Origin of the sequence: Streptomyces sp. NPDC021562 (assembly GCF_040640875.1) — a bacterium.
In the GTDB taxonomy this organism is placed as follows: Bacteria; Actinomycetota; Actinomycetes; order Streptomycetales; family Streptomycetaceae; genus Streptomyces.
In genome coordinates this window covers 1-55,944 of record NZ_JBFACN010000007.1, presented here as the reverse complement: position 1 = coordinate 55,944, position 55,944 = coordinate 1, and the positions used below count along the sequence as shown (strand labels likewise).

The 55,944-nt window shown below is 72.3% G+C and carries 53 protein-coding genes; 33 read left to right on the top strand and 20 right to left on the bottom strand.

From position 1 onward, the window contains the following. Positions 1-135: 135 nt before the first annotated feature. The 8 genes from AB0G52_RS12755 (at position 136) to AB0G52_RS12720 (ending at position 12,063) form a co-directional block, all read left to right on the top strand. Entirely contained in the window at positions 136-918 is a 783-nt protein-coding gene (locus AB0G52_RS12755; protein ID WP_361336276.1) for an adenosylcobinamide-GDP ribazoletransferase, read from the top strand. Between the two features lie 217 nt (positions 919-1,135). Then, on the top strand, positions 1,136-2,662 hold the full coding sequence (locus AB0G52_RS12750) for a leucyl aminopeptidase (RefSeq protein WP_132886352.1): 1,527 nt from the start codon (positions 1,136-1,138) through the stop codon (positions 2,660-2,662). Positions 2,663-3,024: 362 nt separating this feature from the next. Then, entirely contained in the window at positions 3,025-4,413 is a 1,389-nt protein-coding gene (gene lpdA, locus AB0G52_RS12745; RefSeq protein ID WP_361336274.1) for a dihydrolipoyl dehydrogenase, read from the top strand. A gap of 60 nt (positions 4,414-4,473) precedes the next feature. Further along, positions 4,474-6,297: a 2-oxoglutarate dehydrogenase, E2 component, dihydrolipoamide succinyltransferase gene (sucB, locus tag AB0G52_RS12740; protein ID WP_132886354.1), complete on the top strand. Its 1,824-nt coding sequence runs from the start codon at positions 4,474-4,476 to the stop codon at positions 6,295-6,297. 158 nt (positions 6,298-6,455) lie between these two features. Continuing rightward, complete coding sequence (locus tag AB0G52_RS12735; protein WP_132886355.1) at positions 6,456-7,079, top strand: GntR family transcriptional regulator; 624 nt, start codon at positions 6,456-6,458, stop codon at positions 7,077-7,079. Between the two features lie 293 nt (positions 7,080-7,372). Further along, positions 7,373-10,075 carry a pyruvate dehydrogenase (acetyl-transferring), homodimeric type gene (aceE, locus tag AB0G52_RS12730; RefSeq protein WP_132886356.1) on the top strand — a complete coding sequence of 901 codons (2,703 nt, stop codon included), beginning with the start codon at positions 7,373-7,375 and terminating at the stop codon, positions 10,073-10,075. A gap of 423 nt (positions 10,076-10,498) precedes the next feature. Beyond that, positions 10,499-11,488 (top strand): WYL domain-containing protein, encoded by a 990-nt coding sequence (locus AB0G52_RS12725; RefSeq protein WP_132886357.1) that lies wholly within the window; start codon positions 10,499-10,501, stop codon positions 11,486-11,488. A gap of 56 nt (positions 11,489-11,544) precedes the next feature. Then, positions 11,545-12,063, top strand: coding sequence for a DUF4240 domain-containing protein (locus tag AB0G52_RS12720; RefSeq protein ID WP_361336532.1), 519 nt, complete (start codon positions 11,545-11,547; stop codon positions 12,061-12,063). A gap of 3 nt (positions 12,064-12,066) precedes the next feature. Here AB0G52_RS12720 and AB0G52_RS12715 read toward each other — a convergent pair whose 3' ends face one another. Further along, complete coding sequence (locus AB0G52_RS12715) at positions 12,067-12,315, bottom strand: hypothetical protein (protein WP_132886358.1); 249 nt, start codon at positions 12,313-12,315, stop codon at positions 12,067-12,069. Positions 12,316-12,387: 72 nt separating this feature from the next. Next, on the bottom strand, positions 12,388-13,311 hold the full coding sequence (locus tag AB0G52_RS12710) for a peptidoglycan recognition protein (RefSeq protein ID WP_132886359.1): 924 nt from the start codon (positions 13,309-13,311) through the stop codon (positions 12,388-12,390). 191 nt (positions 13,312-13,502) lie between these two features. Between AB0G52_RS12710 and AB0G52_RS12705 the strand changes: the two genes are divergently transcribed. Continuing rightward, positions 13,503-14,687, top strand: a complete 1,185-nt coding sequence (locus tag AB0G52_RS12705; RefSeq protein WP_132886360.1) for a MarP family serine protease — start codon at positions 13,503-13,505, stop codon at positions 14,685-14,687. A gap of 3 nt (positions 14,688-14,690) precedes the next feature. Here the strand turns inward: AB0G52_RS12705 and AB0G52_RS12700 are convergent, their stop codons facing one another. Beyond that, entirely contained in the window at positions 14,691-15,179 is a 489-nt protein-coding gene (locus AB0G52_RS12700; RefSeq protein ID WP_361336270.1) for a GNAT family N-acetyltransferase, read from the bottom strand. Positions 15,180-15,253: 74 nt separating this feature from the next. On the opposite strand from AB0G52_RS12700, the gene AB0G52_RS12695 reads away from it, so the two are divergent. Beyond that, entirely contained in the window at positions 15,254-16,147 is an 894-nt protein-coding gene (locus tag AB0G52_RS12695) for a TIGR01777 family oxidoreductase (RefSeq protein ID WP_361336268.1), read from the top strand. 160 nt (positions 16,148-16,307) lie between these two features. After that, complete coding sequence (locus tag AB0G52_RS12690) at positions 16,308-17,666, top strand: NAD(P)/FAD-dependent oxidoreductase (RefSeq protein ID WP_361336266.1); 1,359 nt, start codon at positions 16,308-16,310, stop codon at positions 17,664-17,666. A 413-nt stretch (positions 17,667-18,079) separates the two neighbouring features. Here the strand turns inward: AB0G52_RS12690 and AB0G52_RS12685 are convergent, their stop codons facing one another. Continuing rightward, a complete protein-coding gene (locus AB0G52_RS12685; RefSeq protein ID WP_132886364.1) occupies positions 18,080-19,552 on the bottom strand; it encodes a regulator in 1,473 nt (490 codons plus the stop codon). A gap of 247 nt (positions 19,553-19,799) precedes the next feature. Between AB0G52_RS12685 and lipB the strand changes: the two genes are divergently transcribed. The 6 genes from lipB (at position 19,800) to AB0G52_RS12655 (ending at position 25,250) form a co-directional block, all read left to right on the top strand. Continuing rightward, on the top strand, positions 19,800-20,600 hold the full coding sequence (gene lipB, locus AB0G52_RS12680) for a lipoyl(octanoyl) transferase LipB (RefSeq protein ID WP_132886365.1): 801 nt from the start codon (positions 19,800-19,802) through the stop codon (positions 20,598-20,600). 74 nt (positions 20,601-20,674) lie between these two features. Then, positions 20,675-21,640 carry a lipoyl synthase gene (lipA, locus tag AB0G52_RS12675; RefSeq protein WP_132886366.1) on the top strand — a complete coding sequence of 322 codons (966 nt, stop codon included), beginning with the start codon at positions 20,675-20,677 and terminating at the stop codon, positions 21,638-21,640. 237 nt (positions 21,641-21,877) lie between these two features. After that, positions 21,878-22,075: a hypothetical protein gene (locus AB0G52_RS12670; protein WP_132886367.1), complete on the top strand. Its 198-nt coding sequence runs from the start codon at positions 21,878-21,880 to the stop codon at positions 22,073-22,075. 69 nt (positions 22,076-22,144) lie between these two features. Beyond that, complete coding sequence (locus AB0G52_RS12665) at positions 22,145-22,849, top strand: DUF4191 domain-containing protein (RefSeq protein WP_132886368.1); 705 nt, start codon at positions 22,145-22,147, stop codon at positions 22,847-22,849. 156 nt (positions 22,850-23,005) lie between these two features. Continuing rightward, positions 23,006-24,127: a right-handed parallel beta-helix repeat-containing protein gene (locus AB0G52_RS12660; RefSeq protein WP_361336263.1), complete on the top strand. Its 1,122-nt coding sequence runs from the start codon at positions 23,006-23,008 to the stop codon at positions 24,125-24,127. Between the two features lie 124 nt (positions 24,128-24,251). Next, positions 24,252-25,250, top strand: a complete 999-nt coding sequence (locus AB0G52_RS12655) for a methyltransferase (protein WP_361336530.1) — start codon at positions 24,252-24,254, stop codon at positions 25,248-25,250. A gap of 70 nt (positions 25,251-25,320) precedes the next feature. On the opposite strand, the gene AB0G52_RS12650 is transcribed toward AB0G52_RS12655, so the two are convergent. From AB0G52_RS12650 to AB0G52_RS12620, 7 genes are all read right to left on the bottom strand, one after another. After that, on the bottom strand, positions 25,321-25,653 hold the full coding sequence (locus AB0G52_RS12650; RefSeq protein ID WP_132886370.1) for a TcmI family type II polyketide cyclase: 333 nt from the start codon (positions 25,651-25,653) through the stop codon (positions 25,321-25,323). A 30-nt stretch (positions 25,654-25,683) separates the two neighbouring features. Continuing rightward, positions 25,684-26,163: an SRPBCC family protein gene (locus AB0G52_RS12645; RefSeq protein ID WP_132886371.1), complete on the bottom strand. Its 480-nt coding sequence runs from the start codon at positions 26,161-26,163 to the stop codon at positions 25,684-25,686. Position 26,164: 1 nt separating this feature from the next. Next, a complete protein-coding gene (locus AB0G52_RS12640; RefSeq protein ID WP_046728247.1) occupies positions 26,165-26,416 on the bottom strand; it encodes an acyl carrier protein in 252 nt (83 codons plus the stop codon). Positions 26,417-26,462: 46 nt separating this feature from the next. Further along, positions 26,463-27,707, bottom strand: coding sequence for a ketosynthase chain-length factor (locus tag AB0G52_RS12635; protein ID WP_361336260.1), 1,245 nt, complete (start codon positions 27,705-27,707; stop codon positions 26,463-26,465). Beyond that, positions 27,704-28,972 carry a beta-ketoacyl-[acyl-carrier-protein] synthase family protein gene (locus AB0G52_RS12630; protein ID WP_132886373.1) on the bottom strand — a complete coding sequence of 423 codons (1,269 nt, stop codon included), beginning with the start codon at positions 28,970-28,972 and terminating at the stop codon, positions 27,704-27,706. Before AB0G52_RS12630 ends, AB0G52_RS12635 begins: the two co-directional genes overlap by 4 nt. After that, positions 28,969-29,382, bottom strand: coding sequence for a cupin domain-containing protein (locus AB0G52_RS12625; protein WP_132886374.1), 414 nt, complete (start codon positions 29,380-29,382; stop codon positions 28,969-28,971). Before AB0G52_RS12625 ends, AB0G52_RS12630 begins: the two co-directional genes overlap by 4 nt. A 68-nt stretch (positions 29,383-29,450) precedes the next feature. After that, complete coding sequence (locus AB0G52_RS12620) at positions 29,451-30,512, bottom strand: SchA/CurD-like domain-containing protein (protein ID WP_132886375.1); 1,062 nt, start codon at positions 30,510-30,512, stop codon at positions 29,451-29,453. 212 nt (positions 30,513-30,724) lie between these two features. On the opposite strand from AB0G52_RS12620, the gene AB0G52_RS12615 reads away from it, so the two are divergent. Then, positions 30,725-32,356 carry an FAD-dependent monooxygenase gene (locus AB0G52_RS12615; RefSeq protein ID WP_361336257.1) on the top strand — a complete coding sequence of 544 codons (1,632 nt, stop codon included), beginning with the start codon at positions 30,725-30,727 and terminating at the stop codon, positions 32,354-32,356. A 19-nt stretch (positions 32,357-32,375) separates the two neighbouring features. Here the strand turns inward: AB0G52_RS12615 and AB0G52_RS12610 are convergent, their stop codons facing one another. Beyond that, a complete protein-coding gene (locus AB0G52_RS12610) occupies positions 32,376-32,843 on the bottom strand; it encodes an RDD family protein (protein ID WP_132886377.1) in 468 nt (155 codons plus the stop codon). Between the two features lie 211 nt (positions 32,844-33,054). On the opposite strand from AB0G52_RS12610, the gene glnA reads away from it, so the two are divergent. Beyond that, complete coding sequence (gene glnA, locus AB0G52_RS12605; RefSeq protein ID WP_132886378.1) at positions 33,055-34,464, top strand: type I glutamate--ammonia ligase; 1,410 nt, start codon at positions 33,055-33,057, stop codon at positions 34,462-34,464. A gap of 352 nt (positions 34,465-34,816) precedes the next feature. On the opposite strand, the gene AB0G52_RS12600 is transcribed toward glnA, so the two are convergent. Then, on the bottom strand, positions 34,817-35,278 hold the full coding sequence (locus AB0G52_RS12600) for an RICIN domain-containing protein (RefSeq protein ID WP_165939226.1): 462 nt from the start codon (positions 35,276-35,278) through the stop codon (positions 34,817-34,819). A gap of 843 nt (positions 35,279-36,121) precedes the next feature. Here AB0G52_RS12600 and AB0G52_RS12595 point away from each other — a divergent pair. The 3 genes from AB0G52_RS12595 (at position 36,122) to AB0G52_RS12585 (ending at position 37,994) form a co-directional block, all read left to right on the top strand. Further along, positions 36,122-36,379 (top strand): hypothetical protein, encoded by a 258-nt coding sequence (locus AB0G52_RS12595; RefSeq protein WP_361336254.1) that lies wholly within the window; start codon positions 36,122-36,124, stop codon positions 36,377-36,379. A 107-nt stretch (positions 36,380-36,486) separates the two neighbouring features. Then, a complete protein-coding gene (htpX, locus tag AB0G52_RS12590) occupies positions 36,487-37,407 on the top strand; it encodes a zinc metalloprotease HtpX (protein ID WP_132886381.1) in 921 nt (306 codons plus the stop codon). A 2-nt stretch (positions 37,408-37,409) separates the two neighbouring features. Next, complete coding sequence (locus AB0G52_RS12585) at positions 37,410-37,994, top strand: hypothetical protein (protein WP_361336528.1); 585 nt, start codon at positions 37,410-37,412, stop codon at positions 37,992-37,994. Positions 37,995-38,011: 17 nt separating this feature from the next. Here the strand turns inward: AB0G52_RS12585 and AB0G52_RS12580 are convergent, their stop codons facing one another. The 3 genes from AB0G52_RS12580 to AB0G52_RS12570 all read right to left on the bottom strand — a co-directional run bounded on the left by AB0G52_RS12580 (position 38,012) and on the right by AB0G52_RS12570 (position 40,360). Further along, positions 38,012-38,296: a hypothetical protein gene (locus tag AB0G52_RS12580; protein ID WP_132886382.1), complete on the bottom strand. Its 285-nt coding sequence runs from the start codon at positions 38,294-38,296 to the stop codon at positions 38,012-38,014. Between the two features lie 217 nt (positions 38,297-38,513). Continuing rightward, positions 38,514-39,854 carry a DUF2252 domain-containing protein gene (locus AB0G52_RS12575; protein WP_361336252.1) on the bottom strand — a complete coding sequence of 447 codons (1,341 nt, stop codon included), beginning with the start codon at positions 39,852-39,854 and terminating at the stop codon, positions 38,514-38,516. A gap of 191 nt (positions 39,855-40,045) precedes the next feature. Continuing rightward, the gene (locus AB0G52_RS12570; protein ID WP_361336250.1) at positions 40,046-40,360 is read right to left on the bottom strand and encodes a hypothetical protein; all 315 of its coding nucleotides are present in this window, start codon (positions 40,358-40,360) and stop codon (positions 40,046-40,048) included. Positions 40,361-40,592: 232 nt separating this feature from the next. Here AB0G52_RS12570 and AB0G52_RS12565 point away from each other — a divergent pair, with 232 nt between their 5' ends. The 9 genes from AB0G52_RS12565 (at position 40,593) to AB0G52_RS12525 (ending at position 50,100) form a co-directional block, all read left to right on the top strand. Next, positions 40,593-40,961, top strand: coding sequence for an arsenate reductase family protein (locus tag AB0G52_RS12565; RefSeq protein ID WP_132886385.1), 369 nt, complete (start codon positions 40,593-40,595; stop codon positions 40,959-40,961). Between the two features lie 120 nt (positions 40,962-41,081). Then, the gene (locus AB0G52_RS12560; RefSeq protein WP_132886386.1) at positions 41,082-41,810 is read left to right on the top strand and encodes a hypothetical protein; all 729 of its coding nucleotides are present in this window, start codon (positions 41,082-41,084) and stop codon (positions 41,808-41,810) included. A 223-nt stretch (positions 41,811-42,033) separates the two neighbouring features. After that, positions 42,034-43,065, top strand: a complete 1,032-nt coding sequence (glnII, locus tag AB0G52_RS12555) for a glutamine synthetase (protein ID WP_132886387.1) — start codon at positions 42,034-42,036, stop codon at positions 43,063-43,065. A 102-nt stretch (positions 43,066-43,167) separates the two neighbouring features. Then, positions 43,168-44,091, top strand: coding sequence for a hypothetical protein (locus AB0G52_RS12550; RefSeq protein ID WP_361336247.1), 924 nt, complete (start codon positions 43,168-43,170; stop codon positions 44,089-44,091). Positions 44,092-44,420: 329 nt separating this feature from the next. Then, positions 44,421-45,014: a winged helix-turn-helix domain-containing protein gene (locus tag AB0G52_RS12545; RefSeq protein WP_361336245.1), complete on the top strand. Its 594-nt coding sequence runs from the start codon at positions 44,421-44,423 to the stop codon at positions 45,012-45,014. A 261-nt stretch (positions 45,015-45,275) separates the two neighbouring features. Continuing rightward, entirely contained in the window at positions 45,276-46,286 is a 1,011-nt protein-coding gene (locus AB0G52_RS12540; protein WP_361336243.1) for an NAD-dependent epimerase/dehydratase family protein, read from the top strand. Between the two features lie 149 nt (positions 46,287-46,435). After that, positions 46,436-47,716, top strand: coding sequence for a sensor domain-containing protein (locus tag AB0G52_RS12535; protein ID WP_361336241.1), 1,281 nt, complete (start codon positions 46,436-46,438; stop codon positions 47,714-47,716). Next, positions 47,701-48,351: a response regulator transcription factor gene (locus AB0G52_RS12530; RefSeq protein WP_132886392.1), complete on the top strand. Its 651-nt coding sequence runs from the start codon at positions 47,701-47,703 to the stop codon at positions 48,349-48,351. Before AB0G52_RS12535 ends, AB0G52_RS12530 begins: the two co-directional genes overlap by 16 nt. 174 nt (positions 48,352-48,525) lie before the next feature. Further along, the gene (locus tag AB0G52_RS12525; RefSeq protein WP_361336239.1) at positions 48,526-50,100 is read left to right on the top strand and encodes a DUF1996 domain-containing protein; all 1,575 of its coding nucleotides are present in this window, start codon (positions 48,526-48,528) and stop codon (positions 50,098-50,100) included. Positions 50,101-50,189: 89 nt separating this feature from the next. Here AB0G52_RS12525 and AB0G52_RS12520 read toward each other — a convergent pair whose 3' ends face one another. After that, complete coding sequence (locus AB0G52_RS12520; protein ID WP_361336237.1) at positions 50,190-50,597, bottom strand: hypothetical protein; 408 nt, start codon at positions 50,595-50,597, stop codon at positions 50,190-50,192. A gap of 158 nt (positions 50,598-50,755) precedes the next feature. On the opposite strand from AB0G52_RS12520, the gene AB0G52_RS12515 reads away from it, so the two are divergent. Beyond that, positions 50,756-52,681 carry a hypothetical protein gene (locus AB0G52_RS12515; protein WP_361336236.1) on the top strand — a complete coding sequence of 642 codons (1,926 nt, stop codon included), beginning with the start codon at positions 50,756-50,758 and terminating at the stop codon, positions 52,679-52,681. Between the two features lie 83 nt (positions 52,682-52,764). Continuing rightward, positions 52,765-53,454: a TetR/AcrR family transcriptional regulator gene (locus AB0G52_RS12510; RefSeq protein WP_132886396.1), complete on the top strand. Its 690-nt coding sequence runs from the start codon at positions 52,765-52,767 to the stop codon at positions 53,452-53,454. A gap of 25 nt (positions 53,455-53,479) precedes the next feature. Here AB0G52_RS12510 and AB0G52_RS12505 read toward each other — a convergent pair whose 3' ends face one another. The 3 genes from AB0G52_RS12505 to AB0G52_RS12495 form a co-directional block, all read right to left on the bottom strand. After that, positions 53,480-53,833, bottom strand: a complete 354-nt coding sequence (locus tag AB0G52_RS12505; protein ID WP_132886397.1) for an isomerase — start codon at positions 53,831-53,833, stop codon at positions 53,480-53,482. Positions 53,834-53,907: 74 nt separating this feature from the next. Beyond that, the gene (locus AB0G52_RS12500) at positions 53,908-54,705 is read right to left on the bottom strand and encodes an ABC transporter permease (protein WP_132887011.1); all 798 of its coding nucleotides are present in this window, start codon (positions 54,703-54,705) and stop codon (positions 53,908-53,910) included. Positions 54,706-54,767: 62 nt separating this feature from the next. Then, positions 54,768-55,847, bottom strand: a complete 1,080-nt coding sequence (locus tag AB0G52_RS12495) for an ATP-binding cassette domain-containing protein (protein ID WP_132886398.1) — start codon at positions 55,845-55,847, stop codon at positions 54,768-54,770. Between the last annotated feature and the right edge of the window lie 97 nt (positions 55,848-55,944).

Sequence of the window (55,944 nt, the reverse complement as noted above, 5' to 3'; positions counted from 1 at the left end):
CCGCCGCGCACAACCGTGGGCGGCCGGCCCCGGGCAGACGGGAAGCCGCCCGGTGCGGGCACAGGCGGCCGGGAAACCGCTGCGGATGCCTGGGCGGGCGGGGTGGGGGTTCTGACTAGCGGGTAACCTGCGCCGGTGGTCAAGACGCCCTGGCCGGACGGCCTTCGGTTCGCTTTCGGCACGCTCACCGTGTTTCCCGTGCGGGTCAGCCGCTGGGACCGGGAGGCGGCCCGCGGCGGCATGCTGCTCGCTCCGCTGGCGGGCCTCGCCGTGGGGGTCTGCGCGGGCGCGGTCGGCGCGCTGCTGGTGGCGGCGGGGACAGGTGCGCTGCTCGCCGCGGTGGCCGCGGTCGCGGTGCCGGCCGCGCTGACCCGGGGGCTGCACCTGGACGGCCTCGCCGACACCGCGGACGGGCTGGGCAGCGGCAAGCCCGCCGAGGAAGCGCTGCGGATCATGAAGCAGTCGGACATCGGACCGTTCGGGGTGATCACCCTCGTCCTCGTGCTGCTCGCTCAGGTGGCCGCCCTGGCGCAGGCGTTCGGCCACGGATGGGCACGCGGCGCGGTCACCGCGGTGGTGGCCGCGACGGTGGCCCGCCTGGCGCTGACCCTGGGCGCGGTGGCGGGGGTGCCGGCGGCCCGGCCGGAGGGGCTGGGCGCGGCGGTCGCGGGGGTGGTGCCGAAGGCGGCGGCGTCGGTGGTCACCGTCGTGGTGATGGTGGCGGCCGCGGGGGCCGGGGCACTGATCGGCGCGGGCGAGAGCCTGCGGGCACTGCTCGCGGTGGTGGCGGCGGAGGCGGCCACCGACGGGGCGCTGCGCCATTGCCGGCGGCGGTTCGGGGGGATCACGGGGGACGTGTTCGGGGCGCTCGCCGAAGTCGCCGCCACCGTCGCGCTGGTGGTGCTCTCCCTGGGCTGACGGACCGGGAGGTGACCCGGGCGCCACCCTCAGGTGAACACCCGCAGGAATGAGCGAACGCACACACCCGCGTAGTCTCGTCCCGGGTGTTCGCCGACAGGGTGAAGGCCCCGGTCGCAACGCACCCCGGGTCGGTTCCCGGGGTCGCCTCCCGGGCCCGGTCGACCCACACCACTCGGCCACTGCAACTCAACATCGGAAGCGAGATTTCACCACCGTGACTGCTCTCACTCTCAGCACCTCAGCGGCGCCCGGCCTCCGGGCCGACGCGATCGTGATCGGTGTCGCCAAGGGCGCCAAGGGACCGGTCGTAGCACCGGGCGCGGAGGCCGTGGACAAGGCCTACGACGGCAGGCTCGCCGCCGTCCTGGAGACCCTCGGTGCCTCGGGTGCCGAGGGCGAACTGACGAAGCTGCCCGCCCCGGCGGGCTTCAAGGCCCCGCTGGTCGTCGCGGTGGGGCTGGGGGCCGCCCCCGACGCGGACGGGGAGTACGACGCCGAGGCGCTGCGCAGAGCGGCCGGTGTCGCCGGCCGTGCGCTGGCCGGCGCGAAGAAGGCGGCCTTCGCGCTGCCGGTCCAGGACGCCGCGGCCGTCGGCGCGCTCGGGGAGGGCGTGCTGCTCGGCGCGTACTCCTTCGACACGTACAAGGACAACGGCAAGGACGCGAAGGCGCGCAACGGCAAGGCGCCGCTCGCCGAGGCCGTGCTGCTGGGCGGCAAGCCCCGCGACGCGGCCCACAAGGCGGCCGCCGCCCGCGCCGTCGCCGTCTGCGAGGAGCTCAACCGCGCCCGCGACCTCATCAACACCCCGCCGAACGACCTCACGCCGGCCATCTTCGCGGGCATCGCGCAGGACGCGGCCAAGGAGCACGGGCTCAAGATCCAGGTGCTCGACGACAAGGCGCTCACCAAGGGCGGCTACGGCGGCATCCTCGGCGTCGGCAGCGGCTCGGCGGCGACCCCGCGGCTGGTGAAGCTGTCGTACCGCCACCCGGCCGCGGACAAGCACCTCGCGTTCGTCGGCAAGGGCATCACCTACGACTCGGGCGGCATCTCGCTGAAGCCGGCCGGCCACAACGAGACGATGAAGTGCGACATGAGCGGGGCCGCGGCGGTCCTCGCCGCGGTCGTCGCCGCGGCGCGGCTCGGGCTCGAGGTCAACGTGACCGGGTGGCTGGCGCTGGCCGAGAACATGCCCTCGGGCTCCGCGGTGCGCCCCGGTGACGTGCTGCGCATGTACAGCGGCAAGACCGTCGAGGTGCTCAACACGGACGCGGAGGGACGGCTGGTGCTGGCCGACGCGCTGTGGGCGGCGTCGGCGGAGAAGCCGGACGCGATCGTGGACGTGGCGACGCTGACCGGCGCGATGATGCTGGCGCTGGGCAGCCGGACGTTCGGGATCATGGGCAACGACGACGCGTTCCGCACCGCGGTGCACGAGGCGGCGGAGGAGGTCGGCGAGCCGGCCTGGCCGATGCCGCTGCCCGAGCACCTGCGCAAGGGCATGGACTCGGCCACCGCCGACATCGCCAACATGGGGGAGCGGATGGGCGGCGGGCTGGTCGCCGGGCTGTTCCTGCGGGAGTTCGTGGGCGACGGCATCACCTGGGCGCACCTGGACATCGCCGGGCCCGCGTTCAACGAGGGGGGTCCCTTCGGGTACACGCCGAAGGGCGGGACGGGGTCCGCGGTGCGGACGCTGGTGCGGCTGGCGGAGCTGACGGCCGAGGGCGAGCTGGGCTGACGTCGGGATTTGGGGGCGGGGCCTCGCGTGCGGGTAGGGCGAGGTCCCGTCGCCGAACGGCTCGGGAGGTTCGGTCGTGCGGCGGCTGCGGCTGATTCGTGGCTCGTCGCGCAGTTCCGCCCCCAGCCTTCGGCCGGGGGTGCCCCCAGCGCCCCTTCGGGGCGCCGGCCCTCGCGGTGTTATCAGGTGAGCGTGTGGTGTCTCACACTCCAGCCCGGCGTCTCGTTCACCTCCGACAAGTGCGAAGATGGGGCACGGCAGGACAGGGCCCCACCCACAGGGCCGAAGAAGAGCGGCCGGACACCAGCCGCCGCGCGGTCACCGCTGACCGGCGTACGGCGCACATGCATGGAGGACGTGACGTGGCGAACGACGCCAGCACCGTTTTCGACCTAGTGATCCTCGGCGGTGGTAGTGGCGGTTACGCCGCGGCCCTGCGCGGGGCGCAGCTGGGCCTGGACGTCGCCCTGATCGAGAAGGACAAGGTCGGCGGTACCTGCCTGCACCGGGGTTGCATCCCCACCAAGGCCCTGCTGCACGCGGGCGAGATCGCCGACCAGGCCCGCGAGAGCGAGCAGTTCGGTGTCAAGGCCACCTTCGAGGGCATCGACATCGCGGGTGTCCACAAGTACAAGGACGGGGTCATCTCCGGCCTGTACAAGGGTCTGCAGGGTCTGATCGCGTCCCGCAAGGTGACGTACATCGAGGGCGAGGGCCGGCTGTCCTCCCCCACCTCCGTCGACGTGAACGGCCAGCGCGTCCAGGGCCGCCACGTGCTCCTCGCGACCGGCTCCGTGCCGAAGTCGCTGCCGGGCCTGGAGATCGACGGCAACCGCATCATCTCCTCCGACCACGCCCTCGTCCTGGACCGCGTGCCGAAGTCCGCGATCATCCTGGGCGGCGGTGTCATCGGCGTCGAGTTCGCCTCCGCCTGGAAGTCCTTCGGCGCGGACATCACGATCGTCGAGGGCCTCAAGCACCTGGCCCCCCTCGAGGACGAGAACTCCTCCAAGCTTCTTGAGCGCGCCTTCCGCAAGCGCGGCATCAAGTTCAACCTGGGCACCTTCTTCTCGAAGGCCGAGTACACCGCCGACGGTGTCAAGGTCACCCTCGCCGACGGCAAGGAGTTCGAGGCCGAGATCCTGCTGGTCGCGGTCGGCCGTGGTCCGGTCTCCGCCGGTCTCGGCTACGAGGAGCAGGGTGTCGCCATGGACCGCGGTTACGTCCTGGTCGACGAGTACATGCGGACCAACGTTCCGACCATCTCCGCCGTCGGTGACCTGGTCCCGACGCTCCAGCTCGCGCACGTCGGCTTCGCCGAGGGCATCCTGGTGGCGGAGCGGCTGGCCGGTCTCAAGACCGTCCCGATCGACTACGACGGCGTGCCGCGGGTGACGTACTGCCACCCCGAGGTCGCCTCCGTCGGCATCACCGAGGCCAAGGCCAAGGAGATCTACGGCGCGGACAAGGTCGTCGCCCTGAAGTACAACCTGGCGGGCAACGGAAAGAGCAAGATCCTCAACACCTCGGGCGAGATCAAGCTCGTCCAGGTGAAGGACGGTGCCGTGGTCGGCGTCCACATGGTCGGCGACCGCATGGGCGAGCAGGTCGGCGAGGCCCAGCTGATCTACAACTGGGAGGCGCTGCCCGCCGAGGTGGCCCAGCTCATCCACGCCCACCCGACGCAGAACGAGGCGCTCGGCGAGGCCCACCTGGCCCTGGCGGGCAAGCCGCTGCACTCGCACGACTGACCCTCGGTCGGCACAAGCGACGACTCAGACTTCCGCAATTCGTAAGGAGCAACCGAAACCATGGCGGTTTCCGTAACCCTTCCGGCGCTCGGCGAGAGCGTCACCGAGGGCACTGTCACCCGCTGGCTGAAGGCCGAGGGCGAGCGCGTCGAGGCCGACGAGCCGCTGCTCGAGGTGTCGACCGACAAGGTCGACACCGAGATCCCGGCCCCCGCCGCGGGCATCCTGGCCTCCATCAAGGTCGCCGAGGACGAGACCGTCGAGGTGGGCGCCGAGCTGGCGATCATCGACGACGGCACCGGCGCCCCGGCCCCCGCCGCCCCGGCCGCCGAGCCCGCCGCCGCCCCGGCTCCGGCCCCGGCCGAGCCCGCCCAGGCCGCCCCCTCCACCGAGCAGGCCGCCCCGGCTCCGGCCCCGACCGCCGAGGCCGCCACCGGTGCCTCCGGCGCGCAGGGCACCGACGTGGTCCTGCCGGCGCTCGGCGAGTCCGTCACCGAGGGCACCGTCACCCGCTGGCTGAAGGAGGTCGGCGAGGAGGTCGCGGAGGACGAGCCCCTGCTCGAGGTCTCCACCGACAAGGTCGACACCGAGATCCCGGCGCCGGTCGCCGGTGTCCTGCTGGAGATCGTGGTCGGCGAGGACGAGACCGCCGAGGTCGGCGCCAAGCTCGCCGTCATCGGCGCCCCGGGCGCCGCTCCGGCCGCCGCCCCGGCTCCGGCCGCCCCGGCCCCGGCGCCCGCCGCCGCTGCCCCGGCCGCGCCCGCCGCCCCGGCTCCGGCGCCCGCCGCCCCGGCCCCGGCCCCCGCGGCCCCCGCGCCCGCCCCGGCCCCGGCTGCTCCGGCGCCCGCCCCGGCCGCGGCCGCCCCGGCCGCCCCGGCTCCGGCTCCGGTCACCCCGGCCCCGGTCACCCCGGCCGCCGCGCCCACCGCGCCGACCGCCACCCAGGCGACCGACGAGGGCGCCTACGTCACCCCGCTGGTGCGCAAGCTCGCCGCCGAGAACGGTGTCGACCTGGCCGCCGTCAAGGGCACCGGCGTCGGCGGCCGGATCCGCAAGCAGGACGTCATCGCCGCCGCCGAGGCCGCGAAGGCCGCCGCCGCGGCCCCGGCCCCCGCCGCCGCCCCGGCCGCCGCCAAGAAGGCGCCGACGCTCGAGGCCTCCCCGCTGCGCGGACAGACCGTCAAGATGCCCCGCATCCGCAAGGTCATCGGCGACAACATGGTCAAGGCGCTGCACGAGCAGGCGCAGCTGTCCTCGGTCGTCGAGGTCGACGTCACCCGCCTGATGCGCCTGCGCGCCCAGGCCAAGGACTCCTTCGCCGCGCGCGAGGGCGTCAAGCTCTCCCCCATGCCGTTCTTCGTGAAGGCGGCGGCCCAGGCGCTGAAGGCCCACCCGGCCATCAACGCCCGGATCAACGTCGAAGAGGGCACGATCACCTACTTCGACACCGAGAACGTCGGTATCGCGGTGGACTCGGAGAAGGGCCTGATGACCCCGGTCATCAAGCACGCGGGCGACCTCAACATCGCCGGTATCGCCAAGGCCACGGCCGACCTGGCCGGCAAGGTCCGCGCGAACAAGATCACCCCGGACGAGCTGTCCGGCGCGACCTTCACCATCTCCAACACCGGCTCGCGCGGCGCGCTGTTCGACACGATCATCGTGCCGCCGAACCAGGTCGCGATCCTCGGCATCGGTGCGACGGTCAAGCGTCCGGCGGTCATCGAGACGGAGGAGGGCACGGTCATCGGCGTCCGCGACATGACGTACCTGACGCTGTCCTACGACCACCGCCTGGTGGACGGTGCCGACGCGGCCCGTTACCTGACGGCCGTCAAGGCGATCCTGGAGGCCGGCGAGTTCGAGGTCGAGCTCGGTCTGTAAGCCTGCACAGGTCATCCACGGTGCCCCGTCCGGAGTTCCTCCGGGCGGGGCACCGTCGTGTAAGTCTCGTCTCACCTGCGCGAAAGCGCCCCCGAGCGCCTCTCCCGGAAGGCTGTCCGGCCGTATTGTCTAAACGTCAAACGCCCTAAGGAGCTCCCATGACCGCGCCCGTCGTCCACTCGCTGCGCGAACAGATCCGCGAGCACATCGTGGAGGGAATCGTCAGCGGGCGCTGGAAGCCGGGCGAGCGGATCGTGGAGCGACGGATCGCGACCGAGCTGGAGGTCAGCCAGACGCCGGTGCGGGAGGCGCTGCGCGAGCTGGAGTCGCTGCGCCTCATCGAGTCCGCGCCGAACAAGGGCGTGCGGGTGCGGAACCTGACGGCGGCCGACCTGGAGGAGAGCTATCCGGTGCGGGCCGGTCTGGAGGCGATCGCGGCGGAGCTGGCGGCGGAGCGGCTGGCCGGGGACTGCTCGGCCCTCGAACCGCATGTCGCGGCGCTCTACGAGGCCGACCGGAACACCGACGGCACGGGACAGGTGCGCCACACGGTCGGCTTCCACCGCGAGCTGGTCCGGGCGGCCGGCAACTCGGTCCTGCTGCACACCTGGGAGGGCCTGGGCATCGAGGTCTTCACGGCCCTGTCGATCCGCTGGCTGGGGACGGTCCAGCAGTCGTACGCGGAGGAGCACGAGGAGCTGGTCGCCGCGTTCCAGCGCCGGGACCCGCGGATCGCGGAGATCGTGAAGGCCCACGTCCTGGGGTGCGCGCCGAGGCCCTGAGGCCGGCTCCCCCACCCCTCTCCCACACACGAGCGCACCCCCGCTCATACAGCTTCCCACCTGCGGAAACCCGCTCTCCGGGGCGTCACCGGGTGCCAGCGGGCGAGGCACCGCGTGCCGACTTTCTCGGAATCGAGAAGTTTTGCCCCTCAACCCTTTGATCGATCATCGATCAGGGAGTTAGAGTCGCCGACGGACCCGCACCCGGGTCCGTTGCCCTGTCCTGCCAAAGACCAAGGGCACCCGAACCCTTACCGATGAGGGAACCCCCTTCGACTGAGGAAGGCGGCGACATGACCGACCCCCAGGCCATCCAGCCGAGCGCGCTCGACCAGCTCCCCGACCGGGATCCGGAGGAGACCGCCGAATGGCAGGCCTCACTGGACGCCGTGGCCAGGGAGGCCGGGCCGCACCGCGCCGCGTACCTGATGCGCCGCACGCTGGAGCGCGCCGAGGCGGACGGCATCGCGCTGCCGAAGCTGCTGGAGACGGACTACGTCAACACCATCCCCACCGCCGCCGAGACGGCCGTCCCCGGTGACGAGGAGATGGAGCGGAAGATCACCGCGTGGAACCGCTGGAACGCGGCCGCGATGGTCACCCGGGGCAGCAAGCACGGCGTCGGCGGCCACATCGCCACCTTCGCCTCCGCGGCCTGGCTCTACGAGACCGGCTTCAACCACTTCTTCAAGGGCAAGGAGGGGGACGGCAGCGGTGACCAGCTCTACATCCAGGGCCACGCCTCCCCCGGCATCTACGCCCGCGCCTTCCTCGACGGCCGCCTGACCGAGGCGCACCTGGACAACTTCCGCCAGGAGGCCGGCGGCAACGGCCTCCCGTCGTACCCGCACCCTCGCCGCCTGCCCTGGCTGTGGGAGTTCCCGACCGTGAGCATGGGCCTCGGCCCGCTCTCGGCGATCTACCAGGCCCGCTTCAACCGCTACCTGACCGCCCGCGGCATCAAGGACGTCTCGGCGTCCCACGTCTGGGCGTTCCTCGGCGACGGCGAGATGGACGAGCCGGAGTCGACGGCGGCCCTCGCACTCGCCTCCCGCGAGGGCCTGGACAACCTCACCTTCGTCATCAACTGCAACCTGCAGCGCCTCGACGGCCCGGTGCGCGCCAACTTCAAGATCGTGCAGGAGCTGGAGGCCCAGTTCCGCGGCGCCGGCTGGAACGTCGTCAAGACGCTCTGGGGCACCGCCTGGGACGAGCTGTTCCAGCTCGACACCACCGGTGCGCTGGTACGACGGCTGCGCGAGGTACCGGACGCGCAGGTGCAGACGTACCAGACCCGCGACGCCGCCTACATCCGCGCCGACTTCTTCGGCAAGGACCCCGCGCTCGCCGAGATGGCGAAGCTGCTGAGCGACGACAAGATCCTGGAGTGCTTCCACCTCTCCCGCGGTGGTCACGAGGCGCGCAAGGTGTACGCCGCGTACAAGGCCGCCGTCGAGTTCAAGGGCGCGCCGACCGTGATCCTGGCCCAGACGGTCAAGGGCCACACCCTCGGCGAGGGCTTCGCGTCGAAGAACGCCAACCACCAGATGAAGAAGCTGACGGTGGACGAGTTCAAGACGATGCGGGAGCTGCTGGAGCTGCCGATCCCGGACAGCGCCTTCACCGACGGGGTCGTGCCCTACGGCCACCCGGGCGCCGACTCCCCCGAGGTCCGCTACCTCCAGGAGCGCCGCGCGGCCCTCGGCGGTCCCGCCCCGGCCCGCCGGACCCACGCCCTGGCGCCGCTGCCGGCCCCCGCGGACAAGGCCTTCGCCTCCTTCGACAAGGGCTCGGGGTCGCAGAACGTGGCGACCACGATGGCCTTCGTCCGGCTCGTCAAGGACCTGGTCCGGGACAAGGAGACCGGGAAGCGCTGGGTGCCGATCGTCCCCGACGAGGCCCGCACCTTCGGCATGGAGAGCCTCTTCCCGTCCCTCGGGATCTACTCCCCCAAGGGCCAGACGTACGAGCCGGTCGACCGTGACCAGCTGATGTACTACAAGGAGGCCAAGAACGGCCAGATCCTCAACGAGGGGATCACCGAGGCCGGTTCGATGGCCGACTTCATCGCCGCGTCCACCGCGTACGCGACGCACGGCGAGGCGATGATCCCGTTCTACATCTTCTACTCGATGTTCGGCTGGCAGCGCACGGCCGACCAGATGTGGCAGCTCGGCGACCAGCTCGGCCGCGGCTTCCTCGTCGGCGCGACCGCCGGCCGTACCACCCTGACGGGCGAGGGTCTCCAGCACGCCGACGGCCACTCCCCCGTGATCGCCGCGACCAACCCGGCCGCGCTCTCGTACGACCCGGCCTTCGCCTACGAGATCGCGACGATCGTCAAGGACGGTCTGCGCCGGATGTACGGCGAGGCGCTGCCCGGCGAGGACCCGAACGTCTTCTACTACCTGACCGTCTACAACGAGCCGCTCCCGCAGCCCGCGAAGCCGGCCGGGCCCGGGATCGACGAGGGCATCGTCAAGGGCCTGTACCGCTTCAACACGGCGGAGTCCGCCGGGCTGTCGCTGCCGGCGAACGCCCCTCGTCTCCAGCTGCTCGGTTCCGGTACGGCGATCCACTGGGCGCTGAAGGCGCAGCGGCTGCTGGCCGAGGAGTGGGGGGTGGCGGCCGACGTGTGGTCCGCGACGTCCTGGACGGAGCTGCGGCGCGACGCGATGGAGGCGGACGCGGCCCTGCTGCGCGGGGAGGAGCGCGTGCCGTACGTCCGCCGGGCCCTGCAGGGCGCCGACGGGCCGGTCCTCGCGGTCTCCGACTACATGCGTCAGGTCCCGGACCAGATCGCGCAGTGGGTCGAGCAGGACTGGTCCTCGCTCGGTGCCGACGGCTTCGGCCTCTCCGACACCCGCGACGCGGCCCGCCGTCACTTCGGCGTCGACGCGGAGTCGGTGGTCGTCGCGGCCCTGGCCCAGCTGGCGAAGCGCGGCGAGGTCAAGGCGACGGCGGTGAAGGAAGCCCGCGAGAAGTACGGGCTGTAGCCAACCCAGGCCCCAAAGCCGAGCGCCGTCGCAGCGAACCTTTCCGCCGCGACGGCGCTCACCCCTCTCCGCCGCTCACCTCTCTCCGGCCGCAACGGCGCTCCGCCACCACGGCGGCTGCCGGCGGTGCCGGGCCGGCCGTGGCGGTGGGTTCGGCACCGCCGGACCGGCTCGTCCCGGCTGAGCGCCACCGCGGCGGAACAGGACCGGACCCGGCGGAACAGGACCACCGGACGGCACTCACCCCTCTCCGCCGCTCACCCCTCTCCGCCGCAACGGCGCTCCGCCACCACGACGGCTGCCGGCGGTGCCGGGCCGGCGGACGCCGGTGAACACCTTTCCGTGGGGGAACGGGACCGGCGGACGTCGGTCAGTGCGTTGCCGCTGCGGCGGGATGTCGGAGGTCCCGGCATCATGTGACGCATGCGTGCCGCTCGGCTCATCAAGATGGTGCTTCTGCTGCAGGCTCGGGCCGGTATGACGGCCGGCGAGCTGGCCGCCGAGCTGGAGGTGTCCGAGCGGACCGTGATGCGGGACGCGCAGGCGCTGTCGGAGGCGGGCGTGCCGGTGTACGCGGACCGGGGACGGGCGGGCGGGTACCGGCTGGTCGGCGGCTACCGGACCCGGCTGACGGGGCTCGGCCGCAGCGAGGCCGAGGCGTTGTTCCTGAGCGGCGTGCCCGGCGCGCTGCGGGAGATGGGTCTGGAGGACGCCGCGAGTGCCGCCCGGCTGAAGGTGTCCGCCGCGCTGCTGCCCTCCCTGCGCGACACGTCCCGTACCGTCGCGCAGCGGTTCCACCTGGACGCGCCCAACTGGTTCGCCGAGCCGAAGACCCCGGAGCTGCTGCCCGTCGTCGCCGACGCGGTGTGGGACGACCGGCGGGTGGTGGCGCACTACCGGCGCGGGGAGTCGGAGGTGCGGCGCAGGCTGGAGCCGTACGGGCTGGTGCTGAAGGCGGGGGTCTGGTACCTGTGCGCGCGGGTCGCGGACACCGACTCCCACCGGGTCTACCGGATCGACCGGTTCACCTCGGTCGAGGCCGGCGAGGAGCGGTTCGAGCGGGACGAGGAGTTCGACCTGCCGGGGTTCTGGGAGCAGCGGGCCGAGCAGTTCGCCCGGTCGATCCTGCGCGCCGAGGTGGTGGTGCGGCTGTCGGCCGTCGGCCTGCGGAGGCTGCCGTACGCCGTCGACCCGGCCACCGCCCGGCAGGCGGTCGCGGGTGCCGGCGCCCCCGACGCCCGGGGGTGGGTGACGGTGACGCTTCCGGTGGAGAGCGAGGATGTCGCGCACGGCCAGCTGACCGCGCTGGGACCGGAGGTGGAGGTGCTCGCGCCACAGCGGCTGCGGGCACGGTTCGCGGCGGACGCGGCCCGGCTGGCGGAGCTCTACGCGCGCCCGGGCGACGCCGGATAACAATCCGCACCACTCCGCGTGCGCCCCCGGCGCCCAGGCACGATGCTGGACGCGTGATGGACGAGACGGAGTTCTGGGAGCTGATCGACGCGACCCGCGAGGCCGCCGAGGGCGACCCGGAGGACCAGGCGGACCTGCTCGTGGAACGGCTGCTCCAGCTGGAACCCGACCTGGTGCTGGACTTCGCCCGTCACTTCGAGGCGCGCTACAACCGCGCCTACAGCTGGGACCTGTGGGGAGCGGCCTGGGTGCTGCTCGACGGGGCCAGCGACGACGCGTTCGACTTCTTCCGGTGCTGGCTGATCGCCCAGGGCCGGGAGGTCTTCGAGGGCGCCCTGCACGACCCGGACGCCCTCGCGGAGTTGCTGGACGACTTCGACGAGGAGGTCGACGGCGACGGCGAGGAGCTGGGGTACGCGGCGGACGAGGCGTACGAGCAGCTCACCGGGACGGTGGCGCCGGACCTGGGCATCGCCCCCGCGCCCTCCGAACCGGAGGGCACGCCGGTCGACCTGGAGAACGAGCGGGCGCTCGCCGAGCGGTTCCCGCGGCTGTGGGACCGCTTCAAGGAGTGAGCGTCAGGCCGCGGCACGGCGCCGGGTCACGTCGGCCGGGATGTACGCCTGGGTCTGGTCCGCCCTGACCGCGTGGTGCAGGGGTGCCGCGTTGGCCTGGTCGAGGGCGGACGCGGTGACGGCGGCCGGGCCGAGGACGACCGTGGCGACCGCGCAGACCACGGCCCAGGGCCCCCGGGACGCCCTGACCCACCCGGTCTTCTCCGGCTGCTCCGCGTGTTCGGCACGGGCTTCGGTACGACTGCTGTTCATGATCCCCGCCTCCGGTCGGCTGCTGATGTCCACGACGGTAGGACGCGCGGATCTGAGCAGCCTGCGTGCCGCCTATGGCGTCCCTGTGGACGCTCCGGCGGGGGTCGGCAGGGGCGGCCGCGACCGCGTCACCGAGGGCGTCGGCGTCGCACCGGGCGTACGCGTCGGCGTCGCACCGGGCGTCCGCGTCGGCGCCCCCGTGGCCGCCGGGATTCTGCCCTGGAGCCGGGCCGCGGCCGTCCTGATCTCGGGGAGGCGGGCGGTGAGGGCGGCGCCGGGGCAGCTGGTGCGGTAGCCGTCCTGGTGGCCGGCCACGACGGGCAGCGTGACGGCCGTGCCCTTCTCGTAGCGGCTGAGTCCGTTGCTGGAGACCAGGCGGGTCGCGCCACGCGGGTCGACGTCGGCCAGGCCCAGTTTCCAGGCGGCGAGCGCGGCGATCGCGTCGGTCATGGCGCGCGGCACGGGCACCCCGGCGGTGAAGGTGCCGAGCGCCGCGATGCCGGCGGTGCGGTGGTTGAAGCCCTGGGTGTGGGCGCCGGTGACGGCCCGGTCGACGCCGCCGGCGCGGCCCTCGTAGATGGTGCCGCAGCGGTCGACGAGGAAGTTGTAGCCGATGTCGTCCCAGTCGCGGTCGCCGGTCTGGCCGGTGTAGAGGCGCCGGATGATCTCGGGTGCCTGGGCGCAGGAGTAGCCGTTGGGCGAGTCGGTGTGGTGCACGAAGACGGCGACGACCCGGTCGTCGTAGCGCGGCGGTGGCTGGGTGCGTCGGACGGTGGCGTCCAGCCAGACCTCGCGCGGCACGATGCGGGGTCTGGGCGCCCGGTGGTGAGTGGCGGGGCCGGCGGGCTCGGGTGCGGCCAGGCGCATCGGGACGGGGTGGTCGGCGCCCTGAGGGCACAGCGCCAGCGCGAGGGCGGCGGCGAGGCCCGGCAGGCAGCCGAGCAGCGTCAGGGCGGTGGCTCTGGTGCGCCGCCCTGCTCGGGGGAAGACACGCATGGCCCCCACTCTCGGCGCGGCCGGAGCCGCCCGCGATGTGTGCTGTGCCACCTGGTGGAACCATCGTCCCGGTCCGGGGCGTTTCAGGGGGTACACGCACGCGTGGCCGGTTGTCGCGGTTCCCGCGTGCGTGAACTGATCACTGGACCTGTCCCGAGCGTATTCAAGGGCACCGAGAGAAAGGCGGCTCCGTGGACCTGCTCGACCTGGTGCTCGTACTGGTGGTCCTCGTGTACGCGGCGGCCGGCTACCGGCGCGGGCTGGTGGCCGGCTGTGTGTCGCTGGCCGGGTTCGTGGGCGGCGCGGTGGTCGGCGTGTGGGTGCTGCCCTGGGTGATGGAACTGGTCGCCCGCGGGACGGCCACGGCGACGGTGGTCGCGGTGCTCACGGTGCTGGTGCCCGCGGTGGTGGGGCACGAGCTGGCGGGACGGCTGGCGCTGCGGCTGCGCCGGGAGCTGGACCAGGGTCCGCTGCGGGTGGCGGACGGGCTGGGCGGGGCGGTCGCCAACTCGGTGGCGGTGCTGATCGTGGCGTGGGTGGCGGCGAGCGTCCTGGGCGCGTCCTCGTCGCCCGCGGTGACGACGGCGATCCGGGACTCCCGGGTGCTCGGCGCGGTGCAGCACACCATGCCGGACACCACGCCGGCCTGGTTCTCGCGGGCCACCTCGGCGCTCACCGAGGCGGGTTTCCCGCAGGTCTTCAACCCGTTCGAGAACGAGTCGACGGCCCAGGTCGCCAAGCCCTCCGGCGACAACGTGACGGTGGCGGCCACGGAGGCGGCGAAGCGCAGCACGGTCAAGATCGAGGGGTCCTCCGGCACCCAGGGCCGCGAGGGCAGCGGCTTCGTGTTCGCGCCGGAACACGTGATGACCAACGCGCACGTGGTGGCCGGCATCGACAACCCGAGCGTGCGGATCGGCGGGGTCGGGGCGTCGTACGACGCGCAGGTCGTGCTCTTCGACCCGGACCGGGACGTGGCGGTGCTGTACGTGCCGCAGCTGCGGGCGCCGGTCCTGAGGTTCGACACCTCGGCGTCGCGCGGGAGGTCGGCGGTGGTGGCCGGCTATCCGCAGGACGGCGACCTGAACCTCCAGGCGGCCACGGTGGCGAACAAGGTGCAGGCCACCGGGCAGAACATCTACAACGACGCCACGGTGACCCGGGAGATCTACTCGATCCGCTCCACGGTCCGCCCCGGCAACTCCGGCGGCCCGCTGCTGACCACCGGCGGCAGGGTGTACGGCGTGGTGTTCGCCCGTTCCACGTCGGACGGCGAGACGGGGTACGTGCTGACGGCCGACGAGGTGGCCGCGGACGCCGCGCGCGGGGCGCGGGCCACCTCGGCGGTGGACACCGGCGAGCTGATCACGCCCTGACCGTCACAGCGGCCGGCCCATGATCACGTCGTCGACGTACTCGCCGTCCAGGAGGAACTCCCCCGGCAGCACGCCCTCGACGGCGAAACCCTCGGAGGCGTAGAGCCGGCGCGCGGGGGTGTTGTGCCCGAGGACGCCGAGCCTGATCCGGCGGGCACCGCGGCGGCGGGCCTCGTCCATGGCGGCCCGCAGCAGCGCCCGGGCGACGCCCCGTCCGCGGGCGTCCTCGGCGACCGCGAGGCCCTGGATCTGCCGGACGTGCGCGTTGGCGGCGAGCCGGTAGGCGCGGCCGAGCCGGATGTAGCCGACGATCCGCCGGTCGAGTTCGGCGACCAGGGTGTCCTCGGGGGCGTGCCGCTCACCGAAGAAGGGCTCGTACGGCGGCTGGGGCCGGGGCAGTACGGCGTGCCGGTACGACCAGGTGGCGCGGTCGAGGGCGGAGAGCTCCTCGTCGTCGTCGGGCAGGGCGGTGCGTATGTACGGCTCTGGCATGCGGTCACCCTAAGTCGGCCGGTACCGGTGCCCCCACGCGTTTTCCGGTCCCCGTGCAGGCATGCTTGGGTGCCATGGAACGCTCTCGTATCGCGGTGGCCGGTGCGTCCGGTCTCATCGGCAGTGCCCTGGTGCGGTCCCTGCGGGCGGACGGGCACGAGGTGGTCCGGCTCGTGCGGCGGGCCGCGCACGGCCCCGACGAGGTCTGCTGGGACCCGGGCGGGCAGTACGTGGACACGGCCGGGCTGGCCGGCTGCGCCGCGGTGGTGAACCTCGCCGGGGCCGGGATCGGCGACCGGCGCTGGACGGCCGCCTACAAGCGGGAGATCCGGGACAGCCGGGTGCTCGGCACGGCGGCGCTCGCGCGGGCGGTGGCGGAGCTGGCGGAGCCGCCGCGGGTGTTCGTCAGCGGCAGCGCGGTGGGCATCTACGGCGACACCGGCGACCGGGCCGTGACCGAGAACGCTCCGCCCGGGGACGGTTTCCTGCCGTCGCTGTGCGTGGAGTGGGAGGCGGCGGCGGATCCGGCGCGGCAGGCGGGGGTGCGGACCGTGTTCACCCGTACCGGCCTCGTGGTGGCCCGGGGCGGCGGGGCGTGGGGGCGGCTGTTCCCGCTGTTCAAGGCGGGCCTGGGTGGCCGGCTGGGCGACGGGCGCCAATACTGGTCGTACATCGCGTTGCACGACGAGGTGGCCGCGATCCGCTTCCTGATGGAGACCGAGGGTCTTTCCGGCCCGTTCAACCTCACCGCGCCCCACCCCCTGACGAACCGTGAGATCACCGCGGCGATGGCCCGGGTGCTGAACCGCCCGGCCCTCTTCCCGGTGCCCGCGGCGGCCCTGCGGGCCGCCCTCGGTGAGCTGGCCGGCGACGTGCTCGGAAGCCAACGGGTGGTGCCGGAGCGGCTGCTGGAGTCAGGGTTCACGTTCGCGTTCCCCGGCATCGAGGACGCGATCCGCGCGGCGTGACGGCCCCTGTGACCGCATGCGACCGCCGTGCGACCGTGCCCTGTTCATGCGCGACTGCCCTTGACCGGTCAGCGCCCTAACCTCGACCCGAACTCGGGTATCCCCGGAGCGGGTTGGGGGCATCACGTCTCCACCGGACGCGCAATCGAGGAGGGGCCTCGTGCATGAGCCCGCGTACCAGGCGGACGTCGTCGTCGTGGGGGCCGGTGTCGCCGGACTCTCCGCGGCCCATCGGCTGAACAGCGCAGGAGTGACGACCGCGGTCCTGGAGGCCGCTCCTTATGTCGGCGGGCGGATGTCGACCGAGAAGGTCGACGGCTTCCGGCTCGACCGGATCGGCCAGCTCCTGTCCACGTCCTACCCGGAACTACGGCTCACCCCGGGACTGGACGCCCTGGTTCTGCGCCGGTTCGCGCCCGGCGTGCTGCTGCATCGCGACGGGCGCAGGCACCGGGCGGGCGCTCCGGCGGGCGGGGGCAGCGCAAGGGGCGCACTGCACGCCGTGCGCGCCCTGGCAAGCGCCCCCAGGGGCGGCTCGGCCGTGTCGCCGGTGCGGGCCCACGCCCCCATGGGCGGCGCGGTCGACCAGGCACGGCTCGGCGCGGCCCTGGGCCGGCTCGCCGGGACGCCGGTGGAGCGCATCCTCGCCCGGCCCGAGCGCACCGCCGCGCGCGCCCTCACGGAGCGCGGGGTGTCCGCCCGCACGATCGACGGTTTCCTGCGTCCGCTGCTGGCGGCCCTGCTGTGCGATCCCGAGCTGACGACGTCCAGCCGCTGCGCGGACCTGGCGCTGCGCTCCTTCGCGAGCGGGCGGCTGTGCCTGCCGGAGGGCGGCGCGGACGTCCTCCCGGACCTGCTCGCCCGGGCCCTTCCGCCGGGCACCGTGCACACCGGGGTCCGGGTCACCTCGGTGTCGACGACCTCCGTGCGGACGGCGGAGCACGGGGAGATCCGCTGCCGGGCGGTGCTGCTGGCGACCGACGCGCGCGCGGCCGCCGAGCTGCTGCCGGGCCTGCGGGTGCCGGACTTCCACGAGGTGACGGTGGTCCACCACACGACCGACGAGCCGGCGAGCCTGACCACCGGGGCGTCGCTCCTCCTCGACGCCGACCGGAGCGGCCCGGTCTCGCACACCGCTGTCGTCAGCAACGTCGACCCGAGCCGGGCGCCCCAGGGCCGCGCGCTGATCTCCTCCACGGTCCTCGGCACCCCGCCCGCCGACGTCGACACGGCGGTGCGCATGCACCTGGCGCGGCTGTACGGCACGTCGACGCGCCGCTGGGAGACCCTCGCGGTCCACCACACCCCCGAGGCGCTGCCCGCCATGCGCCCACCGCACGACCTGCGCCGCCCGGTCCGGCTCCTGGCCGGCCTCTACGCCTGCGGCGACCACCGCGACACCAGCACGGTCCAGGGAGCCCTCCACTCGGCCCACCGCGCGACAGCGGCGATCCTGGCGGACCTGGGCGCATCGGGTTCCCTGAACCAGGCGGAACCCATGCAACGCCGCGCCGCTTAACGCGCCCCTCAGGGGCGCGGGGCTGCATTCGATATGCGGCTCCGCCGCGGAGCGCGACCAGCCACGACGGCGCAGCACCAAGCGGACAGACCGCCACCCGCAACGGCGAGTGCCGACGCCCGGCCCGGCACCGCCGAAGCCCGCCGTCGTGGCTGATCACCGCCACGGCGGACAAGGGTGCCCGGCGCAGCGACCGTGCGGCACCGGTGGAGCGCGCCCCTCAGGGGGCGCGGGGCTGCATTCGGTATGCGGCTCCGCCGCGGAGCGCGACCAGCCACGACGGCGCGGCACCAAGCGGACAGACCGCCACCCGCAACGGCGAGTGCCGAAGCCCGGCCCGGCACCGCCGAAGCCCGCCGTCGTGGCTGATCACCCCTGCGGCGGACAAGGGTGCCCGGCGCTTTACCGGTACGTCAGTTCAGCGCCGCCACCTTCTCGCGGTACCCCTTCACCGGCGCCGCGTCCTTGTAGGGCTCCAGTCGGCGCTCGAAGTCCCTGACGTACTCCGCCGCCCGTACCGAGCGCATCTCCGCCGCCGCGCCCGCCGCCTCCGCCCCGAGCGCGCAGGCCTGGTCCAGTTCGCCGAGCCCGAGGCGGGCGGTGGCGAGGACGACCCGGCAGAACAGGCGGCTGCGCGCATAGGAGGGCGCACGGAGCTGCAGCGAGCGCTCCGCGTGCTGCGCGGCCGCCCGGAACTGCTGGAGGTCCCGGTGGCAGTGCCCGAACTCGTCGGCGAGCTGGGCCTCGTCGAAGAAGCGCGCCCAGTGGGGCACGTCGTCGCCGGGCCGGGCCGTCTCCAGGGCGCGTTCCGCGCGGACCAGTGCGCCGGTGCACGCCCGTACCTCGCCGAGCACGCCGTGCGCCCGGGCCTCCGCCGCGTGCAGCAGGGCCTGGACCACCGGCGGGGCGTTCGTGCCGACCCCCTGCTGGGCGACGCGGGCCAGCTGCACCGCCTCCCTGCCGTGTCCCAGGTAGACCGCCTGGCGGCTCATGGTGACGAGGACGTAGGAGCCGTACGCCCGGTCCCCCGCCGCCTGGGCGAGCCGCAGCGACTGGACGAAGTAGCGCTGGGCGAGACCGTGCGCCGCGATGTCGTACGACGTCCACCCCGCGAGCCGGGTCAGGTCGGCCGCCGCGCCGAACAGCCTGCGGCCGGTCTGTTCGCCGTACGTGCCGCGCAGCATCGGCTCGCACTCGTGCTCCAGATACCGCACCAGCGCCTGCCGGGCGTGCCCGCCGCCGTACGCGTCGTCGAGCGTGCGGAACAGTTCGGCGACCGAGCGGAGCGCGGCGATGTCGCCGGCGGTGACCTTCTGGCCGGGTCCGCGCTCGGTCCCCCCGCGTGGCCGCAGCGGCAGGGCCTGCACCTGCTTGGGCGCCGCGGGGCGGGCCTGCGCGGGCACCCGGGCCGCCGTCGCCGGGGCCGGCTCACCGCGGGCCACGCGGTCGTCGGCCCGGCCGATCAGCCAGTCCCGGCTCGGGACCACGAGCCCGGCCGGGGTGAACGCGATCTTGCGGAGTTCGGCGTGGCTGCCGGAGTCCTTGCGCCACAGCCCGCTGACGATGTCGACGGCCTCCTCGGGGGTGGCCGCGAACTCCAGTCCGGCGTACACCGGGGCGCAGGCGTCGAGGCCCAGGTCCTGGGCGGTGAGCCGGCGGCCGAGGCGCCGGGTGAAGACCTCGGCGATCAGGGCGGGGGTGGTGCCACGGGGCTGCTGGCCGCGCAGCCAGCGGGTGACCGATGTCTTGTCGTATCTGAGATCCAGTCCGTGTTCGAGGCCGAGCTGGTCGACGCGACGGGCCAGACCGGCATTGGAGAACCCCGCTTCTGCGATGAGCGCGGCGAGCTGGCGGTTGGGGGTGCGCTGCGCGGGTCGGTCCGTCATCTGGGGTGCGGTCTCCTGCCTTCTGGCTCAGCTCGGTGGCTTGTGCCCGGATTGCCGGTGAGCAGCCCTTTTGGCGCTCATGGACGGCGCGAATGTAGCGGAGAGTGAGCACCTGATCGCACACTTCGACATTCATTCATCCGATCGTGTGAGGATTGACCCCAGGGCTGACGCGCGACCGGCGGACGTACAGTGGCTTGGGCGCGTTATGTGCCTGACACACCCGTCGCCAAGGGAGGCGCTTGCCGTGAGTGAGTTGCGGTTCGTCCGTATGGGGTTCGGCGCGGACGCGGTCGAGTACCAGGAGGCGTGGGACGAGCAGCGCCGGGTGCACGCGGCACGGTTCGCCGACGAGGCCCCCGACACGGTGCTGCTGCTCGAACACCCCCCGGTGTACACGGCCGGCCGCCGCACGGCGGACAACGAGCGCCCCCTCGACGGCACCCCGGTCATCGACGTGGACCGCGGCGGCAAGATCACCTGGCACGGCCCCGGCCAGCTGGTGGGCTACCCGATCCAGAAGCTGCCGCGCCCGGTGGACGTGGTCGCCCACGTCCGGCGGCTGGAGGAGGCGCTGATCCGGGTCTGCGCCGAGTTCGGCCTGGAGACCACGCGGGTGGAGGGGCGCAGCGGGGTGTGGGTGCTCGGGGACCCGGTGGAGCAGCGGCCGGCGCTCGGCGGCCTCTCCCTGGACTTCGACCCGCGGCTGCACGACGAGGAGTTCGACCCGCGCCTGAACGGCCCCGAGTACGCGCCCTCGAACGCGGGCCAGCGCCGCGAGGACCGCAAGATCGCGGCGATCGGCATCCGGGTCGCCAAGGGCGTCACGATGCACGGCTTCGCCCTGAACGTGAACCCGGACAACAAGTGGTTCGACCGGATCATCCCGTGCGGCATCCGGGACGCCGGCGTCGCCTCCCTGGCGGGCGAACTGGGCCGGGACGTGACGATCGAGGAGGTGCTGCCCGTGGTGGAGCGGCACCTCAGGGACGTCCTGGAGAACGCCGAACTCGCGCCGAGGGTGATCGAGAAGACACCGGCGGCCTGACTCCGGCCGCCAGGCATTCGAATCCACGGGCGTACGCTGGAGCACGCCGAAGAATCAACGCTAGGGAGCCGGTCGTGTCCGCAGTCGCACCCGACGGACGCAAGATGCTGCGCCTGGAGGTCCGCAACAGCCAGACCCCCATCGAGCGCAAGCCCGAGTGGATCAAGACCCGGGCGAAAATGGGCCCCGAGTACACGAAGATGCAGAACCTCGTGAAGAGCGAGGGCCTGCACACGGTCTGCCAGGAAGCCGGCTGCCCGAACATCTACGAGTGCTGGGAGGACCGCGAGGCGACCTTCCTCATCGGCGGCGACCAGTGCACCCGGCGTTGCGACTTCTGCCAGATCGACACCGGCAAGCCCGAGGCGCTGGACCGCGACGAGCCGCGCCGCGTGGGCGAGTCCGTGGTCACCATGGACCTGAACTACGCCACCATCACCGGTGTCGCCCGCGACGACCTGGCGGACGGCGGGGCCTGGCTGTACGCCGAGACGGTCCGGCAGATCCACGAGCAGACGGCCGGGCGCGAGGGCGGCCGCACCAAGGTCGAGCTGCTGGCCCCCGACTTCAACGCGGTCCCCGAGCAGCTGGCCGAGGTCTTCGCGTCCCGCCCCGAGGTCTTCGCGCACAACGTCGAGACGGTGCCCCGGATCTTCAAGCGGATCCGCCCCGGCTTCCGCTACGAGCGGTCGCTGAAGGTCATCACCGAGGCCCGCGACGTCGGCCTGGTCACCAAGTCCAACCTCATCCTCGGCATGGGCGAGACCCGCGAGGAGGTCAGCGACGCGCTGCGCCGGCTGCACGAGGCGGGCTGCGAACTGGTCACCATCACCCAGTACCTGCGCCCGAGCGTCCGGCACCACCCCGTCGAGCGCTGGGTGAAGCCGCAGGAGTTCGTGGAGCTGAAGGAGGAGGCCGAGCAGATCGGCTTCTCCGGCGTGATGTCCGGGCCGCTGGTCCGCTCCTCCTACCGGGCCGGGCGCCTCTACCAGATGGCCGTCGAGAAGCGGGGCGCGTTCGTCGCCGCACAGGCGGTCTGACACTGCCCGCCGTCCGGGTTGTGTGAATTCACGCACAAGGAGCTACTGGTCAGTAATGACCGAATGGACGCGGTCCTGGCCGTCCTCGCTGATGAGGGCGTACGCCGGGGCCGCGTCGGCGTTCCCGGGGCGCGCATCAAGGCTTCATGGCTGTTTGACCGGTCGGTCACGCCCTGGTAACACCGAACAGTGACGCTGGTATCACAGCACGTACCCACTCCGAGGGGGACCTCCACCATGCAGGCCGCGCCCGTTCGCGCCACCGCCATCCCGTCCTTCACCGACGCGCTGCGCGCCGTCGAGTCGCTGCTGCTGAGCAGCGGCCAGCGCACCGCGCGCCGCAACGCGTGGACCTCCGTGCTCGAGGACCGCCGTCGCGCCAAGGACCGGGTCGAGGCGCAGCTCTTCCTGGAGCAGGCCGCCGGCCGCTCCTGACCCCCGTCCCGCGGGCCTTCCGGGACACTGCCGTCGTAGCCGCTCCCGGAGCCACGTAGACTTCGGGGCATGGCGAGGAAGGAACCCGCAGCGGACGCTGCGAATGCCGGGCGACTGAAGCAGATCGCCCTTACGTACAAGATGACCCGCAAGGCCGACAAGACGATCGGTCTTGTGCTCGCGGGTGTCGGTCTCGGCACGCTCGCGGTCTTCCTCGTGATCGGCTTCTTGATCGGCCACCCCGTCTACCTGGGCATCCTGGGCCTGTTGCTCGGCTTCCTCGCGACGGCGATCGTGTTCGGCCGCCGGGCCGAGCGGGCGGCCTTCGGCCAGATGGAGGGCCAGCCGGGTGCCGCGGCCGCCGTTCTGGACAACATCGGGCGGGGCTGGACGACCACGCCGGCCGTCGCGATGAACCGCAGCCAGGACGTCGTGCACCGGGCCGTCGGCAAGGCCGGCATCGTCCTGGTCGCCGAGGGCAACCCGAACCGGGTGAAGACCCTGCTGGCCGCCGAGAAGAAGAAGATGGCGCGCATCGTCGCCGACGTGCCGGTGCACGACGTGATCGTCGGTACGGGTGAGGGCCAGGTCCCGCTGAAGAAGCTGCGGACGACGATGCTGAAGTTCCCGCGGGTGCTGACCGGCCCGCAGGTGACGACCACCAACGACCGGCTGCGGGCGATGGGCGACCTGATGTCCAACATGCCGCTGCCGAAGGGGCCCATGCCCAAGGGCATGCGGATGCCGAAGGGCGGCGGCGGCAGAACCCGCTGACCCGCGACGTACGTGCCCGGAAGGGGCCGCCCGGATCACTCCGGGCGGCCCCTTCCGTCGTACGACGTGGGGACGCCTGGGCGGCCTGCCCGATGACACGCCGCCGAACGGAGCATCGCGGCGTTTATCGGGTCATCGGCTCCTACCCTTCCGAATGTGACAAAACGCCATATCACATACCTCGCGTGCGGTACCGCCCTGTGCGGTGCCCTCCTCGGCGCCGCTCCGGCGTCCGCCGCCCACCACGTGCACTGGGTGCGTCCCGGTGAGTCGATCCAGAAGGCGGTCGACGCCGCCCAGCCCGGCGACACGGTTCTCGTGATGGCCGGCACCTACCGCGAGAGCGTCAAGGTGACCACGCCCGGTCTGACCCTGCGCGGCATGGGACCGGCGACCGTGCTGGAGCCCCCCAAGAAGGCCAAGGCGCCCAAGCCCGCCAAGGCCGGCAAGCCCGCCAAGCCCGGCAGGAAGAAGGCCGCCGCCCAGAAGTCCTGTGCGGAGATGGGCAACGGCATCTGCGTGGTCGGCACCAAGAGCAAGCCCGTCGAGGACGTGACCATCGCCAGGATGACCGTCACCGGGTTCTCCCGGACCGGTGTCATGGCCGTCGGCACGGCCAACCTGAACGTGCACGGCGTGGCCGCCGTGAAGAACGGTCAGTGGGGCATCGCCGAGGAGCGCTCGGTGCACAGCACCTACCGCGACAACGTCGCCCGGAACAACGGCGACGCGGGCCTGTTCCTCGCCAACTCCATCACGGCGGAGAAGGGCGCCACCGACACCGCGGGCACCGTCGTCGAGCACAACCTGCTGGAGGGCAACCGGATCGGCGTCACCGTGCGCCGGCTGCGCAACCTCACCGTCGCGGACAACTCGGTCACCGGGAACTGCGCGGGCGTGTTCGTCGTCGGGGACGAGAACAAGCCGAAGGCCGGCAGGATCACGGTCACCGGGAACCAGGTCGTCAAGAACAACAAGTACTGCCCGAAGACCACGCGGCTGTCCTTCCTCCAGGGCTCCGGCATCGTGCTGACCGGCACCGAGAACACCCTGGTCACCAGGAACCTCGTGACCGGCAACTCCGGCAAGTCCCCGCTGTCGGGCGGCGTCGTGATCTTCAAGAGCTTCGTGGGCGCCACCAGCGACAAGAACAGCGTCACCGACAACAGCCTGTCGGGCAACGCCCCCGCCGACCTGGTCAACCAGGAGGCCGCCAAGCACGGCAACGCCTTCAAGGGCAACTCGTGCAAGAAGTCCAAGCCCGCGGGTCTGTGCTGACCGGTCGGACGTACGACACCCTCACACGGAAGGAAGGCGGCACATGACCGCACCAGCACGCGACCTCTCGGCGCCCGCGAAGGAGTCCGGGGCGCCGGCGCAGGAGGGCGCTCCGCCGCCGTCGATGCGGCTGCGCGAGCTCGTGTTCGGGGCGGCGTGTGCCGCCGCCGTCCGCGCGGCCGCCCGACTGCGGGTCGCCGACGCGCTCGGGGACGCCCCCATGACCGTGGAGAGCCTGGCCTCCACGGTGCGCACCGACCCCAGGCCGCTGCGGCGGCTGCTGCGCGCGCTGTCCTGCTACGGCGTCTTCGCCGAGCGCCCGGACGGCACGTTCGCGCACACCGAGACCTCCCGGCTGCTGCGCGAGGACGACCCGCACAGCCTGCGTTACATCGCCCTGTGGTGCACCGAGCCGTGGACCTGGGACGCCTGGCCGAGGCTCGACGAGGCGGTGAAGAGCGGCCGCAACGTCGTGGAGGACCTCTACGGCAAGGAGTTCTTCGTCTACCTGAACGAGGACGCGCCGGAGTCGGCGGACGTCTTCAACCGGGCGATGACCACCTCCAGCGAGCAGTCGGCCCGTGAGGTCGCCGCCCTGCTCGACCTGTCCGGCAGCCGGTCGGTCGCCGACCTCGGCGGCGGGCAGGGGCACGTGGTGGCCTGTCTGCTGGACAAGTACCCGGCGATGAAGGGCTACCTGCTGGACCTGCCGAAGGTGGTGGACAAGGCGCTGCCCCGGCTGCGCGAGGGCGGTGACCTCGCGGACCGGGCGAGCATCGTGCCGGGCGACATCCGCGAGGCCGTGCCGGTCGACGCGGACGTCTACGTCATCAAGAACATCCTGGAGTGGGACGACGAGTCCACCGCGCGGCTGCTCGCCAACGTCACCGCGGCCGGCGGTCCGGGGGCCCGGGTCGTGGTCATCGAGAACCTGGTCGACGACACCCCGTCGATGCGGTTCAGCACCGCGATGGACCTGTTGCTGCTCCTGAACGTCGGCGGGGCCAAGCACACCACCGACAGCATGGTGCGGCGGCTGACCGACGCGGGGCTGACCGTCCAGGACATCAGTCCCGTCAACCCCTACCTGCACGCCTTCGACTGCGTGGTGCCCGCCCCCTGAGCGGCTGCGGACACGCCGGTGCCGGGCCCGCGTCCGACGTGGGCCCGGCACCGTTCGGCTGGACGGCGGTTCAGCGGGCGCCGTCGCGCTCCCAGAGGTAGAAGCGCTGCGCCATCGCGTCCTTCGGGGAGCGCCAGGTCTCCGGGTCGTACGCGCTGACGTACGCCGTGAGACGGTCGCTGACCTCCCTGAACTCGGGGTGCGAGGTGACCTTGGCGATGGCCGGTCCCGGCTCGCGCTCGGACTCGATGAGGTGCATGTACACATCACCGAACTGGAAGAGGCTGCGCCGGGTGACCCCGACGAGGTGCGGCAGCTCTCCCCGGTCGGACTCCGCGAACACCTTCGCGATGTCGGGTGCGGAGCCCGGGGCCATACGGGCGACGATCAGGGCCTGGTGCACGTGTCTCTCCGTTCCTGTCGTCCGGCCGGCTCAGTCGGCGAGCGCCGGGTCGGGGCGCCTGCCACTGGCCGCCTTCTCGATCCTGTCCCGGATGAGGGCCATCTGGACCTTGGAGTTCTTGTTGATGTTGTCGGTCATCCACTCGTCGTCGACGGGGGCCTCCGGCTTCATCGCGAAGTCCTGCGTCCACACCATCCGGGTGCCGGCCGGTACCTCCTCGTACCGCCAGTGGATGTCCATGTGGGCGAAGGGGCCGGTCTCGACGCGGCGGGCCCGGACGGTGAGGTTCTGCCGGTCGGTCTCGCGCTCGGAGACCCAGCTCCACACCTTGCCGTTGTCGTCGGGGTGCATGGTGAGCCGGAAGGTGACCTTGTTCCCCTCCTCCGCCAGGATCTCGGCGCTGGCGTACTCGCTGAACAGCTGCGGCCAGTTGGCCACGTCGTTGGTCATGTCCCAGACCAGGTCGACGGGGGCGGCGATGGTGATCTCGTTCTGGGTGTGTCCGGTCATCTCAGGCTCCCGCGGGCATGGCGCTGTTGACGAGGTCGAGGAACTGGCGGGGGGTCTTGCACCGCTCGGCGTCCACCGGCATGGGCACGCCGTGCCGGTTCTCCAGTTCGCCGACGATGCCGAGCAGGCCGAGCGAGTCGACCCCGAAGGCGTCGAAGCCGGTGTCGGCGCGGTCCTGCAGGTCGGCCGGGGAGACGGTGACGCCGGCGGCCTTCTTCATGAGTTCGGACAGTTCGTCCACGGTGATGCTCATAGGGAACTCCTCCTTCTTCGCTGCCGGTCAGCAGCTGTTGTGCACGTCACCCGGCTGCGCCGTGGCGCAGGACGAGTGCCGAGTTCGACCCCATGAGTCCCCGGCTGAGGACCAGCGCCGTGCGGGGGGCCGCGGCGCGGGCGCTGCCGGTCACGAGGTCGAGGTCGTGGCAGATGTCGAAGACGCCCGGGGTCGGCGGGATCAGCCCGTGTTCCATGGCGAGCACCGCGGCGGCGGTGTCGAGCACGGGGGCCGCACAGTAGCCGCGGCCGATCCCGGCCTTCGGCGCGGTGACGGGCACGCGGGTGCCGTGCGCGCCGAGGACGTCGGTGATGGCCAGCGCCTCCGCCCGGTCGGCCGCCGGTACGCCGAGGGCGTCGGCGAAGACCACGTCGACCTCCTCGGGTGCGCAGCCGGCCTCGGCGAGGGCGCCGCGGATCGCCTGGGCGAGCCCCTCCCTGGACTCGGCCCAGCGGGAGGCGCCGGTGAAGGTCGACGCGTGTCCGTCGAGGGTGGCCCGCACCGGCAGTCCGCGTCGGCGGGCCGAGCCGGTGTCCTCGACGACGAGCATGGCGCCGCCCTCGGCCGGCACGAACCCGCAGGCCTGTTCGGTGAACGGGCGGTAGGCGCGGGCCGGGTCGGTCTCCCGGCTGAGCTCCTCGTAGCCGAGCTGGCAGACCACCGAGTACGGAGCTATCGGCGCCTCGGTGGAACCGGCCACGATCACGTCCGTACCGCGCCGCACCGCGCGCGCGGCGTGTGCGAGGGCGTCCAGGCCGCCGGCCTCGTCGGCGGCGACCACCGAGCAGGGTCCCTTGAAGCCGCGCCGGATGGAGATCTGGCCGGTGCTGGCGGCGTAGAACCAGGCGATGGACTGGTAGGGGCCGACGAACCGGCTGCCCTTGCCCCACAGCTGCTGGAGCTCGCGCTGGCCGAACTCGCCGCCGCCGGAGCCGGCCGCGGTGACCACGCCGACGTCGAACGGCGTGCCGTCGGTGTCGGCGCGCCCGAGGCGGGCGTCCTCCAGGGCGAGGTCGGCCGCGGCCATCGCGAAGTGGGTGAAGCGGTCGGTCTGGACGATGAGGCGTTCCTCGACGGCGGCCGCCGGGTCGAAGTCGCGGACCTCTCCGGCGACCTTCATGGGCAGGTGCTCGCAGCCGTCGCGGGTCACCTTGTCGAGGACGTTGCGTCCCTCCTGGACGGATTTCCAGAAGGTGTCGGTGCTGGTTCCGTTGGGCGCGACGACACCGATGCCGGTGACCGCCGCCCGCCGAGGGCGTGATCCGCTCATGGTGTCCTTCCTCTCGGCCGGGTCAGGATCACCGCGGACTGGAAGCCGCCGAACCCGCTGCCCACGGACAGGACGCCGCCCAGCCTGCGTTCGCGGGCGACCCGCGGCACGTAGTCGAGGTCGCACTCGGGATCGGGGGTCTCGTAGTTCGCGGTGGGCGGGACGACCTGGTGGGCCAGGGCGAGCACACAGGCGACGACCTCGATCGCGCCGATGGCGCCGAGCGAGTGGCCCACCATGGATTTGATGGAGCTCATGGGCGTGCTGTACGCGTGCTGTCCGAGCGCCTTCTTCACGGCGGCGGTCTCGTGGCGGTCGTTCTGCCGGGTGCCGGAGCCGTGCGCGTTGACGTAGTCGATGGCGGTGGGGTCGAGGCGGGCGTGGTCGAGGGCGGTCTCGATGGCGCGGGCCATCTCCAGGCCCTCACTGGTGAGGCCGGTCATGTGGTAGGCGTTGCCGAAGGTGGCGTAGCCGTCGAGCCGGCAGTAGATGTGCGCGCCGCGGGCCTTGGCGTGCTCCTCCTCCTCCAGGACGAGCACCGCTCCGCCCTCGCCCATGACGAACCCGTCGCGGCGGTTGTCGAAGGGCCGGGAGGCGTGCTCGGGGTCGTCGTTGTTCGGGGAGGTGGCCTTGATCGCGTCGAAGCAGGCCATGGTGATCGGGGAGATCGGGGAGTCCGAGGCACCGGCGATGCAGATGTCGGCGCGGCCTTCCTGGACGGTGTGGAAGGCGTAGCCGACGGCGTCCAGGCCCGAGGTGCAGCCGGTGGAGACGGTCTGCACCGGACCCTGAGCGCCGAAACGTTCCGCCACCGCGGAGGCCAGGGTGCTCGGGGAGAACGCCCGGTGCAGCTGGGGCTGGGCCTGCCGGTGGTCCACGTCCCAGTGCCGACCCGCGTCGCTCACCAGGACGTAGTCGTGCTCCAGACGGGTGGTGCCGCCGACGGCCGTGCCCAGGGAGACCCCGATCCGCCAGGGGTCCTCCCGTCCCAGGTCGAGACCGGAGTCCCGGACCGCCTCGTCACCGGCTACCAGGGCGAACTGTATGTAACGGTCCGCCCGCTCGACGTCCTCGGCGTCCAGGCCGTGCGCCGCCGGGTCGAAGTCGCACTCGGCGGCGATCCGCGACCTGAGGCCGGAGGGGTCGAAGAAGGTGATGCCGCGCGTCGCGGTCCGGCCGGCGGCGAGCAAGTCCCAGAACGCCGGTACGCCCACACCCCCCGGAGCCACGATGCCTATGCCCGTAACCGCCACGCGCCGGGTCACGACCGGACCTGCCCCACGGCGACGGCTTCCGTCTCCTCGGTGTCGACGTGGCCCAGGGCCGGGCGCGGGGCCAGCGGACCGAGGTGGAAGACGATCCGGGCCTCGACGTTGCCGACGTTGCGGAAGCGGTGCTTCATGTTGATCGGGATCATCAGACCCTGCTCGGGGCGCAGCGGGTGCGGCTCGCCGTCCAGGTCGACCTCCAGATCACCGCAGACGACGTACACGAACTCCTCGGAGTACGGGTGGTAGTGCTCGGCGATGCGGTCGCCCGGCTGCACGATGGCCACACCCATGAATCCGCTGGTGGAACCGCAGGTGGCGGGGGTGAGCATGGCGCGCAGGTCGCCACCGCGCTTGGTGTTGGGCTCGACCTCGCTGAGGTCCACGATCTTCGGAATGGGCTTCATCACGTACTCCTCCGTGACTGTGATGCCGTGGATGTGTCGCCGCGGTCTGGTGCGACGGTGGTGGGGGGTCAGGCGGCCGGCGAACGGCGGTCGGTGATCAGCCGCATCCGTACCGCGTCGCCGTCCAGCAGGGCGGCCAGCGCGGGGGCGGGCGTGGTGTCCGGGGCCGTGCCGAACCGGTGCTCGACCAGTCGTACGACGACGTCGTCGCGCTGGAAGACCGTGCTGTGCAGCACCGGGCTCGCCGGGTCCTCGGACGCGGCCTCGTCCTGCTGCGCGAGCAGCTCCGCGAGCCGCATCCCGCAGCCCGGCCGGGCCGGGTAGTACAGCGCGTGCCGCTCGCCCTCGGCCGGTTCCTCGGCGGTGACGTGGTGCACGGCGGGCAGCGCCGCCCGGGTGAAGAAGACCCGTGCGGACTCCTGGTCGTTGAGGTCGCGCTCCTGCTCCAGGTAGGGGTTGATGGCCTCCTCGACGGCCCGCACCTCGGGCTGCCGGGCGACGTGGCGCAGGGCGGCCATCAGGTCGCCGCGTACCTCGATGGCCCGCACGACCCGGTTGCCGTGCATGAACAGGGAGGTGCGGCACAGCCGGGTGGAGTCGTCGACCTTCGCCTCGGGCGAGGCGTAGTCCGCGAGGATCCTCGCGACCTCGGCCTCGCTGCCCGGCCGGACCGTGAAGGTGAGCGCGTGGCGGATCACGCCGTCGCCCATCCGCGGGTCGGCCTGGAGCACCCGCACGGCGTCCGCGGCCGGCCCGCCGGTCTCACGGACCACGTGGAAGCGCAGCGAACGGGTGTCCCGGACGCAGTTGTGCAGCGGCTTCACCATCTCCACGTGCTCCTCGCTGTTCACCCAGGCGAGGAACGGCGGGGCGCTCTCCCACTCGCTGGTGATCAGCCACTGCGAGGGGTTCTCGATGGACTGGCAGAGCTGGTCGCTGACGTGTCCTGGAACCTGTGCGACCTGGTTGCACAGCTGCTCGTAGGCCTCCAGGAACTGCTGCTGCGCGCCGTCGTTGACGTCCACCAGCAGGACGACCCGGAGCCGGGAGCCGTCGAAGACGGACTGGGAGACCCGTCTCGACACCGGGCGGGTCAGCTGTTCCGAAACCTGTTCCGAGATCGTCGTCATGCTTCGCACATCTCCTTCGCTGGGGCAGCGGCCTGCGCCTTCGCCGATGACGCGGCGTCAGCGCTTCTCGATCCTGTGCCGGTCCTCCGACGCGCGCGACTCGCGTGAACCAGGTGGGTGATTGAGCGCGCCGAACCCCTCCCGAAGGGGCCCGGATGGGGCATGGAAGTTCCATCGCACCTGACGCACAACACCCGCCCCTGGAGTGCCCGATGCACCAGAAAACCGATCACCAGGTCCCCGTCCTCGTGGTGGGCGGCTCCCTCGTGGGCCTGTCCATGTCCCTGTTCCTGGGCCGTCTAGGCGTACGCCACCTGCTCGTCGAACGGCACTCCGGCACCTCGATCCATCCCCGCGGCCGGGGCAACAACGTGCGGACGATGGAGCTGTTCCGCAAGGCCGGCATCGAGTCCGACATCCGGGCGGCGGCCTCGCTGCTCGCCGACAACCACGGCATCCTCCAGGCCCCGACGCTGGTCGGCGACGCCGGCGACTGGCTGTTCAAGGAGATCGACCCGGGCGGCGGACTCGCCAGGTTCAGCCCGACCGGCTGGTGCCTGTGCAGCCAGAACGACCTGGAGCCGGTACTCCGCCGGGCGGCCGAATCACTCACCGGCGAACTGCGCTACTTCCACGAGCTGGAGTCCTTCGAACAGGACCCCGAAGGAGTGACGGCGTACGTCCGCGACCGTGACTCCGACCGGATGTACACCGTCCGCGCGGACTACCTGGTCGCCGCCGACGGCCCGCGCAGCCCGGTCCGCGGCCGCCTCGGCATCGGCCAGACGGGCCCCGGCGACCTGTTCGCGAACGTCAGCATCACCTTCCGCTCCAAGCTGCTCGCCGACACCGTCGGGGACCGCCGCTTCATCTGCTGCTACCTCACCGACCCGGAGGCCGACGGCGCCCTCCTGCCCGTCGACAACAAGGAACGCTGGGTCTTCCACGCCCCGTGGCACCCCGAGCGCGGCGAAACCCTCGACGAGTTCACCGAGGAACGCCTCACCCGGCACATCCGCCGCGCGGTCGGCGTCCCGGACCTCGACGTCGAGATCACCGGCCGGGCGTCCTGGCGGGCGGCCGAACGGGTCGCGGAACGCTACGCGGACCGGCGGGTCCTGCTCGCCGGCGACTCCGCGCACGAGATGTCCCCGACCGGCGCGTTCGGCTCCAACACCGGCATCCAGGACGCCCACAACCTGGCCTGGAAGCTGGCGGCCGTCCTGGACGGCTGGGCCGGCCCCGGACTCCTGGACTCGTACGACACCGAGCGCCGCCCGATCGCCCTGGCCACCAGCGCCCGCGCCTCCGCCCGCTCGGTGGAGCACAGCCACCCCGGTTTCGCACCGGCCCCCGGGATCGGCGCCGACCGGCGCGGCGGCATCCTCAACGTCGTCCTCGGCTACCGGTACCCGAAGGGGGCGGTCGTCGGGGCCGACCCGGACCAGCCGCTCGTACCCAATGGGATGAACCTGACGGGGCAGCCGGGCAGCCGGGCCCCGCACCTGTGGCTGCGCCGTGCGGGCGAACGCATCTCCACGCTCGACCTGTACGAGCGCTCCCTGGTGCTGCTCAGCAGCCCGGACACGCCCTGGCACCGGGCCGCCCGCCGCATCGCGGACACGGAGCGGGTACGACTGGACGCGTACGGCATCGGCACCGGCGGCGACCTCGCCCCGGACGCGGAGGGCACCGACTGGGCGACGGCCCACGGCACCACGGCGGACGGGGCGGTGCTGGTCCGGCCGGACGGGTTCGTGGCGTGGCGGTCGGAGGGCCCCGCGCGGGGCGAGGCGGAAGCGGAGCTGCGGGAGGTCCTGCGAAGGGTGCTGCGCACCCGCTGACTTCCGCGGGCTGCGCGCCCTAGATGCGGACCTCCACGGTCTTCGCCAGCCGGTCGTGCAGCCCCCTGCCGTCCCGGTCCCACACCAGCGCCGGGATCGCGAGGCACAGCAGGACGGTGCGGACCAGGGCGCGCAGCGGCTGCACCCGGCCGGTCTCGACCCCGACCACCCGCAGCCCGAACAGCCGCTTGCCCGGCGTGAAGCCGACCGTGCCGACGGTGAGGACGCCCAGGACGAGGAAGACGAGCAGCGCCCAGTTGCTGGTGGCCGGACTGTAGCCCTTGGTGATCAGGCCGTATGCGATCAGGACGCACAGCCCCCAGTCCACGAGCAGCGCGCCGAGCCGCCGACCGGGGCGGGCGATGGAGCCCGGCCCGTGCTCCGGCAGACCGAGCTGCTCACCCCGGTACCCGAACTCCGCGCCCGCCTCTTCCAGGGCCGCGCGGGGTCCGGAGAGCCACGATCCGACTGCTTGCCTGTTGTCCACCCGTCCACGGTACTGCCCGGGCGCCCACCGGGGTCCCGGCGGGGTGTCCAGGGGCTACGGTGGAACGAACCCGGTTAACTTCAGCGAAACAAACGGGTCACGCCCGAGAAACCACCCGTCCCTAGGGTCGAGGTCAGCGTGTGCCACCGCACTGGCCGCACGAACGAACTACCACCCCGGCACGGGAACGGCCGGGAGTAGGAGGAGCTGGATGTTCCAGAACGCCGACGAGGCCAAGAAGTTCATCGCGGACGAGGACGTCAAGTTCATCGACGTCCGTTTCTGCGACCTGCCGGGCGTCATGCAGCACTTCACGCTGCCCGTCGAGGCGTTCGACCCGGACGAGGAGCTCGCCTTCGACGGGTCGTCGATCCGTGGTTTCCAGGCGATCCACGAGTCCGACATGGCGCTGCGCGCGGACCTGTCGACCGCCCGGGTGGACTCCTTCCGCCGCGACAAGACGCTCAACATCAACTTCTTCATCCACGACCCGATCACGGGCGAGCAGTACTCCCGTGACCCGCGCAACGTGGCGAAGAAGGCCGAGGCCTACCTCGCCTCGACCGGTATCGCGGACACCGCGTACTTCGGTCCCGAGGCCGAGTTCTACGTCTTCGACAGCGTCCGCTTCGCCACCTCGGCGAACGAGAGCTTCTACCACATCGACTCCGAGGCCGGCGCCTGGAACACCGGCGCCCTCGAGGACAACCGCGGGTACAAGGTCCGCTACAAGGGCGGCTACTTCCCGGTCCCGCCGGTCGACCACTTCGCCGACCTGCGCGCCGAGATCTCCCTGGAGCTGGCCAAGTCCGGCCTCCAGGTCGAGCGCCAGCACCACGAGGTGGGCACCGCCGGCCAGGCGGAGATCAACTACAAGTTCAACACGCTGCTCGCCGCCGCGGACGACCTCCAGCTCTTCAAGTACATCGTGAAGAACGTGGCCTGGCGCAACGGCAAGACCGCGACCTTCATGCCGAAGCCGATCTTCGGCGACAACGGCTCGGGCATGCACGTCCACCAGTCGCTGTGGTCGGGCGGCGCCCCGCTCTTCTACGACGAGGCCGGTTACGCGGGCCTGTCGGACACCGCCCGCTACTACATCGGCGGCATCCTCAAGCACGCGCCCTCGCTCCTCGCGTTCACCAACCCGACGGTGAACTCGTACCACCGTCTGGTGCCGGGCTTCGAGGCCCCGATCAACCTGGTGTACTCGCAGCGCAACCGCTCCGCCGCGATGCGTATCCCGATCACCGGCTCGAACCCGAAGGCCAAGCGCGTCGAGTTCCGCGCACCCGACTCCTCCGGCAACCCGTACCTCGCCTTCTCGGCCCTGCTGCTCGCGGGTCTGGACGGCATCAAGAACAAGATCGAGCCGGCCGAGCCGATCGACAAGGACCTCTACGAGCTGGCTCCCGAGGAGCACGCGAACGTCGCCCAGGTCCCGACCTCCCTCCCGGCCGTCCTCGACTCCCTGGAGCGCGACCACGAGTTCCTGCTCGCCGGTGACGTCTTCACGCCCGACCTGATCGAGACGTGGATCGACTTCAAGCGCACCAACGAGATCGCCCCGCTGCAGCTGCGTCCGCACCCGCACGAGTTCGAGCTGTACTTCGACGTGTGATATCGCCCCAGGTCAGAGCAGGTATCCGCTCCCCTGGGCCGTCTGTGGGCCGTCGGCCGTGCTCTTCCTCCTCTGGAAGGGCACGGCCGACGGCCTGTTTCGGGCCAGCACCGCGGGCCGGTGTCGAGAGCCCCCGGCGCGTCGGCGCTCAGAGCCTGTTCCTGAACCTCGAATCGGCAAGTCAAGAGCCATCGGTTGACTGCCGACGCGTACGGCATCTTCGGCGGGCTGATCAACATCCGGTCGTCGGCCGCTGCCTCACGGCGGCGGTCAGCACGGGGCGGGCACCAGCTCCTGCGGATTCCGCATCGGAGTCCACAGGAGCTTGGAGCCGGGCGCGTGCTGGGCCCGGTCAGTACTCCAGCGTGAACCGTCCCGGGCCGAAATTGAGTGGGTGCTGCACAATCGGGGCGGGGGTGCCCCGACCAACCGTCCACCACAGGAGCGTCCCTGCGTTCTCAATGCTGACCTCGCCGTTACCGAGGTCCACGATCGCGAACTCCTGGTCGACGCGCCAGTCGTGGCAGGGGCCCTGCACGATCGGAACACCGTCCAGCAAAGACCCGTCCTGGACCTCCAGACACTTGCCGGCGAAGGTCTTGATCCTGACGGTGCCGTTGCCGACATCCTCGAACGTGAAGCGCTGACTGTCCCAGTCGTAGCAGCGGTACAGCTGGATCGGGGCACCGTCCTGCCGACTGCCGTCCTTGACCTCCACGCAACGGCCGAAGGCCTTGATCTTGAAGGAGTCCTGCGCAGCGGCGGGACTCGCGGTCACCGTGGGGAACACGGCTGCGGCAACGACAGCGGCCACGCAGGCCGCCAGACGTCGTCCAGCGCGGCGAGTACGAGCAGAGCCCATGTTCAGTCCCTTCTTTCACCGACAAATGACTACCGAGTGCATCGAATCGTAAGCGTAGAGTGAGTGAAGGTCAGCAGTTTATGGGCCAATTCGCTATATAGAGTGCCCATTGGGCCATACCCCGGGGCGCCACGTAACTGACGTGCTTGCACTATCGAGCTGGGAGACCACCGCGGAGGATCACGCGGGGGTCGCTCGCGACAACGGACGGCATGTTGAGGCCTCCAGAGAAAGCGGAGCCTGCGAATGGAATTGGTTTCAGGGGGCTTTGCAGCCCGCGTGTGTCCGAGGTGGGGATTTCTGCGTCACCGCGTCACCTGCGTCACCGGGCAGTTCTGGCCTGCGGTTTTTGGGTGACGCAGAGCGCAGGGGGTGCGTCACCGGTGACGCAGGCTGTCCGTCATGGGTGACGCAGGTGACGCGGGGTGACGCAGACTTCGCCGTCCTGCGTCACCCATGTATGCGCAGGTCGCGGGGCGCTTTCCGCCCGTGGTGACGCAGGTGACGCAGCGTTCCCCACTTAGGAAAAAAGAGGGGGGTGTCTGCGGTGGTGCAGTGCGGCTCAGATCATGAAGAAGGAGCCGCTTCGCGGCGCGACCATCGGGCGGCGCGCGCGCCGAACAGCAAGAGGAGCACGCGTCCGGGTGCTCCTCTTGCTGTTCGGGTCGGGGCGCCGGTCAGAACTTCGACGTGTGATCGACGCCTCCCCGGCGGCCGGCGCCCCCGTCCCTGTTTCTCAGGGCGGGGGCGCCGTCGTATGGTGCGGGGGTACTGGCGTTCGACACGGGGGACGGGATGACGCAACAGGACGGCGAGGAGCGCGAGTTCGATCTTCGGTGGGCCGACCAGGCGGAGCACAAGGAGCCGTCGGCGCGGGCCCGCATGCTGGCCGCCCGCTGGAAGGAGAACCCGCCGGACCCGGCGCCGTTCCGGGCCGATCCGGGGCCGGTGGTGCCACGGCGGTCGTCGTGGGTGTCGACCGCGATCGTCCTCGGCTGCGTGGCGGCGGTGATCGTCCTGCTCGGGTACCTCCAGACGCGGTCACCGTACTAGGGACCCAGGAGCCTTTGCCGCCACTAGGGCCGTTCGGAACCTCCTCATTGCCCCCGGCAGGTGCACACTGGACAGCGGGACGAGTGCCTGACTGCGGGGTGGTGCACATGCAGAGCCGCTTCCGGAGCGACCGACGGCTGACCGTGCGGATGACGGTCACGCTGTTCCTGCTCGGGTTGTTGTACGTGGGGTTCGTCGCCGCATTGATCGTGCTGCTGAAGTCGTGGCTGCTGGTCGTCGTCCTGGTGGGCGCGATGTTCGTGGCGCAGTTCTGGTACTCCGACCGGATCGCGATGTTCGCCATGCGCGGCCGGGTCGTGGAGCGCGAGGAGTATCCGGAGCTGCACGCCGTGGTGGACCGGCTGTGCGCCATCGCCGACATGCCCAAGCCGGTGGTCGCCGTGTCGGACATGGACATGCCGAACGCGTTCGCGACCGGGCGGAACCCCGACCACGCCGTCGTCTGCGTGACCACCGGGCTGCTGCGGCGCCTGGAGCCCGCCGAACTGGAGGGCGTGCTCGCCCACGAGCTGTCCCACGTGGCCCACAAGGACGTCGCCGTGATCACGATCGCGTCGTTCCTGGGCGTGATCGCCGGGCTGATCGTGCGGTTCGCCTTCTACTCGCAGCTCTTCGGCGGCGGGCGCCGGGACCAGAACACCGCCGCCGTGTTCGCCGCCGTCATCGGCGTCTCCGCGGCCGTGTACGCGATCAGCTTCCTGCTGATCCGGGCGCTGTCCCGGTACCGGGAGCTGGCCGCCGACCGGGCCGCCGCCCACCTCACCGGCCGCCCCTCCGCCCTCGCCTCCGCGCTCACCAAGGTCTCCGGTGACATCGCCCGGATCCCGACCAAGGACCTGCGGACGGCCCAGGCCTTCAACGCGTTCTACTTCACCCCCGCGACCGGCAAGGAGCCCGGCATCGAGCGCTTCTTCTCCACCCACCCGCCCCTGGAGCAGCGCCTCGAGCAGCTGGGGCGGATCTCGGCGGAGCTGGGTGAGGCGGCGACGCCCGGGAAGGCCGGGTGAGCATGGGGTTCCTGGACATCCTGCTCGGCCGCACCAAGCCCGTCGCACCCGATCTCGACCAGCTCTTCGCACTGCCCTCGGCCGCCGTGACCCTGGAGGCGGCGGCCGGGTTCACGCCGACCGGCGGGGGTGCGGTGTGCTTCGCGACCGTGGAGGGCGCGGCCTTCGAGCAGACCCACCGCGAGGTGCAGGCACTGCTCGACGCGGACGCAGACCGCGGCGGGGTGCCGGTGGAGCTGCGCCAGGACGACTACGGGTACTCCTGGCTGGTCTCGCAACGCTCCCCCGACCAGCTCGTACAGCTGGTCAACGACCTGCACGCGGTGAACAGTTCGATGGAGGTCAACGGCTTCGGCCCTCAACTCCTCTGCTCCCTGGCCGCCTTCACCGACGCCCGTGGCCGCCGCCTCGCACTGGTCTACCTCTACAAGCGGGGCACTTTCTACCCCTTCGCCCCCGTGTCCAGCACCTCCCAGCGCCGGGACAGCGCCCTGGAACTCCAGGTGAAGGCGGTGCTCGCGAACGATCTGCGGATCGAGCAGGACCTCAGCCGGTGGTTCCCGGTGTGGGGTGCCCCCGGTCTCTGAGCGGCCGGGGGACCCGGCTACCTGCCCTTGTCGCGCTGCTGGCGGCGGACCTCCAGGGGGCGTTCGCGGCGGTAGCGGCGCTCCCACCTGGCCTGGCGGTCGCGGCGGGCCCGGTACGTCTTGTAGTCGTCGGCCATGCCCCCGCCCCCGCCGGACGAGCCGCCCGACGAGGGAGCCGAGGCCGAGTCCCGGCCGTAGCGGATGTACAGGAAGAGCAGGGCGACCGCGGCGAGCCACCAGTTGTGGTTGCCGAATCCGAGGACGACCAGGACGACGGTCCCGGAGAGGACGATGGTGCCCATGACGGGCCTCCGTGGCGTGGGTGTGTGAGCGGTTCGACGGACCCGACGGCACGCGGGGGGACGGGCGGCCGTCCGTCGGTGTGCAGCAGAGTAGCCCCGGGCCACCGGGGCGCGGTGCCCGCTGCGGAAAGCGGTGGTGGCCGCCTCCGCAACGCGTGTCCAGCGTAGTCAGCCGGTCACTGGGCGTGCATCCCGTTTTCGCCGGCGGCGGGCCGGCTCAGACGCCGGGCGTCGCCGACAGGATCCCGGACGTGATGGCGGCCTCGAGGAGGGCGTGGTCGGCGGTGGTCCGGTCGGCGTAGGCGAGGGCGAAGTCGGTGATCGCCCGGTCGAAGGTGTCGCCGCCGCCGAGGTAGCCGGCGATGGCGATGCGGTCGCCGGAACGGGCGTGGGCGCGGGCCAGTGTCGTACCGCACAGGGCCGCGTATACACGCAGCCCGGTCGGGTCCATCGCGGCGACCTCGATGGAGCCCTTCATGTCGCGCAGCTGGCGCCAGTAGAAGGCGCGGCCCTGGGGGCCGGTCATCCAGCCGAGGAAGATGTCCCCGGCGGCCTGGAGCAGCCGCTGTCCGGCGACCACCCGGTGGCCCTGGTGGGTGTGCGGTCCGGCCGGCAGGTAGGGGGCGAGCACGGCGGCCCGGGCCTCCTTGATCTGCAGGAACAGCGGGTCGTCGGCGTCGCGGCCGGCGAGGAGCACGATGAAGCAGCGGGTGCCGACGCTGCCGACGCCGACGACCTTGCGGGCGGCGTCGACGAACCGGTAGCGGTCCAGGAGGAGCCGGCGTTCCTCGGCGAGGGTGGAGCGGTAGTCGCTGAAGGCCTTGCGGAGGGAGGCCATGTCCGCGGCGCCCGCGGGTTCCAGCAGGGGCGGGTCCTCGATGATGCGGCGCTGCCCGCCGGTCACCTCGGTGAGTCTCCCGAGCGCGTGCAGGCTGGTGCGGCGCCGGGCCCGGCTGAGGCTGTCCTCGATCCTGCGCCGTCGCCGCGTGGAGCGGACCAGGGTGGTGAGGCTGTCGGCGTCCACGCGCTCGTACCAGACGGCGAGTTCGCCGAGTCCCGCCAGCCGCCGCACGGCGGTCCGGTAGGCGGTGACGGCCGCCCGCGTCGCGGTCCGTGCCTGCGGGTCGCTGTGGCCGTTCTCGCGGGCGGCGACGGCGACGGAGGCGGCCAGGCGTTTGACGTCCCATTCGAAGGGGCCGGGGAACGTCTCGTCGAAGTCGTTCAGGTCGAAGAGCAGGGCCCGCTCGGGTGAGGCGTAGAGCCCGAAGTTCAGCAGGTGGGCGTCGCCGCAGAGCTGCACGGTGAGGCCGGTGTGCGGCTGGGCGGCCAGGTCGGCGGCCATCACGGCGGCGGCACCGCGCAGGAACGCGAACGGTGAGGCGGCCATCCTCCCGTACCGGATGGGCAGCAGCTCGGGCAGCCGGTCACGGCCCTGGCGTTCCAGTACGGCGACGGGGTCGGGCCGGTCCACCGCGGGCAGCCACAGGGCCTGCCCGGACCGGGGGGCGCGCTTGCGGGCGGCCTTGCCGCGGGCGGCCCGCTCTGCGGGTGTGGGCATCCGGCGCTCCCCTCGGTCGCTGCTCCCTCCGTCACCTGCTGATCGCAGTGAAGAGCGCCCGGCGGGTCGCCCGCATGCCGGACCCGGCGAACGGGTGACGCCGGGCGGCGGCGCCGGGTGCCGTGAGGAGTCGCTCGCGGGGCCCGGCGCCTTCGGTTCAGCGCGGGTCAGACGTCAGCATGCGTCAGACGTCAGCGCGCGTAACGCATCAGCGCCCGCACCATGTGACACGTCGTGTCCGACGGCGGGTGGACTCCGATGCTCTGCGCGGTGCTCCGTATCGTCTCGTTCCGTGCCTGGTTCGGCAGGTAGATGCCGGAGTCGAGCAGGGCGATGGCGAGGCGCATGGCCTTGAGGCGGCGGTTGTGCGTGACGTACCAGTCGCGGGGCCGCCCGGCCGGCAGCGGGCGCTTCTCCACCGGCGCGTAGGGCGAGTCGAGCACGACGGCACGCTTCGCGGTGGACTGGGTCGGCAACGGCTTCGGCTTCAGGGCGGCAGCGGGCACGGGCATCCTCCTGTCGCGGTCAGAGGGCCCCCGGACACTCCGGCGACTCTCTCGAACACTGTGTCCAGTGTACTGGCCGCCACTGACAACGGGACAGGCCGCGAGAGTGGCGAACTGCCCTGTTGGGAAAGGGTATTCAGGCTGTGGCGCGATGGGCGCGAGAGGTCCGTGCGGCCGCTTCGGAAAATCGAACAGAGCGTGCTCCGGATGGCGGCTCGCGTACGGTTTTCGCATGGAGATCTGGATCAACCCCGCCTGCTCGAAGTGCCGAAGCGCGATCAGCCTGCTCGACGCCGAGGGAGCCGACTACACCGTCCGCCGCTACCTGGAGGACGTGCCGACCGAGGACGAGATCAGGTCCGTGCTGGAGCGGCTCGGACTGGAACCCTGGGACATCACCCGCACCCAGGAGGCGGAGGCCAAGGAGCTGGGGCTCAAGGAGTGGGCGCGGGACGCGGGCGCGCGCGACCGGTGGGTCACGGCCCTCGCCGAGCACCCCAGGCTCATCCAGCGGCCGATCATCACCGCGGACGACGGCACCGCGGTCGTCGGCCGTACCGACGAGGCCGTACGGGATGCGCTGGCCAGGCACAGTAGCTGAGCAACGCTCACCATCCTTGTGACGCAGGTTACTTCAGCGGCTCCGGTAACCGCTGAGTAACGGCGTTCGGCATCTCGTACATAGCGGCGTACGTTCCCCCACCTCATTCAGGAGGCGCGCATGTCGCGTAGGAGAACTCTCGGCGCCAAGAAGAGCATCGCTCTGCTGGTGGGCGCCGCGGCAGTCGCCGGCGGCGGGGCCTTCGCCCTGGCGTCCACCTCGAACGCCGCACAGACTCCGCAGAACGCGAAGACCCTGTCGTCGGCCGCGGACTCGACCGTCTGCGCGGGGCTGGCCACCGCCCTCGGCAACAACCAGAAGTTCATCGCCGGGCAGCAGGCGAACCCGGACGCCCAGTCGGCGGCCCGGATCGCCAACCGGCAGGCGGTCATCGACCAGATCAAGGTCCAGCAGAAGGCGTCCGGTTGCGTCGTCGGGGAGTCGGCTCAGGGCTCCCAGGCGGCGAGCGGCGCGCAGACGGGCGGGACCGGTCAGGCGGGACAGGCGGGGCAGCAGAGTGCGGCGCCCTCGCAGAGCGCGGCCACCGGAAACACCGGTGGCGCGGCCGCCGGCAGCACCGGCGGTGCGGCCGCCGCCTCCGGGCAGCAGGTCTGCAAGGGCTCGACCGTCACCCTGTCCGGCGAGGCCGGCGCGCCGGCCGCCTCCAGCAACCAGTTCCCGGCGGGGACCACGCTGAAGGTCACCAACCTGGACAACAACAAGTCCACGACGGTGAAGGTCACCTCGGTGTCCGGCAGTTGCGTCCTGCTCAACAACGCGGCCTTCGAACAGGTCAGGGAGCCCGGCAAGTTCCTGATCCGGCGCGCGCTGATCGAGAAGGTCGGCTGACCGGGACCACCGGCTGAGGCCGCCGGGCCGCCGGCTCTCACGGAGGGAGAGCCGGCGGCCCGTGAGCCGCACCACAGAACCCCCAGGTAACACGGGGTTCACATACGGGCAATGGTCGGGAAATCGCCTGTTGACAGGCTGCCGGGCAGAAAAGCGGCGCCCCGGTGCCGTAGCGCCGCTGCACCCGCGAGTGCGCCCGACCCACCCCCGAAGGATGTGGCCCGTGACCTTCAAGGCTGAGTACATCTGGATCGACGGCACCCAGCCGACGGCCAAGCTGCGTTCGAAGACGAAGATCATCGCGGGCGCCCCCGCCGGCCTGGACGCGCTGCCGATCTGGGGCTTCGACGGGTCCTCCACGAACCAGGCCGAGGGGCACTCCTCGGACCGTGTACTGAAGCCTGTCTTCACCTGCCCGGACCCGATACGCGGCGGCGACGACGTCCTCGTCCTGTGCGAGGTCCTGGACATCGACTTCACCCCGCACTCCTCCAACACGCGGGCCGCGCTGGTCGAGGTCGCGGAGAAGTTCGCCGCGCAGGAGCCGATCTTCGGCATCGAGCAGGAGTACACCTTCTTCGACGGCGCCCGCCCGCTGGGCTTCCCCGAGGGCGGCTTCCCGGCCCCCCAGGGCGGCTACTACTGCGGTGTCGGCGCCGACGAGATCTTCGGCCGCGAGATCGTCGAGGCCCACCTGGAGAACTGCCTGAAGGCGGGGCTCGCGATCTCCGGCATCAACGCCGAGGTCATGCCCGGCCAGTGGGAGTTCCAGGTCGGCCCGGTCTCCCCGCTGGAGGTCTCCGACCACCTGTGGGTGGCCCGCTGGCTGCTCTACCGCACCGCCGAGGACTTCGGCGTCTCCGCCACCCTCGACCCCAAGCCGGTCAAGGGCGACTGGAACGGCGCCGGCGCGCACACCAACTTCTCCACCAAGGCGATGCGCGAGGGCTACGACGCGATCATCACCGCCTGCGAGTCGCTCGGTGAGGGCTCCAAGCCGCTCGACCACGTCAAGAACTACGGCGCCGGCATCGACGACCGCCTGACCGGTCTGCACGAGACCGCACCGTGGGACAAGTACTCCTACGGCGTCTCCAACCGCGGTGCCTCGGTCCGCATCCCCTGGCAGGTCGAGAAGGACGGCAAGGGCTACATCGAGGACCGCCGTCCGAACGCCAACGTCGACCCGTACGTGGTGACCCGGCTGATCGTGGACACCTGCTGCTCCGCGCTGGAGAAGGCCGGCCAGGTCTGATCCGCGCCCGGCTCCTCGAAGGGGCGTCCACCGTCCGGCGGTGGGCGCCCCTTCCGGCTGCCCGGGGCCGCGTTGTCAGTGGCGCGTGTCATCGTCGGCGGCATGGAGATCGACGAGGTGCTCTCCGTCCACGCCTGGACGGAGAGCGGGCAGACGTACGTGTGGTGTGCGCCCGGGGAGCTGCGGGAGGCCGTGCGCGGGCTCGGCGGCGCCGGGAACCGGTTCCTGGTCGCGCGGCGCGTCCCGGACCTGCCGGACGTGTTCGCGCAGATATGGCACGAGGAGGGCGGCGACTACCGCCTCGAACACCGGCTGGGCGCGGCCCGGTTCTCCGGTACGAGCCTCACGGACCCGGACCGGGCGGCGGACCTGCTGGTCGACTGGGCGCGGGAGGACGACGGCTGGGACGCCGGGGTCGCCTGGGAGCCGGTCGCCGTACCGCCGCGCGAGGCGGCGCCCGCGCTCGCGCCCCAGGTGGCGGCCCGCGTCGAGGACCACGTGCGCGCACTGCTGACGGAGGGTTACCTCGGCATCGACCGGCTCGTCGAGGAGACCGTGTACCTGATGGAGGAGGGTGAGCCGGTCTCCGCGGCTCAGGTCCGGGAGGTCGTGGCACGGCTCTGGACGGAGCGGGTGGCGGAGCAGCGGGCCTGGCGGGGGCTCACCGACCCGGACCGGCTGACGCGGGCGTTCGCGGCCCTGGAGCGCGAAGGGATCGTGGCCCGCCAGGACTTCACGTGCTGCCGCTCCTGTGGGCTGAGCGAGATAGGCGCCGAGGCGCGGGACGCGGACCGGACGCGGGGTTTCGTCTTCTTCCACCACCAGGGCACCCGTGGCGCAGCCGAAGGCCGGGGGCTGAGTCTCTACTACGGCGGCTTCGACGGCTCGGCCGGCACGACCGAGGCCGTCGGCCGTGCGGTCGTCGCCGCGCTCGTGGACGCCGGGTTGTCCGCAGTGTGGGACGGCAATCCGGACAAGGCGATCGAGCTCACTCCGCTGACCTGGCACAAACGCCTGGTGGGGTGAGGAGGGCGGGGTCGGTGCCGGGTCCGGGAGGCGTCCAACCAGTGAGAGGAGGGTCCTGTTTCCGGGCTGTGTCTGCTTCAATATGCGCATGGCCAGCTTCCAGAACCACACCGCGACGGGTCGCCATGACCTCGAGCCGTTCTGGCCTTCCCGTCAGCACCACGACTTCGACCGGGTGTGTTGCCGCGCGATGAACGCGCGGGCCCTCTAAAGCCGTACACCCCGGCCTTCGGCCAGCGCGGAACGCAGTACGTCCCCGGCGCGCCCGACCACGAATCGCGGCCGTCGTCCCGACCGACGAACTCCTCGCGCGAAAGAGCTGACGTCTCATGGCGACCACTCGTTCCCTCTCCCCCGCTCCCACCCTCGCCGCCTCCCCCGCCCCCCGGCACCGGCTGCGTGCCGTCGACCGGGACGAGGTCGTGGACATGGCGGACCTGCTGCCGCCCGGCGCCACCTGGCTGCCCGCGCCGCAGCACGCCCTGCCCACCCTGCCGGGCCAGCCGCCGATGATCGGCTACCTGGTGCTGGTCCCGGCGGACCAGCAGCCGCCGTTCCTCCCGGTCGCGGTCCCGGACCGGCCGGTGGCCGCCGGCGAGGCGCCGGGCACGGTTGCGGCCGCCGTCGGCGAGCCGCTCGTGACCGTCGACAGCGTCCAGCGCACCGCGGCAGTCGCCGGGCGTGAACTCGACCTCACCTACCTGGAGTTCGAGCTGCTCGCGCATCTGGTCGCGCATCCGAACCGGGTGCACACCCGGGACCAGTTGGTCACCACGGTCTGGGGCTACGGCCATGTCGGCGACGGCCGCACGGTCGACGTCCACGTCGCCCGCCTGCGCCGCAAGCTGGGCGCGGAACACCGCCGGGCGATCCAGACGGTCCGCCGCGTCGGCTACAAGTACACCCCGCCGACAGGCCGCTGACCGGTCGCGCCCGACCGGACCGGCTGCCGCGGTCGGTGGCGACCGGATGCGTCGGTCGAGGGGGCGGCCCCCGGCCCGTCCACCGACGGATCCGGTCGCCGGACCGGCCGGCTCGGCGGCGAGCGGGTCCGGTCGGTGCTGTCGGGGGTGGCGGGGACATCGCGGCGGTCCGGGGCGGCCGGGCCCGCCGTCGGCGCCGGGCGCTCTGCTGTCGGCAGATACGCGTTCCCTGGGGCGGTGGGGCCGGGCACGATCATCGGCATGAGACTTCTTGTGCTGGGTGGTACGGAGTTCGTGGGGCGCGCCGTCGTCGAGGCGGCGCTCGGGCGCGGCTGGGAGGTGACCGTGTTCAACCGGGGGCACCGGCAGGCCCCGCCGGGGGCGCGGTCGCTGCGGGGCGACCGCACCGCACCCGAGGGCCTCGCCGCGCTCGCGGACGGAACCGAGTGGGACGCGGTCGTCGACACCTGGTCGGCGGCGCCCCGGGCGGTGCGGGACACGGCGCGGCTGCTGCGGGGCCGCGTCGGCCGGTATGTGTACGTGTCGAGCTGCTCAGTGTACGAGTGGCCGCGCCGGGCCGATCACGCCGAGGACACCGCTGTGGTGACGGGCGCCGCCGCGGACGCGGAGCAGACCGAGTACGCGCAGGACAAACGGGGCGGCGAGCTGGCCGCCGTCGAGTCCTTCGGCCCGGACGGCTCGGTCCTCGTCCGCGCCGGCCAGATCCTCGGGCCGTACGAGAACGTGGGCAGGCTGCCCTGGTGGCTGAACCGGATCGCGCGGGGCGGCCCGGTCCTCGCACCGGGGCCGCGGGACCTCGCCCTCCAGTACGTGGACGCCCGGGACCTCGCCGAGTGGACCCTCGGCGCGGTCGAGCGGGGCCTTTCGGGGCCGTACAACCTGGTCGGGCCGACCGGGCACACCACGATGGGCGAACTCCTCGACACCTGCCGCCGGGTGACCGGCTCGGACGCCGAACTGCGCTGGACGGCACCGGAGTCGGTGCTGGCCGCCGGGATCGAGCCGTGGACGCAGCTCCCGGTGTGGCTGCCGCCGGACAGCGAGCTGTACGACTGCGTGTACCGGATGGACATCTCCCGGGCCCTGGCGACGGGCCTGGTGTGCCGGCCCGCCGAGGAGACGGTGGCCGACACGTGGCGCTGGCTCCAGGAGATCGGCGGGGTGGCGCCGGCCCGCGAGGACCGGCCGGCCGTGGGGCTGGACCCCGTTGTCGAGGCGCGGGTGCTCGGGCTTGCGGGGGCCGGGTCGTGAGCCGGGTGCGGGCCGGTGGGCGCCGGGCGCGCTCGGGCGGCGGAGCCGCACAGGGCGCTCACCGTCCCCGGGGTGTACCTGGCACCACCCCCTGACCGGGGGCTTCGGACCAGTGACCGGGGTCCGTGGGGTCGGACAGACTGACGGCCATGACGACGAACACGAACAGTGGCGGCCCGCGCGAGCGGGCCCGGGAGGTGCTGCTCGCCGCCGTGCGGGGGCTGGTGCTGGCGCTGGTGATCCTGCCGGTCTCCGTCCTGTGCTTCGCCCTGACCGCGATCTCGGTCGCGCTGATCCCGGTCGGCGCCGGCATCGTCACGACCCCCTGGGTCCTGGACGGGACGCGGCGCGTGGCGGACGTGCGGCGACGGCTCGCGTACGAGTGGTGCGGGGTGCGGATCCGGTCGGCGTACCGGCCGCTGCCGGCGGACGCCAACCCGTGGGCCAGGACCTTCGGCATGCTGCGGGACCCGCAGGTCGGGCGAGACGTGCTGTGGCTGTTCGTGGACATGACGGCCGGGTTCGTGACCGCGCTGCTGCCCGCGGTGCTGCTGTTCTACCCGTTCGAGGGGTTCGCGGTGGCCGCCGGGCTGTGGCGGGTGCTCGCCGACGACGGCACCTACTGGTACGGCTTCGTGCCGGTCTCCGGGCAGCCCACCGCGTTCGGGGCCGCCGCCACCGCCGCCGTCCTGCTGGTCGGCGCCTGGTACCTGTGCCCGCGTCTGCTCGTCGCCCACTTCCGGCTGAGCCGCGCCGTCCTCGACCCCGGCCGGGGTGAACTCGTCGAGCGGGTACGGGTGCTGACGGAGAGCCGGAAGGACGCCGTGGACACCTCGGCGGCCGAGCTGCGCCGGATCGAACGGGATCTGCACGACGGGGCGCAGGCCCGGCTGGTCGCGATGGGCATGGACCTCGGGACCGTGGAGATGCTGCTGGACAAGGATCCGGCGCGGGCTCGGGAACTGCTCGCGCAGACCCGGCGGGCCTCCGTGGAGGCCCTGGGCGAGCTGCGGGACCTGGTCCGGGGCATCCACCCGCCGGTGCTGGCCGAGCGTGGCCTCGGGGACGCCGTACGGGCGCTGGCGCTGCGGCTGCCGGTGCCGACGCAGGTGACCGTGGAGCTGTCCGGACGGGCGGACGCGCCGGTGGAGTCGGCCGCGTACTTCGCGGTGAGCGAGGTGCTGACCAACGCGGTCAAGCACTCCAGCGCCGACCGGATCTGGGTGGACCTGCACCACGTCGCGGACGACGGCGGCATGCTGCGGATCTCGGTCACGGACCACGGCAGGGGCGGAGCGGTGGTCGGCGCGGGCTCGGGCCTTGCCGGGGTGGAGCGGCGACTGGGTACATTCGACGGCGTCCTGGCCGTCAGCAGCCCCGCGGGCGGTCCCACCATGGTCACCATGGAGATTCCGTGCGTGTTGTCCTAGCCGAGGACCTGTTCCTGCTGCGCGACGGACTGGTCCGGCTGCTGGAGGCCTACGGCTTCGAGATCGCCGCCGCCGTCGAGTCCGGCCCCGAACTCGCCCGCGCGCTGGCCGAGCTGGACCCGGACGTGGCCGTGGTGGACGTACGGCTGCCGCCCACGCACACCGACGAGGGGCTGCAGTGCGCGCTCAGGGCCCGGCGGGACCGGCCGGGGCTGCCGGTGCTGGTGCTCTCCCAGCACGTGGAGCAGCTGTACGCACGGGAGTTGCTGGCCGACGGCAGCGGCGGGGTGGGGTACCTGCTGAAGGACCGGGTGTTCGACGCGGAGCAGTTCGTGGACGCCGTACGACGGGTCGCGGCGGGCGGTACGGCCATGGACCCTCAGGTGATCCAGCAGTTGCTGGCCCGGCGGGCCGACGACCGGCCGCTGGGCGCCTTGACACCGCGCGAGCGGGAGGTGCTGGAGCTGATGGCGCAGGGCCGCTCGAACGCGGCGATCGCCGGGCAGCTCGTCGTCACGGAACGGGCCATCGCCAAACACACCTCCAACATCTTCACCAAACTGGGACTCGAGGTGTCGGACGATGACAATCGGCGCGTCCTCGCGGTGCTGGCCCACCTCGACCGCGACCGCTGATTTCCCCGGAACTTCCGCAGCTCAAACGGCGGTTGTGGCCCAAGTGCGTAACAAATCTCTGATGAATTTGTGAGGCGGCTGAACACCTCTGAGATGAGGTCCGTATGAGAAGGCGCCGCTTCACTCCTGTCGGGCGCCTCGATGCCGCCCCGCAAGGAAGGTCTGAGGAGTTCCATGGGACGCAACATACGCAAACGCCGCTCGCCGCTGGCCGTCAAGGCCATTGCCGCATCCGCGGCCATAGCGCTCGGCGGGGGCGGGCTGCTCTGGGCGCAGATGAACGCTTCGGCTCACGAGTCGAACAACGCCGCCCAGAACTACACGAAGGCCGCCGCCGCCACGGTGGCGACCATCGCCTGCCCGGACGTCGGCCAGAAGCTGACGAGCGTGCCGGCCGCCGCCAAGCAGGGGGTGGCCACGGAGCTCGCCAACCTCGACAAGCAGATCACCGAGGCCTACTCCCGGCTCGCCTCCACCCGTCAGGCCCAGGCGGGCGACGCGAGCTTCGTGCAGAACGCGATCGTCGGCCCCCTGAAGGAGAAGCGGGCGGCCACGATCGACCGGATCCGGATCGACATCACCCGGGTCGGCGGCCAGTTCGACAACTCGCTGTCGCAGCTCGCGGCCTGCACCACGCAGACCACGAACCAGACCACCGCGGGCGGTGGCGGTAACAACGGCGGCCAGAACAACAACAACGGCCAGAACAACAACGGTCAGAACAACAACGGCGGTCAGAACAACAACGGCCAGAACGGCAACAACGGCCAGGCCTCGGCCGCCCCGAGCGCCAGCACCCCGGTCGACGTCGGCATCGGCGGCCAGGCCGGCAACGGCCCGACGGCCGCGGACTTCGTGGACATCACGAAGGTCGCCCCGAACGTCCAGGGCAAGCCGCAGAACGGCGCCCAGGCCTCGACCGGTTCCTTCGTCACCAAGTGCGGTGTGAACGCGAACAAGAACCACAACACCGACAACGTCATCGTGGCACCCGGCGTGACCAACGGCGCGCACCACGAGCACGACTACGTCGGCAACCAGAAGGTCAACGCGCTCTCCACGAACAACTCGCTGCTGGCCGCCCCCTCCAGCTGCCGGAACCAGAGTGACCTCTCGGCCTACTACTGGCCGGTCGTGCGTGAGCAGGACGGCTCGCAGGAGTTCGACGCGAACGCGCTCGGCGGTGGCAAGGAAGGCAACGTCGGCAAGATCATCACGCCGGTCCAGGCGCAGATCAAGTACGTCGGCAGCCCGGCCAGCAAGGTCACCGCGATGCCGCAGTTCCTTCGCATCATCACCGGTGACGCCAAGACCACGACCAACGGTCTGGGCAACGCCAACGCGCACTGGAGCTGCACCGGCTTCGAGAACAAGGTCCAGCTGACCCAGCAGTACCCGATCTGCCCGAAGGGCAGCCAGGTGGTCCGCACCTTCGCCTTCCAGAGCTGCTGGGACGGCAAGAACATCGACAGCGCCAACCACCGCACGCACGTCGCGTTCGCGGACCCGGCGAGCGGTGTCTGCCCGAACGGCTTCAAGGCGATCCCGCAGCTGACCATGCGCCTGGTGTACAACCTGGCCCAGCCGAGCATCGTGAACGGCCAGGTGAAGAACGCCTACGCCGTGGACGGTTTCCCCGAGCAGCTCCACAAGGCGGCCACCGACCACGACGACTTCATCAGTGTCACCAAGAACAACCTGGCGAACACCATCGCCAACTGCATCAACACCGGGAGGAAGTGCCAGTAGGCACTGACTGACCGACAGCACGGAAGCGGGCGGTGGGATTCTCCCACCGCCCGCTTCCGTGTGTGCCGCTCGCCGGCTGCCGCGCGGTCTCAGCTGGTGTGCTTGCTGTGGTCGGTACCGATCTCCTCCCAGCCGCCCAGCGTGGTCTGCAGCGACTTGACCAGCTTGTCGGTGCCCACCGCGACCCACTTGCGGCCGACGAGGTAGAACCCGCCGTAGTCCTTGGCGTCGTTGATCCACTCGCGCTGGCCGCGGTCGGTGGCGAAGGTGGCGAAGACGAACGTGCCTGCGTGGACCTTGCAGGTGGCCTGGCGGACCTCGTCGGAGTCGATCTGCATGTCCGGGGTGCACTTCACCTTGGCGGCCAGGCTCTCCAGGCTGCCGGTCGCGGTGACCGGGATCTTCGTCTCGGCACTGCCGTCGCCGGACCCGCAGCCCGCCAGCGCCAGTACGGCCACGGCGCCGGCCGCCGCGAGCATCGGTCGGGTCAACCTCATCTGTTCCTCCGGTCGCGTTGCTGGCCCTGGGGTGCCTCCGGGGGCCTCCCCTTCGATACGGCCGCGGGGCACGGGACGCTCAATTCGAACGCGGGTCCAGGACGGCGCGGTCACCCGGGCGGCGGTGACCGACCCACGACTGGCTCGTTCTCCAGGACGTGCAGTCACAGGATGTAGCCCAGCGTCACGCAGCCGCCTCCGCCGGGGCCCCGGGTCCGGCCGTCGATGTCGAGCAGGCCGAGGCCGCGCTCGTCGAGCACTACCCACGGCTGGTCCGGCTCGCCTATCTGGTGCTGCCGCCCGGTCCGGGCCGCGGCCGCCGCGTCCTGACCGCGCACGCCCTGGTCCAGCGGGCGCTGCCCCGGGGCCGCAGGCCGGCCCCCGTCGTCCCGGCCCAGCCGACGGGCCGGGACACCGACCCCGGGTACGCGCTCGTCCGCCTCGAAGTGGTGCGCTCGGCGCTGCAGGCGGGCCGGCCGTTGCGGCTCACCTCGTGGCCCAAGCGCGCCCAGCTGCCGCCGCTGGTCCCCCAGGTGTGGGGCCTCAGGCTCTTCCCGCGCTCCGGCGGCGCCGACGAACTCGCCCTGGACCAGCGGCTCGGCGCGCTCTCCGGGCCGGCCCGGGCCGCGTACGCGCTGCGCGGACTCGAACAGCTCCCCGACGGTGACGTCCGCGGCATCCTCAGGGCGGCCGGGATCGAGCACCCGGAGGGCGCGCTCGCCGAGGCGAACGGCGTCCCGGCGCAGTACCCGCTGCTCGACTCCCCCGAGTTCGACCCCTGTTTCCTGCAGGCCCGGCCCACCGACCTGCTGCGCCGCCGTCGGCACGGCAGGGCCGCGCTGGCCGCGGCCGCCGCGCTCGCGGTCTGCGGGGCGCTGGTGGCGCTGCCCGGCGGCGGCTGGGGCGCCGACGGCGCGGCCGCCCCGGCGTACGCGCGGAACCCGGCGGCCCAGGCCGCCCTCGACCCCGCCCAGCTGACGAAGGTCCCGGCCACGGCGTGGCGGACGGCCGCCCGCACCGACTTCTCCGTCTGGCCCGCGCGCGGCGCCCTCACCGGCGACACCGCGCTGCTGCGCCGCGCCCTGGCGGTCTGGGCCCGCCCCGGCACCACCGTCCGCGTCTCGGCGACCCCGGGCACCCAGACGGGCGGCCCGGCCGGACCGCCCCAGCTGCTGTACGCGGGCCTTGTCGACAGCGCCCGCGTGGTGGTGTTCTACGACGGTCTGCGCATCGCCCGTTACGCCGAGCCGAAGGACGGCACCGCGGGCGCGGCGCTGGACCTCGCCCGCGTCGACGGCGCGACCGGGCTGGAGGCGAGCGCCCTGGTCCTCGGCCGTGCCGACGGCAACGTCCGCTATCTGACGGCGCCCTGGGTGACCGGGGTCGCCGAGCGGGACCTGATGAAGCCGGCCTCACCGGCGACGGACGTCGCGGTGACCGATGGCGTGACCGGTCCGCTGGCCAGTGGCGCGCTGCAGCAGGGGGCGTGCACCACGTGGAACGCGCTCCAGCTGACCGGCGCACAGGGGACGGGGCTCGCGACCGACCTGGGCGAGCTGGTGCCGGCCCGGCTCACCGCCGGGCGGCCGGGCACGAACGGCGGTGACTCCGCGGCGGTGGCGCGGGACTGGGCGCCGTACGCCTGCTCGCTGGCCGCGGAACGCTCGGCGGGGGTGCGCGGTGTCAACGCGTGGGCGTTCGCGGAGCAGCCGCTGCCGGCCGGCGGCGGCACCGGGTCGTGGGTGTGCACCCGGGCGGAGACCTGGCGGGGCGACGGGACGCTGGCCCTGGCCCAGTTCCGCACCCCGGGCAGCCGGTACGGGGCGGTCACCGCCAAGGGGACCGATGTGACCGCCTGCGGTCCGCGTGATCCGCACGTGCTGGCCGGGGTGTTGTGGAAGTCCGGGGGCGGCCAGTGGTACCTGCTGGCGGCGGGCGGCCGGGACACCACGTCGATCCGGGCGACCGGCGGGGTCACGGCGGCGGCGCCGGGCTCGCTGCTGGTGGCCAGGGCGAAGCAGGGGGCCCAGGCCACTCTGAAGGGGACGCTGGCGGGCGGGAACGAGATCAGCGGGCTGCGGTGAGGCGGGAGGCTTGGGCCGATCAAGTGAACCCGGGTGCCCGGTCGGAGCCGTGGGAGGCCGAATCCGATCGGTAAGGTGTTCGCATGAGTACCGGGGTACGCCGCAGACTTGGAGTCGAAGAGCGACGGCAGCAGTTGATCGGCGTGGCCCTCGAACTGTTCAGCCAACGCTCGCCCGACGAGGTCTCCATCGACGAGATAGCCTCGGCCGCGGGTATCTCGCGGCCGTTGGTGTACCACTACTTCCCCGGCAAACTCAGCCTGTACGAGGCCGCGTTGAAGCGGGCCGCGGAGGATCTCGCGGGGCGCTTCACCGAGCCGCACGAGGGTCCGCTCGGCGCCCGGCTGCTGCGCGTGATGCGGCGCTTCTTCGACTTCGTCGACGAACACGGGCCCGGTTTCGCGGCGTTGATGCGCGGCGGTCCCGCCGTCGGCTCCTCCGCGACCAACGCGCTCATCGACTCCGTACGGCAGGCCGCGTACGAGCAGATCCTGTCCCACCTCGGCGTCACCGAGGCCCCGGCCCGTCTCGAACTGGTCATCCGCTCCTGGATCTCGCTCGCCGAGTCGACGGCCCTGATCTGGCTGGACGGGCGGCGCATCCCGCGCGGCGAGCTGGAGGTGCAGCTCGTGCACGACTTCGCCGCGCTGACTGCGGTGAGCGCCTCGTACGACGCGGAGATGACCGGGTTGGTGAAGCGGATGGTGGAGGGCGAGCCGACGGACGGGCCGTTCGCCGACCTGGCGGCCCGCCTCATCGCACTCGCCGGCTGAGCCGCCCCCCGTCTCTCCGGTAGGACTAGCCCTCGTACTTCCGGTACGACGGGTCCAGGTCGCGGACCTCCGCCGAGGCGTGCAGGACGAGGCCCTCGGGCTTCAGGTGGGCGCGGAGCAGTTCCAGGGTGGTCTCGGTCAGCTTCGCCTTGGTCTCCTCGGTGCGGCCGGCGAGCAGGCCGAAGGTCACGTGCACGACGGCGTGGCCGCCCTCCTCGTAGCCGTAGGCCGTGTCGTCGGCGGCGCGGAACAGGGTCTTGCAGGCCTCCGGCTTGGCGGCCGCGATCTCGACGACGGCGGTGTGCAGGGCCCTGGCGAAGCCGGCCTTGTCGAAGGCCGCGCCCGCGGCGGCGGTGTAGTCGACGGTGATCTGCGGCATGAGCACTCCTGTTCCACGGCAACTGCGCTCCACCCTAGGGCCTGCCGCCCGGGCCGCATCCGCGTCCTCGATTGTCATTCGGGGCGGCCGAAGCGGCGGGCGGCCCAGACCAGGGCCACGACCCCGACGGTCAGCAGGAGGGCGCCTTCCAGGAGCAGGGGCGGTTGCCGGCCGGCCCACTCGATGCCCGGGGGCGTCACCTGGCCCGGGACGCGCAGGGTGATGCAGCGGCGGAGCAGGTCCACTCCGTAGGCGAGCGGGTTGACGGCGGCCACCGTGCGGGCCCAGCCCGGCAGGTTCGCCGGCGGGAAGAAGCCGCCGGAGAGGAAGAGCAGCGGCATCATCACCAGGCCGAGCAGCATCTGGAAGATCTCGGGCCGGGCGATGCTGACGGCCAGCAGCAGGGACAGCGCCGTGACGGTGAAGGAGGCCAGGGTCAGGCCGGCGAGGAGCAGCACCAGCAGGAGCGGGTCGTAGGGCAGCCCGACGGCGCCGCCCAGGGCGAGCAGGACGGCGCCCTGGACCGTGGAGACGACGGTGCCGCCGGCGCAGCTGCCGAGCAGGAGGGTGGGCCTGCTGACCGGGGCCATCAGGAGTTCGCGCAGGTAGCCGCTCTGCCGGTCGGTGATCAGACGGATGCCGACGATGACGGCCGGCGCCTGTACGGTCATCATCAGCATGCCCGGGAAGAGGTACGTCTGGTAGCCGACGCCCAGGGACGCGTGCGGGATCAGCGCGGCCAGTCCGCCCCCGAGCACGAAGAGGTAGAGCACCGGCTGGACCAGCATCAGGGCGGTGTGGACGCGCTGGACCGACAGGCGCAGCAGGTCGCGGTGGACCAGGGCGTGGACCGCCCGCAGTTCGTGGCGCAGGGAGGTCCACGGGGCCGGGCCGGAGGCGCGGGAGGCGTCCGGGGCCGGGAGAGCGGGTGCGGTCACGGGGCCTCCTCGGTCGCCGCCGTGGGTCCGCCGGGAGCCGGGGCGGCCGGTGCGGGGCGGTGGCCTGGGGCGTGGATGCTGCGGCCGGTGTGGTGGAAGAAGACGTCGTCGAGGGTCGGCGGGGTCGCGGACGCGGCGTGCACCGCGATGCCGTGGGCTGCCAGCGCCGCGCAGAGGCGGGGAATCCACGCGCTGCCGTCGGGCAGCCGCAGGCAGATTCCGTCGGCGTCCGCGGTGACGGCGGGGCCGGGCGGCACGGTCCGCTCCACGACCTTGAGTGCCGCCGGGTCGTCGCCGGTGCGCAGCCTGACCCGGTCGGCTCCGATCGCGGCCTTCATGGCGAGGGGCGTGCCCTCGGCGACGAGCCTGCCGTGGTCGATGATGCCGAGGCGGTCGCAGTTCTCCGCCTCCTCCAGGTAGTGCGTGGTGACCAGGACGGTGCTGCCGTGCCGTTCGCGCAGGGTGCGCAGGTGCTCCCAGACCTGGGCGCGGGCGTGCGGGTCGAGTCCGGTGGTCGGCTCGTCGAGGAACAGCACCCGGGGCGCGTGCAGCAGGCCGCGGGCGAGCTCCAGGCGGCGTCGCATCCCTCCGGACAGGGTGCGGACCGGGGAACGCCGCCGGTCGGCCAGTGCGACCGCTTCGAGCACCTCGGTGACGCGCAGGCGGGCGCGGTGGCGGCGCAGTCCGTACAGGCGGGCGTGGAGGTACAGGTTCTGTTCGGCCGTCAGGTCCGGGTCGAGGGCGCTGTGCTGGAAGAGCATCCCGACCGTGCGCCGTACCAGCTCCGGTTGGCTGAGGACGTCGGCGCCCGCCACCGTGGCCTGTCCGGCGGTGGGGCGGGCCAGGGCGCACAGCAGGGCGAGGGTGGTGGACTTCCCCGCGCCGTTGGGGCCGAGGAAGGCGTAGGTCTCGCCTTCGAGGACGTCCAGGTCGAGGCCGCGCACGGCGTGGGTGGTGGTGCCGTCCGGGCCCCGGTAGGCCTTGACCAGGCCGCGCGTGCTGATGACGGGTGCCGGGCGGGCGGTGGGCGGGGGGATCGCGCGGGTGCGGGCGGTGTCACCGGCGGGTGGCTGCATGGTCGGCTCCTCGTCCACGGGGGGTGCGTGCCGCGGGCCTGCCGGGCGCGGTGGCCCCGGTTCCGGGCGGGGGGGGGGCCCCGGGGGGGCCCCCCCC

What these genes read in the sequence shown, in the direction of transcription:
- sucB (WP_132886354.1), top strand. Translation starts at nt 4,474, where the DNA reads ATGGCGGTTTCCGTAACCCTTCCGGCGCTCGGCGAGAGCGTCACCGAG.
- AB0G52_RS12735 (WP_132886355.1), top strand. Translation starts at nt 6,456, where the DNA reads ATGACCGCGCCCGTCGTCCACTCGCTGCGCGAACAGATCCGCGAGCAC.
- aceE (WP_132886356.1), top strand. Translation starts at nt 7,373, where the DNA reads ATGACCGACCCCCAGGCCATCCAGCCGAGCGCGCTCGACCAGCTCCCC.
- AB0G52_RS12725 (WP_132886357.1), top strand. Translation starts at nt 10,499, where the DNA reads ATGCGTGCCGCTCGGCTCATCAAGATGGTGCTTCTGCTGCAGGCTCGG.
- AB0G52_RS12720 (WP_361336532.1), top strand. Translation starts at nt 11,545, where the DNA reads ATGGACGAGACGGAGTTCTGGGAGCTGATCGACGCGACCCGCGAGGCC.
- AB0G52_RS12715 (WP_132886358.1), bottom strand. Translation starts at nt 12,315, where the DNA reads ATGAACAGCAGTCGTACCGAAGCCCGTGCCGAACACGCGGAGCAGCCG.
- AB0G52_RS12710 (WP_132886359.1), bottom strand. Translation starts at nt 13,311, where the DNA reads ATGCGTGTCTTCCCCCGAGCAGGGCGGCGCACCAGAGCCACCGCCCTG.
- AB0G52_RS12700 (WP_361336270.1), bottom strand. Translation starts at nt 15,179, where the DNA reads ATGCCAGAGCCGTACATACGCACCGCCCTGCCCGACGACGACGAGGAG.
- AB0G52_RS12695 (WP_361336268.1), top strand. Translation starts at nt 15,254, where the DNA reads ATGGAACGCTCTCGTATCGCGGTGGCCGGTGCGTCCGGTCTCATCGGC.
- AB0G52_RS12685 (WP_132886364.1), bottom strand. Translation starts at nt 19,552, where the DNA reads ATGACGGACCGACCCGCGCAGCGCACCCCCAACCGCCAGCTCGCCGCG.
- AB0G52_RS12670 (WP_132886367.1), top strand. Translation starts at nt 21,878, where the DNA reads ATGCAGGCCGCGCCCGTTCGCGCCACCGCCATCCCGTCCTTCACCGAC.
- AB0G52_RS12665 (WP_132886368.1), top strand. Translation starts at nt 22,145, where the DNA reads ATGGCGAGGAAGGAACCCGCAGCGGACGCTGCGAATGCCGGGCGACTG.
- AB0G52_RS12655 (WP_361336530.1), top strand. Translation starts at nt 24,252, where the DNA reads ATGCGGCTGCGCGAGCTCGTGTTCGGGGCGGCGTGTGCCGCCGCCGTC.
- AB0G52_RS12645 (WP_132886371.1), bottom strand. Translation starts at nt 26,163, where the DNA reads ATGACCGGACACACCCAGAACGAGATCACCATCGCCGCCCCCGTCGAC.
- AB0G52_RS12640 (WP_046728247.1), bottom strand. Translation starts at nt 26,416, where the DNA reads ATGAGCATCACCGTGGACGAACTGTCCGAACTCATGAAGAAGGCCGCC.
- AB0G52_RS12635 (WP_361336260.1), bottom strand. Translation starts at nt 27,707, where the DNA reads ATGAGCGGATCACGCCCTCGGCGGGCGGCGGTCACCGGCATCGGTGTC.
- AB0G52_RS12625 (WP_132886374.1), bottom strand. Translation starts at nt 29,382, where the DNA reads ATGAAGCCCATTCCGAAGATCGTGGACCTCAGCGAGGTCGAGCCCAAC.
- AB0G52_RS12620 (WP_132886375.1), bottom strand. Translation starts at nt 30,512, where the DNA reads ATGACGACGATCTCGGAACAGGTTTCGGAACAGCTGACCCGCCCGGTG.
- AB0G52_RS12615 (WP_361336257.1), top strand. Translation starts at nt 30,725, where the DNA reads ATGCACCAGAAAACCGATCACCAGGTCCCCGTCCTCGTGGTGGGCGGC.
- glnA (WP_132886378.1), top strand. Translation starts at nt 33,055, where the DNA reads ATGTTCCAGAACGCCGACGAGGCCAAGAAGTTCATCGCGGACGAGGAC.
- AB0G52_RS12595 (WP_361336254.1), top strand. Translation starts at nt 36,122, where the DNA reads ATGACGCAACAGGACGGCGAGGAGCGCGAGTTCGATCTTCGGTGGGCC.
- htpX (WP_132886381.1), top strand. Translation starts at nt 36,487, where the DNA reads ATGCAGAGCCGCTTCCGGAGCGACCGACGGCTGACCGTGCGGATGACG.
- AB0G52_RS12585 (WP_361336528.1), top strand. Translation starts at nt 37,410, where the DNA reads ATGGGGTTCCTGGACATCCTGCTCGGCCGCACCAAGCCCGTCGCACCC.
- AB0G52_RS12580 (WP_132886382.1), bottom strand. Translation starts at nt 38,296, where the DNA reads ATGGGCACCATCGTCCTCTCCGGGACCGTCGTCCTGGTCGTCCTCGGA.
- AB0G52_RS12575 (WP_361336252.1), bottom strand. Translation starts at nt 39,854, where the DNA reads ATGCCCACACCCGCAGAGCGGGCCGCCCGCGGCAAGGCCGCCCGCAAG.
- AB0G52_RS12565 (WP_132886385.1), top strand. Translation starts at nt 40,593, where the DNA reads ATGGAGATCTGGATCAACCCCGCCTGCTCGAAGTGCCGAAGCGCGATC.
- AB0G52_RS12560 (WP_132886386.1), top strand. Translation starts at nt 41,082, where the DNA reads ATGTCGCGTAGGAGAACTCTCGGCGCCAAGAAGAGCATCGCTCTGCTG.
- AB0G52_RS12550 (WP_361336247.1), top strand. Translation starts at nt 43,168, where the DNA reads ATGGAGATCGACGAGGTGCTCTCCGTCCACGCCTGGACGGAGAGCGGG.
- AB0G52_RS12545 (WP_361336245.1), top strand. Translation starts at nt 44,421, where the DNA reads ATGGCGACCACTCGTTCCCTCTCCCCCGCTCCCACCCTCGCCGCCTCC.
- AB0G52_RS12540 (WP_361336243.1), top strand. Translation starts at nt 45,276, where the DNA reads ATGAGACTTCTTGTGCTGGGTGGTACGGAGTTCGTGGGGCGCGCCGTC.
- AB0G52_RS12535 (WP_361336241.1), top strand. Translation starts at nt 46,436, where the DNA reads ATGACGACGAACACGAACAGTGGCGGCCCGCGCGAGCGGGCCCGGGAG.
- AB0G52_RS12525 (WP_361336239.1), top strand. Translation starts at nt 48,526, where the DNA reads ATGGGACGCAACATACGCAAACGCCGCTCGCCGCTGGCCGTCAAGGCC.
- AB0G52_RS12520 (WP_361336237.1), bottom strand. Translation starts at nt 50,597, where the DNA reads ATGAGGTTGACCCGACCGATGCTCGCGGCGGCCGGCGCCGTGGCCGTA.
- AB0G52_RS12510 (WP_132886396.1), top strand. Translation starts at nt 52,765, where the DNA reads ATGAGTACCGGGGTACGCCGCAGACTTGGAGTCGAAGAGCGACGGCAG.
- AB0G52_RS12505 (WP_132886397.1), bottom strand. Translation starts at nt 53,833, where the DNA reads ATGCCGCAGATCACCGTCGACTACACCGCCGCCGCGGGCGCGGCCTTC.
- AB0G52_RS12495 (WP_132886398.1), bottom strand. Translation starts at nt 55,847, where the DNA reads ATGCAGCCACCCGCCGGTGACACCGCCCGCACCCGCGCGATCCCCCCG.